The organism is Comamonas sp. C11 (genome assembly GCF_024496285.1).
GTDB classification, from domain to species: domain Bacteria; phylum Pseudomonadota; class Gammaproteobacteria; order Burkholderiales; family Burkholderiaceae_C; genus Comamonas; species Comamonas testosteroni_F.
Genome location: NZ_CP101743.1, coordinates 1,944,205 through 2,001,875 on the forward strand (window position 1 = coordinate 1,944,205; position 57,671 = coordinate 2,001,875).

At 60.3% G+C, this 57,671-nt stretch carries 40 protein-coding genes (1 of these 40 running past the window's edge); 18 read left to right on the forward strand and 22 right to left on the reverse strand.

Translation table 11 applies throughout. From position 1 onward, the window contains the following. The 6 genes from NOX35_RS08940 to NOX35_RS08965 form a co-directional block, all read left to right on the forward strand. Window positions 1–293 carry the 3' end of a S9 family peptidase gene (locus tag NOX35_RS08940; protein ID WP_256496379.1) on the forward strand. 955 nt of this gene lie to the left of the window's left edge, so the window shows 293 of its 1,248 coding nt (coding positions 956–1,248); its start codon lies off the left edge, out of view; its stop codon occupies window positions 291–293. A 66-nt stretch (window positions 294–359) separates the two neighbouring features. Beyond that, window positions 360–1,202: an HDOD domain-containing protein gene (locus NOX35_RS08945; protein WP_182287140.1), complete on the forward strand. Its 843-nt coding sequence runs from the start codon at window positions 360–362 to the stop codon at window positions 1,200–1,202. 208 nt (window positions 1,203–1,410) lie between these two features. After that, window positions 1,411–2,172 carry a response regulator transcription factor gene (locus NOX35_RS08950; RefSeq protein WP_182286397.1) on the forward strand — a complete coding sequence of 254 codons (762 nt, stop codon included), beginning with the start codon at window positions 1,411–1,413 and terminating at the stop codon, window positions 2,170–2,172. 156 nt (window positions 2,173–2,328) lie between these two features. Continuing rightward, window positions 2,329–3,045: a sensor histidine kinase gene (locus tag NOX35_RS08955; protein WP_256496380.1), complete on the forward strand. Its 717-nt coding sequence runs from the start codon at window positions 2,329–2,331 to the stop codon at window positions 3,043–3,045. Between the two features lie 133 nt (window positions 3,046–3,178). Then, window positions 3,179–4,204 (forward strand): patatin-like phospholipase family protein, encoded by a 1,026-nt coding sequence (locus tag NOX35_RS08960; RefSeq protein WP_182286399.1) that lies wholly within the window; start codon window positions 3,179–3,181, stop codon window positions 4,202–4,204. A gap of 300 nt (window positions 4,205–4,504) precedes the next feature. After that, on the forward strand, window positions 4,505–6,931 hold the full coding sequence (locus NOX35_RS08965; protein ID WP_256496904.1) for an AI-2E family transporter: 2,427 nt from the start codon (window positions 4,505–4,507) through the stop codon (window positions 6,929–6,931). An 18-nt stretch (window positions 6,932–6,949) separates the two neighbouring features. Here NOX35_RS08965 and NOX35_RS08970 read toward each other — a convergent pair whose 3' ends face one another. Beyond that, on the reverse strand, window positions 6,950–8,086 hold the full coding sequence (locus NOX35_RS08970; protein ID WP_256496381.1) for an iron-containing alcohol dehydrogenase: 1,137 nt from the start codon (window positions 8,084–8,086) through the stop codon (window positions 6,950–6,952). 178 nt (window positions 8,087–8,264) lie between these two features. On the opposite strand from NOX35_RS08970, the gene NOX35_RS08975 reads away from it, so the two are divergent. Further along, on the forward strand, window positions 8,265–8,600 hold the full coding sequence (locus NOX35_RS08975; RefSeq protein ID WP_182286401.1) for a hypothetical protein: 336 nt from the start codon (window positions 8,265–8,267) through the stop codon (window positions 8,598–8,600). Between the two features lie 80 nt (window positions 8,601–8,680). On the opposite strand, the gene NOX35_RS08980 is transcribed toward NOX35_RS08975, so the two are convergent. After that, on the reverse strand, window positions 8,681–9,376 hold the full coding sequence (locus NOX35_RS08980) for a helix-turn-helix domain-containing protein (protein WP_256496382.1): 696 nt from the start codon (window positions 9,374–9,376) through the stop codon (window positions 8,681–8,683). A 373-nt stretch (window positions 9,377–9,749) separates the two neighbouring features. Here NOX35_RS08980 and NOX35_RS08985 point away from each other — a divergent pair, with 373 nt between their 5' ends. Then, window positions 9,750–10,559 carry an MBL fold metallo-hydrolase gene (locus NOX35_RS08985; protein ID WP_256496383.1) on the forward strand — a complete coding sequence of 270 codons (810 nt, stop codon included), beginning with the start codon at window positions 9,750–9,752 and terminating at the stop codon, window positions 10,557–10,559. A gap of 149 nt (window positions 10,560–10,708) precedes the next feature. Here the strand turns inward: NOX35_RS08985 and NOX35_RS08990 are convergent, their stop codons facing one another. Both NOX35_RS08990 and NOX35_RS08995 read right to left on the reverse strand, forming a co-directional pair. Then, window positions 10,709–12,865 (reverse strand): sensor histidine kinase, encoded by a 2,157-nt coding sequence (locus NOX35_RS08990; protein WP_256496384.1) that lies wholly within the window; start codon window positions 12,863–12,865, stop codon window positions 10,709–10,711. Window positions 12,866–13,029: 164 nt separating this feature from the next. Next, complete coding sequence (locus tag NOX35_RS08995; RefSeq protein WP_256496385.1) at window positions 13,030–13,860, reverse strand: helix-turn-helix domain-containing protein; 831 nt, start codon at window positions 13,858–13,860, stop codon at window positions 13,030–13,032. A 363-nt stretch (window positions 13,861–14,223) separates the two neighbouring features. On the opposite strand from NOX35_RS08995, the gene NOX35_RS09000 reads away from it, so the two are divergent. The 5 genes from NOX35_RS09000 (at window position 14,224) to bamE (ending at window position 29,469) form a co-directional block, all read left to right on the forward strand. Continuing rightward, on the forward strand, window positions 14,224–23,829 hold the full coding sequence (locus NOX35_RS09000; protein ID WP_256496386.1) for an Ig-like domain-containing protein: 9,606 nt from the start codon (window positions 14,224–14,226) through the stop codon (window positions 23,827–23,829). Window positions 23,830–24,048: 219 nt separating this feature from the next. Then, complete coding sequence (locus NOX35_RS09005; protein ID WP_256496387.1) at window positions 24,049–25,434, forward strand: TolC family outer membrane protein; 1,386 nt, start codon at window positions 24,049–24,051, stop codon at window positions 25,432–25,434. Further along, complete coding sequence (locus NOX35_RS09010) at window positions 25,431–27,698, forward strand: type I secretion system permease/ATPase (RefSeq protein WP_256496388.1); 2,268 nt, start codon at window positions 25,431–25,433, stop codon at window positions 27,696–27,698. Before NOX35_RS09005 ends, NOX35_RS09010 begins: the two co-directional genes overlap by 4 nt. A gap of 77 nt (window positions 27,699–27,775) precedes the next feature. Then, window positions 27,776–28,984: an HlyD family efflux transporter periplasmic adaptor subunit gene (locus NOX35_RS09015; protein WP_371878540.1), complete on the forward strand. Its 1,209-nt coding sequence runs from the start codon at window positions 27,776–27,778 to the stop codon at window positions 28,982–28,984. A 44-nt stretch (window positions 28,985–29,028) separates the two neighbouring features. Then, entirely contained in the window at window positions 29,029–29,469 is a 441-nt protein-coding gene (bamE, locus tag NOX35_RS09020) for an outer membrane protein assembly factor BamE (protein ID WP_232538160.1), read from the forward strand. A gap of 504 nt (window positions 29,470–29,973) precedes the next feature. Here the strand turns inward: bamE and NOX35_RS09025 are convergent. From NOX35_RS09025 to NOX35_RS09055, 7 genes are all read right to left on the reverse strand, one after another. Beyond that, window positions 29,974–30,318 carry a DUF4148 domain-containing protein gene (locus tag NOX35_RS09025; RefSeq protein WP_182286408.1) on the reverse strand — a complete coding sequence of 115 codons (345 nt, stop codon included), beginning with the start codon at window positions 30,316–30,318 and terminating at the stop codon, window positions 29,974–29,976. Between the two features lie 280 nt (window positions 30,319–30,598). Beyond that, window positions 30,599–31,693: a porin gene (locus NOX35_RS09030; protein WP_256496389.1), complete on the reverse strand. Its 1,095-nt coding sequence runs from the start codon at window positions 31,691–31,693 to the stop codon at window positions 30,599–30,601. 107 nt (window positions 31,694–31,800) lie between these two features. Continuing rightward, on the reverse strand, window positions 31,801–32,604 hold the full coding sequence (locus tag NOX35_RS09035; protein WP_256496390.1) for a CoxG family protein: 804 nt from the start codon (window positions 32,602–32,604) through the stop codon (window positions 31,801–31,803). Beyond that, window positions 32,594–33,073 carry a (2Fe-2S)-binding protein gene (locus tag NOX35_RS09040; RefSeq protein ID WP_256496391.1) on the reverse strand — a complete coding sequence of 160 codons (480 nt, stop codon included), beginning with the start codon at window positions 33,071–33,073 and terminating at the stop codon, window positions 32,594–32,596. The genes NOX35_RS09035 and NOX35_RS09040 overlap by 11 nt, the downstream gene beginning before the upstream one ends. Continuing rightward, window positions 33,070–33,951, reverse strand: coding sequence for a xanthine dehydrogenase family protein subunit M (locus NOX35_RS09045; protein WP_182286412.1), 882 nt, complete (start codon window positions 33,949–33,951; stop codon window positions 33,070–33,072). Before NOX35_RS09045 ends, NOX35_RS09040 begins: the two co-directional genes overlap by 4 nt. Continuing rightward, on the reverse strand, window positions 33,944–36,250 hold the full coding sequence (locus tag NOX35_RS09050) for a xanthine dehydrogenase family protein molybdopterin-binding subunit (RefSeq protein ID WP_256496392.1): 2,307 nt from the start codon (window positions 36,248–36,250) through the stop codon (window positions 33,944–33,946). Before NOX35_RS09050 ends, NOX35_RS09045 begins: the two co-directional genes overlap by 8 nt. 115 nt (window positions 36,251–36,365) lie before the next feature. Then, window positions 36,366–37,349, reverse strand: a complete 984-nt coding sequence (locus NOX35_RS09055; RefSeq protein ID WP_256496393.1) for a tripartite tricarboxylate transporter substrate binding protein — start codon at window positions 37,347–37,349, stop codon at window positions 36,366–36,368. A 178-nt stretch (window positions 37,350–37,527) separates the two neighbouring features. Between NOX35_RS09055 and NOX35_RS09060 the strand changes: the two genes are divergently transcribed. Next, entirely contained in the window at window positions 37,528–38,052 is a 525-nt protein-coding gene (locus NOX35_RS09060; protein WP_182286415.1) for a MarR family winged helix-turn-helix transcriptional regulator, read from the forward strand. Window positions 38,053–38,533: 481 nt separating this feature from the next. Here the strand turns inward: NOX35_RS09060 and NOX35_RS09065 are convergent, their stop codons facing one another. Then, complete coding sequence (locus NOX35_RS09065) at window positions 38,534–39,706, reverse strand: FAD-dependent monooxygenase (protein WP_256496394.1); 1,173 nt, start codon at window positions 39,704–39,706, stop codon at window positions 38,534–38,536. Between the two features lie 143 nt (window positions 39,707–39,849). Here NOX35_RS09065 and NOX35_RS09070 point away from each other — a divergent pair, with 143 nt between their 5' ends. After that, window positions 39,850–40,821: an AraC family transcriptional regulator gene (locus NOX35_RS09070; protein ID WP_182286417.1), complete on the forward strand. Its 972-nt coding sequence runs from the start codon at window positions 39,850–39,852 to the stop codon at window positions 40,819–40,821. A 146-nt stretch (window positions 40,822–40,967) separates the two neighbouring features. Here the strand turns inward: NOX35_RS09070 and NOX35_RS09075 are convergent, their stop codons facing one another. The 5 genes from NOX35_RS09075 to NOX35_RS09095 all read right to left on the reverse strand — a co-directional run bounded on the left by NOX35_RS09075 (window position 40,968) and on the right by NOX35_RS09095 (window position 46,666). Continuing rightward, window positions 40,968–43,154: a TonB-dependent siderophore receptor gene (locus tag NOX35_RS09075; protein WP_256496395.1), complete on the reverse strand. Its 2,187-nt coding sequence runs from the start codon at window positions 43,152–43,154 to the stop codon at window positions 40,968–40,970. A gap of 84 nt (window positions 43,155–43,238) precedes the next feature. Continuing rightward, window positions 43,239–43,955, reverse strand: coding sequence for a DUF4198 domain-containing protein (locus NOX35_RS09080; protein WP_256496396.1), 717 nt, complete (start codon window positions 43,953–43,955; stop codon window positions 43,239–43,241). A 331-nt stretch (window positions 43,956–44,286) separates the two neighbouring features. Continuing rightward, window positions 44,287–44,646, reverse strand: a complete 360-nt coding sequence (locus NOX35_RS09085) for a DUF3325 domain-containing protein (RefSeq protein WP_256496397.1) — start codon at window positions 44,644–44,646, stop codon at window positions 44,287–44,289. A 2-nt stretch (window positions 44,647–44,648) separates the two neighbouring features. Next, complete coding sequence (locus NOX35_RS09090) at window positions 44,649–46,361, reverse strand: PepSY-associated TM helix domain-containing protein (protein ID WP_371878527.1); 1,713 nt, start codon at window positions 46,359–46,361, stop codon at window positions 44,649–44,651. Beyond that, on the reverse strand, window positions 46,358–46,666 hold the full coding sequence (locus tag NOX35_RS09095; RefSeq protein ID WP_256496398.1) for a DUF3649 domain-containing protein: 309 nt from the start codon (window positions 46,664–46,666) through the stop codon (window positions 46,358–46,360). Before NOX35_RS09095 ends, NOX35_RS09090 begins: the two co-directional genes overlap by 4 nt. A 1,036-nt stretch (window positions 46,667–47,702) precedes the next feature. Between NOX35_RS09095 and NOX35_RS09100 the strand changes: the two genes are divergently transcribed. Together NOX35_RS09100 and NOX35_RS09105 are read left to right on the forward strand one after the other, a co-directional pair. Beyond that, complete coding sequence (locus tag NOX35_RS09100) at window positions 47,703–48,683, forward strand: alpha/beta hydrolase (protein ID WP_256496399.1); 981 nt, start codon at window positions 47,703–47,705, stop codon at window positions 48,681–48,683. A 15-nt stretch (window positions 48,684–48,698) separates the two neighbouring features. After that, a complete protein-coding gene (locus tag NOX35_RS09105) occupies window positions 48,699–49,556 on the forward strand; it encodes a GNAT family N-acetyltransferase (RefSeq protein WP_256496400.1) in 858 nt (285 codons plus the stop codon). A gap of 1,342 nt (window positions 49,557–50,898) precedes the next feature. Here the strand turns inward: NOX35_RS09105 and NOX35_RS09110 are convergent. The 5 genes from NOX35_RS09110 to NOX35_RS09130 form a co-directional block, all read right to left on the reverse strand. Further along, window positions 50,899–51,789: a CoA ester lyase gene (locus tag NOX35_RS09110; protein ID WP_256496401.1), complete on the reverse strand. Its 891-nt coding sequence runs from the start codon at window positions 51,787–51,789 to the stop codon at window positions 50,899–50,901. 272 nt (window positions 51,790–52,061) lie between these two features. Then, a complete protein-coding gene (locus tag NOX35_RS09115; RefSeq protein ID WP_256496402.1) occupies window positions 52,062–53,042 on the reverse strand; it encodes a tripartite tricarboxylate transporter substrate binding protein in 981 nt (326 codons plus the stop codon). A gap of 33 nt (window positions 53,043–53,075) precedes the next feature. Next, the gene (locus NOX35_RS09120; RefSeq protein ID WP_256496403.1) at window positions 53,076–53,840 is read right to left on the reverse strand and encodes an enoyl-CoA hydratase/isomerase family protein; all 765 of its coding nucleotides are present in this window, start codon (window positions 53,838–53,840) and stop codon (window positions 53,076–53,078) included. Continuing rightward, window positions 53,837–55,087 (reverse strand): CaiB/BaiF CoA-transferase family protein, encoded by a 1,251-nt coding sequence (locus NOX35_RS09125; RefSeq protein WP_256496404.1) that lies wholly within the window; start codon window positions 55,085–55,087, stop codon window positions 53,837–53,839. The genes NOX35_RS09120 and NOX35_RS09125 overlap by 4 nt, the downstream gene beginning before the upstream one ends. Continuing rightward, window positions 55,084–56,358, reverse strand: a complete 1,275-nt coding sequence (locus tag NOX35_RS09130; RefSeq protein WP_256496405.1) for an acetyl-CoA hydrolase/transferase family protein — start codon at window positions 56,356–56,358, stop codon at window positions 55,084–55,086. The genes NOX35_RS09125 and NOX35_RS09130 overlap by 4 nt, the downstream gene beginning before the upstream one ends. Before the next feature lie 108 nt (window positions 56,359–56,466). Here NOX35_RS09130 and NOX35_RS09135 point away from each other — a divergent pair, with 108 nt between their 5' ends. Continuing rightward, entirely contained in the window at window positions 56,467–57,450 is a 984-nt protein-coding gene (locus tag NOX35_RS09135; protein WP_256496406.1) for a LysR family transcriptional regulator, read from the forward strand. Window positions 57,451–57,671: the final 221 nt, after the last annotated feature.

Genomic DNA, 57,671 nt, shown 5'->3' on the forward strand with positions numbered 1-57,671 from the left:
ATGGCTGGCCCGTGAAATGGGGTTTGATCTCGGCGGATGAAAGGCGCTTGCGTTCGCCCGTCTACTGGCTGCATGCCATAAAGAGCCCGACGTGGATCATCGAGGGCAGCAAGAGCCCCGGCAATATCAACAGTCTTGACAATATGTGCGCCGCACGAAAATCGAATCAGCTGCACTGTGTCTTGGTTCAGGGGGCGGATCACTTTTCCGTGTTACAACCCCTGACACGCAAGCTTGCCAGCCAGCTGGTCATGGGCCAGCCAGTGCAATTGAATAGAGATGAAAAGCTCTGACCTTCCTATGTGCGCTCTCGTGTTCATTTCGTGGTGGCGACAGCCTTGCCACTGCCTTTGATCCAGATGAGCCGCGTCAAACCATTGAGTCTGTCAACCTTGCTTGAGCAGCATGTATTGCTGCCAAGCCAGCCGCGCGTCGTTGCACTGCTGTCGAGTGAACTGCGCAAGCCAGAGCCCGGCATGCGCAGTCTGGTGCAATTGTTTTCCAGCGATCCGGTCTTGACCGCTCGTCTGCTGGCTGCCGCCAATGGGCCAGCGCATCTGCTGGGGCAGCGCGTACACAGCATTCCCGAAGCACTGGTGCTGCTGGCGCCGGTTCAGTTGCGGCAACTGGTGCTGAAGGCGGCTCCAGTCAGTGCATCTCATGTTTCGGCAGGCTGGAGTCTCGCGAATTTCTGGCGCTACAGCCTGGACACGGCACGCATGGCGCGCGCGCTTGCAGTGTCGGTTCAGGCCAACGCCTCGCAGGCATATACGTTGGGACTGCTGCATGGCCTGGGAGAGCTGTTGCTGCAGGCCGCCGACCCGGACACTTTCTTCAGACTTTCTGAGCTGTTGGAGCCCATGCATCCCAAGCGCCCCCAGGTGGAAATGCAGCTGATGGGCTATTGCTCTGGGCAGATTACGGCCCATTTGGCGCGGCAGTGGAATTTTCCGGAGCTGATCAGCGATGCCTTTCAGTTCATGCATGCGCCGCTGGAGCAGCCTGTGTTCGAGCCTTTGACGGGGGTGCTGCATCTGGCCGTCTGGCGAGCATCGACCCGGGCGCTCAATTGGGATGAGCGCCAGCTGGCAGTGACATTCCCCGCAGAAACTGGACTGGCGCTGGGCATGGACATCGACATGGTGCTGCGTCAGGCATCCATCGACTGGCACGTGGCAGGCTCTCTGGATGTTCAGTTTTAGGGTACCTGGGCGACTGTGATGAGGAATTGGCGGTTTTGAATAGGTGTCGTCAGAAAACCGTGATTACTCAAATTGCATTTTTTCTTACGCTGAGTTGCAGTTTTAATTGCTAAAAACTATCTAATGACGCGCTGGGGAGTTTTTTTCTATATGGTGTCTTGAGCACCATCCTGAGTCCCCGGCAAGCAACTCTGGCCAGGAGAGAGAAATGGACCCGAACGGTGCAAACAACTCTGGTGATGCCTTGATGCTCCGACCCATGGCTGTGGAGTTGGGGAGTCCTTCCATGTGGCCCGATCACATGGTGGGGCAGCCCGACAAGCCTGTCAGAGTGCTGTTGGTGGACGATGATGTGCATCTACGCATGGTGATCGCACAGGAAATCATGAATGATCGGCGCACCATGGTGGTCGCGCAGGCGGACAACCTCAAGGATGCAAGAAAAGCCATTCGTCAACATGAGTTTGATGTCATGTTGCTGGATCTGAAGCTGGGGGCTGACGATGGTCTCGAGTTGATTGAGGTGGTGAAAAGCCAGCGCCCGCAGGCCGAGGTCATTGTGGTTTCGGTGGTGGAGACGGAAGAGCAGGTGTTGCATGCTTTTGAATTGGGTGCAACCGGCTATCTGGTCAAGAACTCCTGGTTTGGCAACTATCCGCAAGCGGTGCTGCAGGTTGTCAATGGCGGGGCATCTATCACTCCCAGTCTCGCCAGGCGGCTCTTGCAGCGGTATGACAAGCGGCCGGCCACCGGAGCCGTTCCGGGCTCCGATATGTCCGACAGGCTCTCCAGCCGCGAATGCGAGGTCTTGCGTATGGTTGCCAGCGGCAATACCAGTGCAGAGATCGGCACGCAGTTGGAGATCAGCACCATGACGGTCAACACGCACATCAAGAACATCTATCGCAAGCTCCAGGTGCGCACTCGAGCACAAGCCGTGCGTTTCGCCTACTTGCGTGGCTGGTTCTAAGCGCCAGTGTCTGCGAACGCATTCACCATGTCCTACGTCTGGCAGCTGCTTCTGTGGGGTGTTCAGCTGCTGCTGTGGCTGCCATGGCTTTTGCAGACTGGAGCGGTGTTCAATTCAGTTCCCTGGTGGACTGCGGCGCTAGGTGCGGGGGGCAGCATGGCGGCTGTCGCCTGGCTGTTGCCTCTTGCATATCGCAGCGTGCTGTGGCGCAGACGTAAAAGCGTACGTCCATCGAGAGAGGTACAGCTGGAGCGTAGGCGCATAGCGGAGGCATTGCATGACGATGTCGGCAGCCAACTGGTGCAACTGATCAGCCTGACCGATCTCGGCACGGACCCGGCGATTCGCAGCAACGCAGAACAATGCCTGCTCGATCTACGGCTGATTGTTGATTCCATGGACAGCCGAGATGAACCCTTGGGTGTCCTTCTGGCACGTTTCAGGCACAGGCTGCAACCCGTGCTGGATCATCGAGGCATGAGTCTGCACTGGGATGTTTGGGTCCCGGAGATGTCTGGCGATACCGGCAGCCTGCCATGCGGCGCCATGGCCGAGGAAATCATGTCAGTGGTGAAGGAGGCCGTAAGCAATGTGCTGCAGCACACTGACGCGCTTGAACTCTGGATTACGCTGTCTGCCGACGAACAGTGGAAAAGTGCTTCAAATGTTTCAGATGCCTCCTTTGTGCATGCTCGCCTGAGCATTGAGGATACGGGGCCCGTCAGACCGGCTGACGACGGGAAAATCCCGGACCTGGCATCTGCTGCTGGCATGGGGTGGGTCAATATGCGCCGCAGAGCGCTTGTCATGGGAGCCAAACTGAGCATCTCCGCCAGACCCGGTGGCGGTACATCGGTTACGCTCAACTGGTGAAGTCACCGAGCCGATCGCAAGCAACGGGGCTTGAAAGCACAATGCCTACATGACGTCATCCACAAGAGCATTGCGAATCTATGCCGGTCTCAAGGCGCGGCAGTCTATAGAGCGTCGGGGCTTGCAGCCGGATATGGTCAGAGTCATACCGGCGGCCGCAGGCGGTCCCAAGGGCTTGATTCTCGGACCTCTGGATCGTTTCATCTTTGGGCAGTGGTTGCAGGCCAGCGCGCAGCCTGTGGATCTGATTGGAGCCTCCATCGGTGCCTGGCGCATGGCGACGGCTTGCCTGGACGCACCAGTGGAAGCCTTTGAGCGACTGGAGCGTGACTATATTGCACAGCGCTTCGATCCCCCCGAAGGGCAAAGGCGCACGCCGTCGTCGCTGGTCAGTGAACGGTTTGCGCAGTCTCTACAGGACTTTTACGGGGGGCGTGTGAGTGAGGTTCTGGCGAATCCGCGCTATAGGCTGCATGTGATTGCCGCCCGCGGGCGTGGCCTGCTGTCACGTGCATCCCCGTGGCGCACTCCATTGGGCTATGCGGCCGCGTTTGCCGGCAATGCATTGCATCGGTCGGCATTGGGCTGCTTGCTGGAGCGTGTGATCTTTTCCTCTTCTTCTTCTTTAAGCGATGCCGTGCATGCTCTTCCCTTTGGTGTTGCGGACATTCGGTCTGCGCAGACCCGGTTGACGGAGAGTAATTTCATGGATGCCTTGCGAGCCAGTTGCTCCATCCCTTTCGTGCTGGATGCCGTGCAAGACATTTCAGATGCTCCCAAGGGTGCCTATTGGGATGGTGGCATTACCGACTATCACATGCATCTGGACTATCTGGCCTCTCGTAGCGGCGATGGGGTGGTGCTATATCCTCATTTCCAGAAAGCGGTGATTCCTGGCTGGTTGGACAAGGGGCTGAAATGGCGTCATGGACCGAGTTCGTATCTGGACTCGATGATTGTGCTGGCTCCTGATCCCGCCTGGGTGACCTGCCTGCCTAACGCCAAGTTGCCGGATCGGCACGATTTTCTGAGCTATGGCACAGACCATGATGCGCGCGCCAAGGCCTGGAATGCCGCGACGGCGGCCAGTCGGCAGCTGGCCGATGAGTTTGCGCAGTGGCTGCATGCGCCTGATCCGGGTCGAGTCGAGGCTCTATAGCGCTTTTTTGCAAATTACGACAAAGCCTGACAGCAGAGGAGGGCAGAGCCAGTTGGAATTCTGGATGAGCGCACTTTGTCTCAGAAAATCATAGACAACAGTCCATCAAGGATGCCAATGTCAGAGAACCGAAACGAGAAGTCTCCGTACGATGAGTCGTCTGCAATCCCCGAGGTCAACTTTGGCGCGGTTGCGCCAGCCAAACCTTATGCGGGGGCGCCGGTCGAAATCGAGACTCTCTCGCGAGAGACGGGTTCGGCCAGAGAGGGCCGGCAGCCTGCTCCCGGTTTGTGGGAGGGCATGGACAGACGAGCCAGAGGCAATGTGGCTCCCGGGCTTGTGCATCTGGCAGAAATGCTGCCGGCACTGCGCTTGCTCATCGGATTGATGATTGCTTCCATCGTGATCCTTGCTCTGTACTTCGGGCGGGACATGTTGATTCCTTTGGCCCTGGCAATGCTGTTCGGCTTTTTGCTCGACCCGGCTGTCAGCCGGCTCAAGCGCTGGGGGCTGCCGCGAATGGTTTCGGCCATTGTGGTCGTGGCTTTTGCCCTGGCAGCGCTCGGAGGGCTGGGCATGTATCTGGGGAGTCAGGTGCAGCAACTCAGTGCCGATCTGCCGACCTATCAATCGACGATTCGGGACAAATTGCGCAGCCTGCGCAAGAGCGCAAACATGCCCAGCGCCTGGGATGGCGTTTTCAAGACCTACAACACCGTTGAGAAGGAGATCGCCAGCGTGGATAGCGCCAGGGCGCGGGTGCAGAAAGTGGAGGTTCAGCCTCCCGATTCCAAGCCCACCACGCGGATGCTGCAGTGGCTGGGGCGTATTGCCGAGCCGGTGACGACCGCAGGCATCGTGTTGCTGTTTGTCATATTGATTCTGCTTGACAGGGACGAGCTGAGGGATCGGTTGCTTAGGCTGGTGGGGGGCAACCTCAATGTGGCCACCGATGCGCTGGATGAGGCCTCGCAGCGCATTGGCAAATATCTGCGCATGCAGTTCATCGTCAATGTCAGCTATGGCGTGCCACTCGCCATGGGCTTGTTGCTCATTGGTGTGCCAGGGGCGATTCTCTGGGGCGTGCTGGGCGCCATCATGCGATTTGTGCCCTATGTGGGTCCGATGATGTCTGCGGTATTTCCGCTGGCGCTGGCCTTTGCGGTCGATCCCAGCTGGGATATGTTTTTGATGACTCTGGGCCTGATTTTGCTGCTGGAGCTGATCAGCAACAATGTGATCGAGCCGTGGCTATATGGCTCAAGTACAGGTTTGTCGACCTTGTCAATCATTGTCGCCGCAACCTTCTGGACAGCGCTTTGGGGGCCGATCGGCCTGATTCTTTCCACACCATTGACGGTGTGCCTGCTGGTGCTGGGGCGCTACATTCCCTCGCTCAAATTCATGGAGGTCTTGCTGGGCAGCGAGCCTGTTCTCGGGCCGCAGCAACGGCTGTATCAGCGTCTGCTGGCCGATGACGCTGATGATGCCATCAGCATGGCCGTACAGTCCGTGGAGGAGCGCCTGCTCTCGAAGCACAGCCAGGATGACAGGGCCAGTGCCGTCAGCGGGTTTTATGATGAGGTTGCCATTCCTGCTCTGCGTATTGCAACCCAGCAGCATCTGGAGTCGGCGACGGCCGAACATCGCTTGCGGCTGTCCAATGGCATGGCAGCCTTGCTTGAGGAGCTGCAGGACCAGTATGCATTCAGAAGCAGTGGCGAGCATGGCCGGGCGGCTCCCGGTGAAGGTGATCAGCGTCGATGCCTGCGCATTCATTGCGCGGGTGTGCGCTGGGAGGTGGATGCCCTGGGCGCAGCCATGGTGGCCCATGCAGAGAGTTTGCATGGTCATGAGGTTAGCTGCTCCGGATGGGCACTTGCCCCGGACTCGAAGTCCTTGCAGTTTGATGCCGATGGCTTGTTGGCGGATCGCGAGTGGGTTCAGGCCGTGAAGCAATCGGATCTATTGGTGCTGTCGATTTTCAATCACCAGCCACAAAGCATGGCGAGACGCATTGTGCGGCGCATTCGCCGCCATTGGCCGGGTGCACGAGTGGTGCTGTGCCTGTGGAATGCTCCAGCCGTGGCCGCTGACCCCGAGTTTGCCCGGCAGACAGGAGCGCAGGCCTGCGTGACCAGTCTGCGGGAGTTGCATCTGTGGGTAGAGGCCATGCAGGTTGGAGATCCCGGCGAGTGTGTGATTGCAGCTCCGATTCCCGATGACGATGTGCAGCGCGTCAAAATGCTGCATGAAAGCGGAGTGCTGGCACCGGCATTGACAGCGCTGTATCGCGATACGGCCAAGAAGGCCGTGAACGCTTTCAACACCAAGTGGGCTCAAGTTTCCTGGGTGGATGCTGAACGTGTCTTTGCGCCGGGCAGTCTGCTGCCGCTGTCAGCGCAAGAGGGCGCTCAACAAGGCTTCCCTCGTGATGGCACGGTGTGCTCGTATGTCGTGTATGAAGAAGAGGCCATTGTGGTCGGAGACTTGGCGCGAGACCCCCGATTTGCAAATGACTCGTTGGTGCATAGCCTCAAGCTGCGCTTTTATGCGGGTGTGCCTTTGTTTGACAAAAAAGGCAATGTGCTGGGCTGTCTTTCCATACTTGATGACGAGCCTCGAAACATGTCCGACGATGAGCTCGAGGTGCTCAGCAGCATGGCGAGGCAATTGATGGAAGATGTGCGCGAAGCGCTCAAGCAGGGCCCTGTCGTTGAGGCTTGAGCGCCTGTGTGCAGTCTGTCAGAGCGAGTTGCTGAGAATCTGCTCATAGTCCTGTGCGGATGCCAGCCGTGGATTGGTGGCGTGGCAGTGGTCCTTGAGCGCACCGCTGATGATGGCATCAAACTGCGCGCGTTCCACGCCCATGGCAGCCAGACCCGATGGCAGGTTCAGGCGGGCATTCATATCTCGGATCGCGTCGGGGATATCGCTTCCGCTGCTAAGACCCATGGCATGTGCCATGCGGTTGAGGCGGTCCTCGCGCTGAACACTTTCGGCTTCGGCATTGAAACGCACGACTGCGGGCAGGAACATGGCGTTGAGCGTGCCGTGGTGCAGGCGCGGGTTGATTCCGCCCAGGCTGTGACTGAGGCTATGCACGCAGCCCAGACCTTTCTGAAAAGCCATGGCCCCTTGCATGCTTGCGCTCATCAATTGGCGGCGGGCTTCCGCGTCGTTGCCATTGAGCATGGCCCTCTCGATATGCGCCCAGCCCCGGGTCAGCCCGTCCAGGCCGATACCGTCGGCTGGTGGATTGAAGGTCGAGGCCATAAAGGTTTCCATGCAATGGGCTATGGCATCCATGCCGGTTGCTGCCGTCAGCATGGGGGGGAGGCCGAAGGTGAGCTCGGGGTCGCAGATGGCAGCCTTGGGCACCAGATGCCAGCTGTGAAAACCCAGCTTTCGATGGTCGTCCACGATGATGATGGCACCACGCGCTACCTCGCTACCCGTGCCGCTGGTGGTGGGTACGGCAATCAACGGAGCAACTCGCTCCGTAATACGAGGCGAGCCGCCTTCAATCGTCGCGTAGTGCGAGAGCGGGCCTTCATGCGTAGCCGCAATTGCCACGCCTTTGGCACAGTCAATGGCACTGCCACCGCCCACAGCGATCAATCCATCGCAGTTCTGGGATTTGTAGATTTCAGCCGCAGCGCGCACAGCCGCTTCAGTGGGGTTGGAAGGAGTCTGGTCAAATACTGCATGGGGCAGGCCGCCCAGTGCATTTATGGATTTTTGCAAGATTCCTGCAGCCTTGACGCCGGGGTCGGTCACGATCAGCGGCTTGCTGATACCCACACGCTCGCATTCCTGGCGCAGCATTTGCACGGCGCCAAAGTCAAACTGGATCTGAGTCACGTAATTGATGAAGGCCATGTTCTGCTTGCTCAGTAGAAAGAGGAGTCTTGGCAATCTAGAAGCCTAGAAGCTGAATGCCGCCACGCAAAGACAGCAAACCCTAGGAGATGGGAAAAATCGTCTCCCAGGGGACAGGAGACAGCGGGCTGGGTAGAGACGATAACGCCATCCCCTTCGATGCCAACCTGAAGCACTGATGCTTCATGCCTTCGTGGCAAGACAATCCGTTAACAAAGATCTGTGGCGATGGCTGCAGCCCTCCAGCCTTCGCACCTTTGCCAAAGGCGGCGTACGTAAGCTCTCTGTGAGCGATGAAGCAGCTCTCGACGGCATCCTGTTTGTGCAGCAAGCAGGCATTCCTTTGGAGGATATCCTCCAAGTCCTGGGCTATGGCAGGAGTATGACTTGCGAGCGGTGTCTGGCAGAAACTGCAGCTGGCGATGCTGGTGTGCGGGAGTTATGCAAAGGTTTCCTAGGCGAGCCACATGCGTGGCACCAACGCAAGCAGTCGCTGAGTCGCAATTCAAGTTGAGCGTCAGTGGTCGAGCTCAGTCGGTCATAGCCAGCAGAAGCAGACTGGTCGGCCGTGCCCAGTTCAATCGGAGCGGACATTCAGGCATGGACCGTACGATACGCCACAGGCGTCATGCCGGTAGCTTGTCTGAAGGCCCGGATGAGGCTCGCCTCGCTGGCGAAGCCAAGTTCATCGACAATGCGTTTGAGCGGCTGTTGGGTTTCACATAGCGCTTCGGCCACTTGGCGCAGTTTGATGCGTCGCATCCACTGAGCTGCAGCCAGACCCGTGTGCTCATGCACTCGCCGAGCCAATGTTCGTGGAGAGATATGCAATTGGGCAGCAAGCGCCGGCAAGCGCAACTCGCCTGCGGGGCTGCGTTGCACAATCATCTGCGCATGACGTAGAGACTCATCAGTCAGAGTAATGAGTTCCAGTCTGGCAAATGCGGCATGCAACACTGCCGGGCGTGGCAGCATTAGTAGATTTTGTAGATCGCGAAGCTCAGTGGGGTCTAGCCTCTTGGTCAACATGTGCTGCACGAGTGGCAGATATCCGTGAGCGCCGGCAGCCGTCCACGAGCCTTCGCCGATGATCATTGGCTCATCAAAGCTCCATTCAACGCGTGGAAAGCTGGTTTGCAATGACTCCCGCAGCCACCACGTTGCCGTTGCACGTTGCCCATGCAATCTCCCGCTCGCAGCAACTGGCAGAACTCCTGCGCAATAGCTCCACACCTTGGTTTCCTTGGGTAATTCCCGCAATGCTCGGATCACCGGAGCCAGTTTCTGCAATGGGGCTCGCAGGTCACTTGCAGACGATAGCCACAGACCTGGTACCACCACTGCGTCCGCGCGCACGGTATGTAGGCAGGTCTTCGGAGCTATCGATGGCCCTTGCCAGGTTGTGACTGGCGTTGTATCTACTCCTGCCCAGATCACGTCGCACACCATCCGCCTGGCGCGCAGGTTGGCGGCTCGCACCATGTCCGCTACAGAAAATAGGCCGGCCGGCATGCATTCGGGATACAGCAACAATGCGAGGCGGAATGGTTCCATTCGAAATGTGGAGTCTGGCATGAATTGGTAATTAACTGACTAGTCTTGCCATTTTCCATGGAGAGGCATATCGGAAGAATGAGGCATTTCCTCCACCTCCAAGTCCTTCATGCAGATCACCCAGCTACGCAATGCCACTATCGTTCTAGAGTTTGAGGCCCAAGGCAGGGCCATTGGTCTGCTTGTCGACCCAATGCTCGCCCCTCGCGGAAGTCTGCCTGGGTTGCGTTATCTGGGACGCGGGCGCCAGCGCAATCCAATCGTCGAACTTCCTGAGAATTCAGAGGCCGTGCTTGAACGAGTTACGCATGCGCTTATTACCCATTGCCAGCGCGGACACTTCGATCACCTGGATCGCATCGGTAAGCGCTTTCTACGTGAGAGAAGGGTCCCTGTGTTCTGCATGCCGCGTGACGCGGAGTACCTATGCCAGCGGGGCCTCAATGCAGAGTCGTTGAGCGCTCAGGAGCGTCAGTTGTGGAGTCTCGGTGGCCACATTACTCCAATCCTCTGTGTACATGGGAAAGGGTGGGTCGGGCGATTCATGGAGCATGGTCACGGCTACCTGCTGGAATTGCCTGGCGAACCCAGTGTCTATGTGGCCGGCGACACTTTGCTGACTCCAGCAGTACGTGACTGCCTGCATAGGCTGAGACCCGATATCGCCATCCTGCCTGCAGGCGGAGCACGCTTCGATCTGGGAGGAGAAATCCTTATGGATGCCAAAGATGTAATGGACGCTGCGAGTTGCTGGCCTGGCGAGCTAGTGGTGAATCATCTTGAAGCTCTGGATCATTGTCCAGTTACGCGAGAGGAAGTGCGAGCTCTCGCTCAAGATGGGGGTGTCGCTGATCGAGTATGGGTGCCTGAAGATGGGCAGTGTCGGCGCTACAAAGTCAGTCTTGCCGCCATCGGCTAGCAAGGGCATCTCCTGAGAGTGGGTGTCACGCGCGTGTGACGTGAGAAGTTCGATGTATGGCCGCTCGGAACCTTGCAGGACAGACCGTCTCCAGGGCCATAGAGCAGGCTTCGGGTACACCCGCTTCCTGGAAGTCCGACACGCAGCTTTCATGAAGAATCGCTGTTCAAACTCCGCAATGGAGCGGTGCGTGCAATATTGCTGATTTGCTCAAAATCCAATTCATCCAGCGCATGCCTGAGCGCACTGACCAGGCCTTGGTAGTCTGTGCCGTTGTCCATGGCATCAATCCATGCATGCAAATCGCTCCAGTTCCCCCGCCTTGCAAGCTGCTCCAATTCGTACTTCTGCTCCTCTTGAAGAGCCTCCAGTTTCTGCATGGTCTTGTGCCCACTGTGTTCATCAGATGTGGGCAGAGGCATCAAAGCTTGGAAGACAGGACTATCCGATACCTGTTTGACCATTAGAAAAAAAACTGCATTGGTACCGCGCCCTAGATGGCTATCAATAGATAGATGGCCGGTCATCTTCTCAATGATGCGTTGTGCGATCAGTAGCCCCAGTCCTCGTTTTGCATGAGTGCGACTGGCCGTCAGCGATTTTTGAATTCTGGCGAGTACTTCCGGCTCCATGCCGGAACCACTGTCGCTAACCTCAAAGCGAAGATGCCATTTGTCTCGGCCAACGTACTTACCTTGCAGCTTCAGGTCAATGCTTCCGTCGAATGTAAATTTCGCGGCGTTGGACAAGAGATTGAGTACAGCCTGTTGCAGGCGCTTGCCGTCCAAGTAGACATGTACGGGCAGCATGCTCTGTATTTTCAGTGAGAACTTATTGCGTTGACGATGGGCCAGCGCATGGGCGTACTTGGTGAGTTCATCCAGCAGAGAGCTTAGATCTACCAACCGCTCATTCAATGCCAAAGGAGGCTGCAACTCATCTTTGGCATAGTCCACCAGTTCGTCGATCAATGCCAATTGATAAGTAGCGCTTCTTTCAACTGCGGCCAGTTTATCTATGTCAACTTTGTTCGGGGACAGGTGCATCAGTTGTAGATAGGCAATGATCGCGGAGACTGGCGCTCGCAAATCATGACTGACATAGGCGAGTAGCTCTTTTTGCTCCAACGAACGTTGCTCAGCTTGTTCTAGAGCCTCTTTAAGAGCGCGAGTTTTGTACTTGACCTCATGTTCAAGGCGTTCTTGCTGCTGGCTTTGCCATTGGAGCAAGGTGCGCTGTGCCTGGTGACGTTGGTGGGAATGCTGATAGGCCCAGCTGGTGATGACGAACAGACCGACCGTCAAGGCGGGCAGTACAAGCGCATATTGCTCGAAGAGCTGAACCAGCGCGATGTTTGGTATCAAGAGAGCAACGGCGCGCAGCAATGCACAACATGCCAAGACAGATACGAGCAGCAAAGCTGTCACGCTGCCAGGCCCTCCACTACGATGATAGATGTATGTGCAAGCCAGAATTGCTAGCAGACTCAGTGGGGCAACGATGATGCCAGTAGGGGCAAACCAGTCATAAGGTCCAAATAAAGCGCCGATGAGAACAATGCTTTCTAAGAGGGCAACGACCTTGAGCAGAATTACTCCTGCCGAGGGTAGATAGTTCTGGGTTTTTTCTAATCGCGCACGCAGATATAGCAATATGCTCAGCACGATGCCTGCAACCAAAACGTGATGAGCTCGGTAGCCCCATTCTGTACTGCTGGGCCAAAGTATTATTTGCGCATAGCCACGATAGGTAGCTTCATAAAGTGCAGTCAGCAACAGCCCCAGTGTTTGCCATCCCATCAAGGGAGATCGCAGAATTCTCCAGAGAGCCGCAGAATAGACTGCGAACACCAGTATGCAGCCAATCAGAAGTCCGCTGAACAACGCATAGTCACGCTCCACCCTGTGCCATTGATCTACTGTATGCAGCGTGACTTTCAACGTACTTGATGCGTGACTATTGACGTGAACAAGTACACGTACCTTCTCTCCTGGCGCGAGATTTATGGCGATCTGAGGTACTCGATTGAGCGACTCGTTAGGGTCACTGATTCCTGTCAAGGTTCGACTTGCACGAACTTGACCTTCCTGCATGCGTACAACATAAAAAGTCACGTGTTGCAGCCAACTCACCCCCAAAGCCAGTTGCACTGATTGAGGGGTATTTAGATCGTTGTGCAGTGCCAGCCTGAGCCACAGATGTGTCATATCGAATCGCCCTTCAAGCGCCTTGGCTGTAACGGTATGGAATCCGTCAATCTCATTGCTAGGAAGGGCTGCCACCTGTAGTGGTGTTTCGTTTGCCATACCGCGCTCCCAGACCTCGACCGTGTTGTCCAGGACCTGGAGGCCGAGAGCTACATCGCTGATCTGAATTCGAGGGGGCGCAGACGCTTCAAGTGCGCTTGCATTGATTGTCCAACATAGGAATATGCTGCAGAGCAGACGAACATAGCTCGATGTGCATTGCCTCATGGTTTTGGACTCATGTATGAGCGCCGAAAAGATGACGGGGTACACCCAAAATAGGAATGAAAGGCTGACGAGAAATTAGCAGCGCTGGAGAATCCTACCGCTGCCGCAACTTCCTCTATATGCATGGCGGAGCTAGCAAGCATGCGTTGAGCTTCGTGAAGGCGAGTCTCCCGGATGAACTTGTAAACCGTGCTCCCCGTGTGAACCTGGAAGACGCGTGTTAGACGCTTTTCATTGGTGCCTAATTTGGCAGCTAATTCAGGCAGAGTAGGAACCTTGGACAAATCGGAAAGCACCAACTGCTGGGCTGCTCGCAGCAACGTCAAATTGTGATTAGTGCTCAGTGTTTCCGTTACTCGCCCAATAGCAGGGACTGACGGTGGCGGCTCTGGTGAAGCGCGAACGTCCTGGTATGGAATTCCTTGGCGTTTCGCCAAAGCCAAGTGGATTTCCACACGCGCTAAAACTTCATTGATGTCGAACGGCTTTGGAATGTAGTCCACAGCACCTAACTGCAACCCCATCAGACGCTCTTTTGGGGAGGCACAAGAAGTCACAAAGATAACGGGAATGCCGGCTGTGGATGGATCTGCCTTCAATAGCCTGCAGGCGGCAAATCCATCTACGCTGCCCATATTTACGTCCAATAGGATTAGTTCGAATTGCTGAGTAGTGGCACGGCGATAGCCCTGCATGGCATCCATTGCGACGGAAAGACGATAGCCATTACTTCGAAGCAGTTCCAGCAGGATTTTCAGTTCAGTCACGTTGTCGTCGATGACGAGGATTCGTTCACTCGAAGGGCCTGCAGGTGACCAGTAAGACACGGCAACAATCCGAAGTTAGATGGTTATTTCGAAAAACTATGGATTGTGAAGATGATTTTTAACGACGTGTTACGTTTTGGGGCTGAGGCTGACGTAGATGCGCTGAATCTGACGTTTGTTTACAAGTTTTTCTGAAATTCAAAAGCAAATTCCTGTTTTTAAACATAGGTGTGATGGGGCGAATGTCTGCCGAGAGCGAAATTGACATTTGTTTTGAATCGTTGTCTGGTAGGCAGATGGAATGTTCGCTTTTTCAAAAGCGCTCCAGATCGCTAACTCCTAGCATTCGCGAGCATTTGGCATTGAGCACCCCAAGGTAGAGGGTTCAGAACTTTGCCAAGGTTAGGAATCAAGGAGAAGTTCATGGAAGCCGTATACAAGTCTGGTGGAAAAGTCGCCTCTACAGAGCAAGGCCTGGTTTTAGATAAGCCTTCTGCAGTCATCCTCAAAGTTGCACCCGAACAGATCGCCAAATCGACTCGTGTCGGTAATGACCTGGTACTGACTTTGGTCGATGGAAAACAAATCCATGTGAGCGGTTTTTTCGCGGTATATCCAGAGGAAGGGCGCAACGATCTGGTCTTGGAAGATCAGCAAGGCGTGCTTTGGTGGGGCCAATATGGTGGTGCCTGGGAAGGCTTCGAGTTCACTGAGATCGAATCGAATGAGTCTGTTGCTGCGTGGCTGCCTTGGCTTGTGGGGTTGGGTCTGGGGGGGCTGGCTGTGTCGAGTGGTGGGAGCGGTGGAAGTGGCAAGAATGCCAACAACCCTCCAGAGCCTGTCGATCCCAATGAAGGGCTGAGCCCTGGTGCCCTGGGTCACGTGCCTGGGCAGGAATTCAACAATGGCGGCTACAAAGTCACTGTGCGTGAAGACCAGCCTTTCAATGGAAAGGTTGTGGGCAAGGACTCAGATGGCGATTCGTTGACCTACGGATTGGGCACACCACCCGCTCATGGCACGGTGACCATCGACAAGGACACCGGCGAATACACCTACACGCCCAACAAGGACTGGAGCGGTCCGGGCACGGACCGCTTTGAAGTGATCGTGGACGACGGCAAGGGCGGCAAGACCACCACCACGGTGACGGTCAATGTGGGAGCGGAGCAGGATGCGTTCGACGACATCGAGGGCACCGGCTTTGGGAAGCCCGTCACCATCGACGTGCTGGCCAACGACGAGTTCGCAGGCGATAACGTCAGGATCACGCAGGTCGATGGCAAGGCCATCACCGAAGGCGGTGCTGCGGTGGCCCTGACCGATGGTAGCGGCAGAGTCAAGCTGGTGGGCGGCAAGCTGGAGTTCACGCCCAAGGCCGGCTTTGTGGGTGATGCCCACTTCGAATACACGGCGCAGACCGATGGCGGAACGCCCGAGACGGCCAATGTCACCGTGACCGTGGCAGCCAACCAGCTGCCTGAGCCGACCGACCCCAACATTGATCCGAACAACCCTGAGTTCCCTGGCCAGACGTTTACGCCAGGCCCCAATGGCGGCTACAAGATCACGGTGGACGAAGATCAGCCGTTCAACGGCAAGATCACCGGCACGGACAAGGACGGCGATGCGCTGGAGTACACCCAGGGCACGGGCCCCAGCCACGGCACGGTGACCATCGACAAGGACACTGGCGAGTACACCTACACACCGGATCCGGACTACAACGGCCCTGATGAATTCACGGTGATCGTGGACGATGGCAAGGGTGGCAAGACCACTACCACCGTGACGGTTGAGTTCCAGTCTGAAGTGGACGTGACCGCCGATACAGCGACGACCGGCTACGAGAAGTCCGTCACTATCAACGTGCTGGCCAACGACGAGTTCGAAGGTGCCAACCCAACCATCACCAAGGTAGACAACAAGGCCATTGTCGAAGGTGGAACCGTGACCGTGGCCAACGGCGAGGTCAGGCTGGTGGGCGGTAAGCTGGTGTTTACGCCAGCGGACGGCTTCCATGGCAACGCGGAGTTCAGCTACACGGCCAAGACCGACAAGGGCTCGGAAGAGACAGCCAATGTCACGGTGACCGTGGCGGCCAACCAGCTGCCCGAGCCGACCGACCCCAACGAAGGCCTGGACCCCAGCGACCCGGACTACATCCCCGGCCAGACGTTCACGCCTGGCGGCGGCTACACCGTCACCGTGGGTGAAGACCAGCCGTTCAACGGCAAGATCACCGGCACGGACAAGGACGGCGATGCGCTGGAGTACACCCAGGGCACAGGCCCCAGCCACGGCACGGTGACCATCGACAAGGACACCGGCGAGTACACCTACACACCGGATCCGGACTACAACGGCCCTGATGAATTCACGGTGATCGTGGACGATGGCAAGGGTGGCAAGACCACTACCACCGTGACGGTCGAGTTCCAGTCTGAAGTGGACGTGACCGCCGATACAGCGACGACCGGCTACGAGAAGTCCGTCACTATCAACGTGCTGGCCAACGACGAGTTCGAAGGTGCCAACCCTACCATCACCAAGGTAGACAACAAGGCCATTGTCGAAGGTGGAGCCGTGACCGTGGCCAACGGCGAGGTCAGGCTGGTGGGCGGTAAGCTGGTGTTTACGCCAGCGGACGGCTTCCATGGCAACGCGGAGTTCAGCTACACGGCCAAGACCGACAAGGGCTCGGAAGAGACAGCCAATGTCACGGTGACCGTGGCGGCCAACCAGCTGCCCGAGCCGACCGACCCCAACGAAGGCCTGGACCCCAGCGACCCGGACTACATCCCCGGCCAGACGTTCACGCCTGGCCCCGGCGGCGGCTACATCGTCACCGTGGGTGAAGACCAGCCCTTCAACGGCAAGGTCACCGGCACGGACAAGGACGGCGATACGCTGACCTACGAGCTGGGCGATCCGCCCGCTCACGGCACCGTGACCGTCACACCGGATGGCAAGTACACCTACACGCCCCACAAGGACTGGAGCGGCCCGGGCACGGACCGCTTTGAAGTGATCGTGGACGACGGCAAGGGTGGCAAGACCACCACCACGGTGACGGTCAACGTCACGCCCGAGCAGGACGTGAGTGATGACACGGCCAGTACCGGCTACGAGAAGTCCGTCACCATCGACGTGCTGGCCAACGACGAGTTCGAAGGCGATAACGTCAGGATCACGCAGGTCGATGGCAAGGCCATCACCGAAGGCGGCGCTGCGGTGGCCCTGAGCGACGGCAGCGGCAGCGTCAAGCTGGTGGGCGGCCAGCTGGAGTTCACGCCCAAGGCCGGCTTTGTGGGTGACGCCCACTTCGAATACACGGCGCAGACCGATGGCGGAACGCCCGAGACGGCCAATGTCGCCGTGACCGTGGCAGCCAACCAGCTGCCCGAGCCGACCGACCCCAACATTGATCCGAACAACCCTGAGTTCCCTGGCCAGACGTTTACGCCAGGCCCCAATGGCGGCTACAAGATCACGGTGGACGAAGATCAGCCCTTCAACGGCAAGGTCACCGGCACGGACAAGGACGGCGATGCGCTGGAGTACACCCAGGGCACAGGCCCCAGCCACGGCACGGTGACCATCGACAAGGACACCGGCGAGTACACCTACACACCGGATCCGGACTACAACGGCCCTGATGAATTCACGGTGATCGTGGACGATGGCAAGGGTGGCAAGACCACTACCACCGTGACGGTCGAGTTCCAGTCTGAAGTGGACGTGACCGCCGATACAGCGACGACCGGCTACGAGAAGTCCGTCACTATCAACGTGCTGGCCAACGACGAGTTCGAAGGTGCCAACCCAACCATCACCAAGGTAGACAACAAGGCCATTGTCGAAGGTGGAACCGTGACCGTGGCCAACGGCGAGGTCAGGCTGGTGGGCGGTAAGCTGGTGTTTACGCCAGCGGACGGCTTCCATGGCAACGCGGAGTTCAGCTACACGGCCAAGACCGACAAGGGCTCGGAAGAGACGGCCAATGTCGCCGTGACCGTGGCAGCCAACCAGCTGCCCGAGCCGACCGACCCCAACATTGATCCGAACAACCCTGAGTTCCCTGGCCAGACGTTTACGCCAGGCCCCAATGGCGGCTACAAGATCACGGTGGACGAAGATCAGCCCTTCAACGGCAAGGTCACCGGCACGGACAAGGACGGCGATACGCTGGAGTACACCCAGGGCACGGGCCCCAGCCACGGCACGGTGACCATCGACAAGGACACTGGCGAGTACACCTACACACCGGATCCGGACTACAACGGCCCTGATGAATTCACGGTGATCGTGGACGATGGCAAGGGTGGCAAGACCACTACCACCGTGACGGTCGAGTTCCAGTCTGAAGTGGACGTGACCGCCGATACAGCGACGACCGGCTACGAGAAGTCCGTCACTATCAACGTGCTGGCCAACGACGAGTTCGAAGGTGCCAACCCAACCATCACCAAGGTAGACAACAAGGCCATTGTCGAAGGTGGAACCGTGACCGTGGCCAACGGCGAGGTCAGGCTGGTGGGCGGTAAGCTGGTGTTTACGCCAGCGGACGGCTTCCATGGCAACGCGGAGTTCAGCTACACGGCCAAGACCGACAAGGGCTCGGAAGAGACAGCCAATGTCACGGTGACCGTGGCGGCCAACCAGCTGCCCGAGCCGACCGACCCCAACATTGATCCGAACAACCCTGAGTTCCCTGGCCAGACGTTTACGCCAGGCCCCGATGGCGGCTACAAGATCACGGTGGACGAAGATCAGCCCTTCAACGGCAAGATCACCGGCACGGACAAGGACGGCGATACGCTGGAGTACACCCAGGGCACAGGCCCCAGCCACGGCACGGTGACCATCGACAAGGACACTGGCGAGTACACCTACACACCGGATCCGGACTACAACGGCCCTGATGAATTCACGGTGATCGTGGACGATGGCAAGGGTGGCAAGACCACTACCACCGTGACGGTCGAGTTCCAGTCTGAAGTGGACGTGACCGCCGATACAGCGACGACCGGCTACGAGAAGTCCGTCACTATCAACGTGCTGGCCAACGACGAGTTCGAAGGTGCCAACGTCACGATCACGCAGGTTGATGGCAAGGCCATCACCGAAGGCGGTGCTGCGGTGGCTCTGACCGATGGCAGCGGCAGCGTCAAGCTGGTGAGTGGCAAGCTGGAATTCACGCCCAAGGCCGGCTTTGTGGGTGATGCCCACTTCGAATACACGGCACAGACCGATGGCGGCACGCCCGAGCAGGCGGGCGTCACCGTGACCGTGGCGGCCAACCAGCTGCCCGAGCCGACCGACCCCAACGAAGGCCTGGACCCCAGCGACCCGGACTACATCCCCGGCCAGACGTTCACGCCTGGCCCCGGCGGCGGCTACACCGTCACCGTGGGTGAAGACCAGCCCTTCAACGGCAAGGTCACCGGCACGGACAAGGACGGCGATACGCTGACCTACGAGCTGGGCGATCCGCCCGCTCACGGCACCGTGACCGTCACACCGGATGGCAAGTACACCTACACGCCCCACAAGGACTGGAGCGGCCCGGGCACGGACCGCTTTGAAGTGATCGTGGACGACGGCAAGGGTGGCAAGACCACCACCACGGTGACGGTCAACGTCACGCCCGAGCAGGACGTGAGTGATGACACGGCCAGTACCGGCTACGAGAAGTCCGTCACTATCAACGTGCTGGCCAACGACGAGTTCGAAGGTGCCAACCCTACCATCACCAAGGTAGACAACAAGGCCATTGTCGAAGGTGGAGCCGTGACCGTGGCCAACGGCGAGGTCAGGCTGGTGGGCGGTAAGCTGGTGTTTACGCCAGCGGACGGCTTCCATGGCAACGCGGAGTTCAGCTACACGGCCAAGACCGACAAGGGCTCGGAAGAGACAGCCAATGTCACGGTGACCGTGGCGGCCAACCAGCTGCCGGAGCCGACCGACCCCAACATTGATCCGAACAACCCTGAGTTCCCTGGCCAGACGTTTACGCCAGGCCCCAATGGCGGCTACAAGATCACGGTGGACGAAGATCAGCCCTTCAACGGCAAGATCACCGGCACGGACAAGGACGGCGATACGCTGGAGTACACCCAGGGCACTGGCCCCAGCCACGGCACGGTGACCATCGACAAGGACACTGGCGAGTACACCTACACACCGGATCCGGACTACAACGGCCCTGATGAATTCACGGTGATCGTGGACGATGGCAAGGGTGGCAAGACCACTACCACCGTGACGGTCGAGTTCACGCCCGAGCAGGACGTGACCGACGACACTGCGACGACCGGCTACGACAAGCCCGTCACCATCGACGTGCTGGGCAACGACGACTTCGAAGGCGCCAACGTCACGATCACGCAGGTTGATGGCAAGGCCATCACCGAAGGCGGTGCTGCGGTGGCTCTGACCGATGGCAGCGGCAGCGTCAAGCTGGTGGGCGGCCAACTGGAGTTCACGCCCAAGGCCGGCTTTGTGGGGGACGCCCACTTCGAATACACGGCACAGACCGATGGCGGCACGCCCGAGCAGGCGGGCGTCACGGTGACCGTGGCGGCCAATCAGCTGCCCGAGCCGACCGACCCCAACGAAGGCCTGGACCCCAGCGATCCGGACTACATCCCCGGCCAGAGCTTCACGCCTGGCCCCGGCGGCGGCTACACCGTCACCGTGGGTGAAGACCAGCCCTTCAACGGCAAGATCACCGGCACGGACAAGGACGGCGATACGCTGGAGTACACCAAGGGCACAGGCCCCAGCCACGGCACGGTGACCATCGACAAGGACACTGGCGAGTACACCTACACACCTGATCCGGACTACAACGGCCCTGATGAATTCACGGTGATCGTGGACGACGGCAAGGGCGGCAAGACCACTACCACCGTGACGGTCGAGTTCACGCCCGAGCAGGACGTGACCGACGACACTGCGACGACCGGCTACGACAAGCCCGTCACCATCGACGTGCTGGGCAACGACGAGTTCGAAGGCGCCAACGTCACGATCACGCAGGTCGATGGCAAGGCCATCACCGAAGGCGGTGCTGCGGTGGCTCTGACCGACGGCAGCGGTAGCGTCAAGCTGGTGGGCGGCCAACTGGAGTTCACGCCCAAGGCCGGCTTTGTGGGGGACGCCCACTTCGAATACACGGCACAGACCGATGGCGGCACGCCCGAGCAGGCGGGCGTCACCGTGACCGTGGCGGCCAACCAGCTGCCCGAGCCGACCGACCCCAACGAAGGCCTGGACCCCAGCGACCCGGACTACATCCCCGGCCAGACGTTCACGCCTGGCCCCGGCGGCGGCTACACCGTCACCGTGGGTGAAGACCAGCCCTTCAACGGCAAGGTCACCGGCACGGACAAGGACGGCGATACGCTGACCTACGAGCTGGGCGATCCGCCCGCTCACGGCACCGTGACCGTCACACCGGATGGCAAGTACACCTACACGCCCCACAAGGACTGGAGCGGCCCGGGCACGGACCGCTTTGAAGTGATCGTGGACGACGGCAAGGGCGGCAAGACCACCACCACGGTGAAGGTCAACGTCACGCCCGAGCAGGACGTGAGCGATGACACGGCCAGTACCGGCTACGAGAAGTCCGTCACCATCGACGTGCTGGCCAACGACGAGTTCGAAGGCGATAACGTCAGGATCACGCAGGTCGATGGCAAGGCCATCACCGAAGGCGGTGCTGCGGTGGCCCTGAGCGACGGCAGCGGTAGCGTCAAGCTGGTGGGCGGCCAACTGGAGTTCACGCCCAAGGCCGGCTTTGTGGGTGACGCCCACTTCGAATACACGGCACAGACCGATGGCGGCACGCCCGAGCAGGCGGGCGTCACCGTGACTGTGAGCAAGCCACCGGTGTTTGTCGATCCAGGCGACCCGGGCGAACCGCCGGTGACGGATTACACCTTCAGCTACGACGAGAACAGCCCCGTAGGTATGGTGCTGGGCCAGGTGAAGGCCATCGATACTGACAGCATATCGTTGACTTACAGCATTGACCCGGCCAGCGACCCTAATGGCTGGTATGCGATCGACCCACTGACTGGAGAGATCACGCTGACAGCGGCTGGAGCGGCTTCGGATGCCAACGACTTTGAAAAGGGTAGTAATAGCCAGCAGATCAAGGTGGTGGCGACCGATACCGAAGGTGGCAAGACCGAGGTCACAGTCACGCTTCAGGAAAAGGATCTGAACGACACCGCCCCTGTAGTGGAGATAGCTCCTGAAGACAAGGTACTGCACGTTGCGGAAGAAGCACTGCCCGGCGGCATCAAGGATGACCTGAGCAGCACGACCACAGCCACGGGCAAGATTACCTTTACCGATGCGGACAAGACGCCTGGCATCAATACCTTCTCGGTGGAGATGGAGGGCCCTGTGGACGGTAGCGTCAAGTCGGGCGGCGTTGATGTGACCTGGCACTGGGATGCCAGCACCAGCACGCTGACCGGCATGGCCGGTGCCAAGGAGGTCATGACCGTCAAGGTCGGTGCCCTGAGCGAGGTTGGTGGTAAGTACGAGGCAAGCTATACGGTCACCCTCAAGGGCCCTCTGGATCATGCAGCCAGCAGTGGTGAAAATACGCTGGACCTGGCCTTCAAGGCCATCGTTCACGATGGCGAGCACGACAGCGAAATCGGGTTTGCCGTGGAGGTCAAGGACGATGTGCCGACGCTCAGCGATGATGCCGAGCTGGCGATCAATCTGTCCAAGCTGCAGACCAATCTGATGATTGTGCTGGACCTGTCGGGCAGCATGAACTTCGTGGGTGGCGGCAATCAACAGTTTCCTAATGACCCGAACAACCGCCTGAATCTGGCCAAGAAGGCGCTGGAGGATCTGATCAACAAGTACGATGAGTATGGCGATGTGGCGGTCAAGCTGGTGACTTTTGGGGATGTTGCACGCACGAAGGCCTACGTCACTTGGATGAGTGCTTTGGATGCCATCGCGACTATCAAGGCTCTGACGGCTAATGGAGGCACATCCTATAAAGACGCTCTCGACAAGGTAATGGGCACTGGTGGCTTTACTGACGATAGCGGCAAGCTGACCGGGGAGGGGGTGCAGAATGTCTCGTACTTCGTCACCGATGGAGTACCTGCCCAGGGCCCGGTGTCTGAAACACAGCAGGCAACTTGGGAGGCCTTTGTGAAGGAGCACCACATCAACTCCGTGGGCGTGGGCTTTGGCGGTATTTTGGAAAAAGACATTCCCAATATCGACCCGATTGCCTATAACGGCGCTGAAGGAAAGGAGAGTACCGTCGTCGTGGCTGCCTCGGCGGAGGAGCTGAATTCCACGCTGCAGAACCTGATCCAGCTGCCCAGGCAGGAGGGCTCACTGCGCGGTGAACTCGACAGCACCGTCGAAGGATTTGGTGCGGACGGCGGCTTTGTCAATGTGCTCAATGTCGATGGCAAAACCTACACCTATCTTCCCGGACAGGATTTGCAGGTCACGGGCGGCGCCGTGGAGGGGGTGGACTACACCTATGACGCAGTCAAGCACATCATCACCGTCAAGACAGCCGCAGGTGGCTCGTTGACCGTGGAGTTCGATACGGCCAAGTTCATCTATGAGGGCAAGGCGCTGAGTTCCTATTGGGACAAGTTCGGATACACCATCCAGGACATGGATGGGGATACCGCATCGACCGTCAAGGATGTGAAGGTGGTCTATGACGGTGTGGATCCTGGGCCCAAGCCTACGCCGTTTGCGTCGCCGATGATGGCCATGAGCCTGGATCTGGAGCATCTTGATGCCCTGCATACGGATGCGGACGAGCCTGCCGCGCTGCCTGCGCTGCAGGATGTGCTGCAGTCCCGGAGCGAGGCGGGCGAGGCTGCCGGCAACATCGCCGGCCTGGGCTCGGCGGATACGCCTGCTGCACCCACAGCGCCTGCCATCGCGCCGCAGGACCTGGCCTTGTATATGCCAGCTCCGCTGCCCGAAGAGGAGCTGCAGCAGCCGGTGCACGTTTGATATTTCATCAAACCTGATAGCTGCTAGCGTCTGAGGTACGTCGTTTCAAGTATGAGCGATTCTTGAAACGACGTACTAACAGCGCAGCAAGCTATATAAATAATAGCAATCAGAGAACAAACAATCCGTGTCGCTGGCCTGGGTGCTGCGATGCGGAGTGGTGATCGTGGCATAGCGCCGTGATACCAGGCTGTGAAACAGCGACAGAGATAGCGATAGATGGATATGTTGATCAAGTCCAAACTCCCTGTGCCTTGCATACGTCATGCCGCCGCAGCGGTCGCGCTGGTCTGCGCGATGGGCGCGGCCCATGCAGCAGGGCCTGCAAGCCAGGCCAGGCCAGGCCAGGCCATGGATATGCGTGCAGCGGTACAGGCGGCTGTGGCATGGCACCCTGCCGTGCGCACGGCGCAGGGGCAGTTGCTGGGAGCGGACGAGGGCGTGGCTTCGGCCCGCGCCGGTTATTACCCGCAGGTCAAGGGCGGGCTGGGGGCACAGGTGAACAACCGGGATGTCTACCCCTATACCTCGCGGCGTGTCTATGACGCCAGCGTCTCGGTGTCGCAGATGTTGTATGACTTCGGCAAGGTGGACAGCGCCGTGCAGCAGGCCGAGGCCAGCATCGAGGTTGCCCAGGCGCAGGTCTATCTGTCCACCGACGATGTAGCTCGCGAGGCTGCGCAGGCCTGGGTGGAGCTGCGCCGCCAGCAGTCCATGGCGGCGATTGCACAAGATCAGCTCAAGGGAGTGGGGGCGCTGGCCGAACTGGCGCGTGAGCGTCAGCTCAAGGGCGCGAGCACCCGCTCGGACTTTATGCAGGCGCAGTCACGCATGGATGGAGCGCGCGGCCAAGTAATCAATTACGAGGCGCAGGCGCGCCGTTGGCAAGCGCGGCTTATGGCGCTAACCGGGTTGCAGACGCCGCCGACAGTGGGTGAAGCGAATGCAGAAAAAGGCGGGGTTCCCAATGCCCTGCCCCAGGCCTGCGCTGCCGCGCAGGTGCAGCCCACGGCAGCGGTGCGTCGGGCCCAGGGGCAGCGAGCGCAGGCCCAGGCCGAACTGAAGGCAGCCGATGCGCAACTCATGCCGACGCTGTCGGTGGATGGCTCGGCCGCGCGCGGGTTGAACGCTGCCTCGCGTCCGGCAGGTTACCCGGATGTGGACATGCGCGTGATGTTCAATGTCTCGGCACCGCTGTTTGAAGGCGGGCGCAACCAGGCACGCCAGCGCGCGGCCGGCCACGCGCTGGAGGCCGCCGACGCAGCAGTGGCCAACGCCGAGTTCCAGGCGCGTCAGTCGCTGCGCGACGCGCAGGACCAGAGCCTGGGTCTGTTGGAGCGTCAGCCAGTGGTTGACCAGCGTATCGCCAGCATCCGTATCACGCGCGATCTATATCGTGAGCAATATCTGCAATTGGGTACACGTTCGCTGCTAGATCTGCTCAACGCCGAACAGGAATACCACAGCGCGCGCTTCGAGCAAGTGGATAGCTCCCATGACCTGCAGCGGCTGGCTGTGGAGTGTTGGTATCAGAGCGGGCGGTTGGCCGATGAGTTCGCGCTGGATACCCGGCTGCGTGACCGGGGCCAGGGAGTGATGCGATGAACGAAGCGATGAACCGGATAGCTGCTGAGCAGGCAAGCTCCAAACAATTGCCGCCATTGATGCAGGGCTGGCTGGACGCCGTGCTGGCAGTGGCAGCGCATTACCAGATCGATACCTCACGCGAGCGCCTGCGTGTCGACGCGGCCTGGGCGGCTGATGGCATGTCCGGCGAGGATTTGCGCCACTGCTTACGCCAGATTGCCAAGCAAGCTGGTCTTGCCGTGACCGAGGTGGCTCCGGAGCTGATGCGATTGACGGCATGGCGTCTACCCGTGGCCGTACAGCTGCGCGGCGGGCAGGTCGCGGTAGTCACCGCCTTGACCGAAGGCGGCTTGCGTCTGCTGCTGAGCGGCGATGAGGGCGGCGAGAGCACGCACATGCTGGCCGAGCTGCAGTCCGAGGTGGAGGCCATGGTGGTGCTGCGTCCGTTGCAGTCGGCTCCCGATTCGCGCGTGGACAGCTACCTGCGCCCCGTGGAGCCTCACTGGCTGCGCGACATCGTGTTTGCCGATCTGAGACCCTACGGCCATATCCTGCTGGCCTCGTTCATCACCAATCTGATGGCCTTGGGCGGCATTCTGTTTTCCATGCAGGTCTATGACCGCGTCGTGCCGTCGCAGTCCGAACCCACGCTGTACGTGCTGTTCGGCGGTGTGCTGCTGTCCATTGTGTTTGCCTGGGCCATGCGCGCCGCGCGCATGCACATTACCGACATGCTGGGCAAGCGGGCCGACCTTCGCATTTCGGACCGAGTCTTCGGCCATGCGCTGAGAGTTAAGAACAGCGCGCGCCCGCGCGCCACTGGAACCTTTGTGGCCCAGATCCGCGAGCTGGAGCCGGTGCGGGAGATGCTGACTTCCACCACCGCAGCGGCCGTGGCTGACCTGCCGTTCTTCATCCTGTTCTGCTTCATCTTCTGGATGATTGCCGGCTCGCTGGTGTGGGTGCCTCTGGCGGCCTTTGTGCTGCTGCTGGCGCCCAGCCTGCTGGCGCAAAAGCGCCTGCGCAACCTGGCCCAGGCCAGCATGCGCGAATCGGCGCTGCGCAACGCCATGCTGGTGGAGACGGTGCAGGGCATTGAAGACATCAAGCTGCTGCAGGCCGAGCCGCGTTTCCAAAACCAATGGAACCACTACAACGCCGTAAATGCCGAGTCGGGCCTGAGGCTGCGGGCGTTGCTGCATCACCTGAGCAACTGGATGCAGACGGTGCAGGGCAGTGCTTTTGCCTTTGTGGTGTTCTTTGGCGCTCCCCAGGTGATGCGCGGCGAGATGAGCACCGGCGTGCTGGTGGCGTCCTCCATTCTGGTCAGCCGCATGCTGGCGCCCTTGTCCAGCGTGACCGGTGTGCTCAATCGCTGGCAGCAGGCCAGGATGGCCAGTGACGGCTTGGACCAACTCATGCACCTGCCCGTGGATCACGCCGAGGACGGCAGCCGCGTCCACCGCCCTGTCATCGAGGGGCGCTACGACTTCAGCGAAGCCGTGTTCAGCTACGACGGCAAGACCCCGGCACTGCAGGTCAAGAAGCTGCAGATCTCAGCCGGTGAGCGCATCGCCATCCTGGGCCGCAACGGGGCAGGCAAGTCGACGCTGCTGCAGGCGTTGTCGGGCCTGACCGAGCCTGTGAGCGGGCGCCTGCTGTTGGACGATGTGGCTCTGGCCCACATAGACCCGGCCGACGTGCGCCGCGATGTAGGCCTGCTGACGCAGAATGCCCGCCTGTTCTACGGTTCGTTGCGCGAGAACCTGCTGTTGGGCGCTCCTCATGCCAGCGATGCGGAACTTGTGACCGCGCTGCTGGACGCTGGCGCCTGGTCCTTCGTGCAGACCCTGCCAACGGGGCTGGATCACATGGTCATGGAAGGGGGCTTGGGCTTGTCGGGGGGGCAGCGCCAGAGCCTGTTGCTGGCCCGCCTGCTGTTGCGCCAGCCGCGCGTGCTGCTGCTGGATGAGCCTACGGCAGCGCTGGACGATGTGGCCGAACGCGATGTGATCGCGCGGTTGCGCAAGCTTGCACCGGGGCGCACTCTGGTCGTTGCCACGCACCGGCCCGCTGTGTTGCAGGCGGTGGATAAGATCATTGTGGTGGACAAGGGCCAGGTGGTGTTGCAGGGCGCGCGCGATGAGGTGCTCAAGCGCCTGAATGGCGGTGTCCAACCGGCAGCCCCGCAGCAGAATGTTCGCGTCGTGCAGAGCGGGCGCATGAAGGTCGCGGTGCAGCCGGTGAAAAGGCTGGCCTCTGCAGAGGAGGGGCAGGAATGACGGAGACAGCAGTGCCCGGTGATACATCGAAGGCCACATCTACAACAACACCAGCGATGAAGGCTGAGGCCGCGTCCATGCTTTCTCCTATGCCCGGGTCTGCGCGTCGGCGCGCGGCCATGCCGGCCATAGGCGACTTCGACGAGGTACGCGCAAGCCACTCGGATCGCGTGGTGTGGCTGGTCACGGCCTTTGTGCTGGCTTTTCTGGCCTGGGCCTGGTTCTTCGAGATCGACGAAGTGTCCAACGGCGGTGGCAAGGTGATTCCATCCTCGCGCGAGCAGCGCATCCAGTCTCTGGAGGGCGGTATTCTGGCCGAGTTGCTGGTGCGCGAGGGCGATATCGTGGAGAAAGGCCAGGTGCTGGCCAAGCTGGAACCTACGCGTGGCGAATCCAGTGTGGAGGAGACGGCGGCCCGCTACCGCGCAGCCTTGGCCGCCAGCGTACGCCTGCGCGCCGAGGTTGAAGGGCGCGACAACCTGCAGTTTCCTCAGGAGCTGGACGGCCATGCTCAGCTCAAGGCTTCGGAGAGTGCGCTGTTCCGTTCTCGCCGCGCGGCGCTGAGCGATACAGTGGCCGGTCTGAACCAGGCGCTGGCATTGGTGCGCAAGGAACTGGGCATCACGCAGTCGCTGCAAGCCAGCGGTGCGGCCAGCAGCGTCGAACTCATCCGCTTGCAGCGCCAGGGAGCAGAACTGGAGCTGAAGATTGCCGAGGCGCGTTCTGGCTACATGGTGCGCAGCCGCGAAGAACTTGCCAAGGCTGATGCGGAGGCGAAGTCCCTGTCTTCAGTAGTGCGCGGGCGTGCGGATTCACTGGATCGCCTGACACTGCAGTCGCCTGTGCGGGGCGTGGTCAAGAGCCTGCAGGTCACTACCATCGGCGGCGTGGTGCCGCCCAACGGCCTGCTGATGGCCCTGGTGCCTCTCGATGACCAGTTGCTGGTGGAGGCCCATATCTCGCCCCGCGACATTGCCTTCATTCGCCCCGGTCAGGAGGCTCTGGTCAAGGTGACTGCCTATGACTACGCAGTCTATGGCGGCCTCAAGGGCCAGGTGGTGACGATTGCCCCGGATACCCAGCGCGACGAGGTCAAGCCCGAAATCGTCTATTACCCGGTTCTGGTGCGCACCGACTCGGACGTGCTTGTGAACAAAGCCGGCCAGCGCATGCCCATTGTGCCGGGCATGGTTGCCGCTACCGATATCCGTACGGGCCGCAAGACTGTCTGGGACTATTTGACCAAGCCGCTGAACAAGGCGCGCGAGGCCTTGCGTGAGCGCTGAAGCCCTGCAGCGCGTGACTTTCGATTTTGATGAAAGAGGATGCCATGAGCATGTTTGAATCTACCTTCCGCCTTTCCACTCTGGTGCTGGCTGCAGCCGCTTGCATCGCCATGCCGGCCGTGGCTCGTGACAATCCGGAGGATGCTGTCAGCAATCCCGACAAGCTGCAGTATTCCGACATCAATATGCGCTATGCCGACATGAAGAAGGACTTCGTCCGCGATGGCGTGCTGGCAGAGCAGCTCGAAGGAATTCGCGCCATCCAGCCCGGCATGCCCCAGGATAAGGTGAAGCAGACGCTGGGCGCACCTCTGACGCAAACTACGGGCCAGAGAGGACAGGAGTGGGACTACAACTTCAAGCTCCGTCAAGCGCAATCCGGCAACCTGCTGGTGTGCCAGTACAAAGTGGTGTTCGATGAGGCCGGAGCGGTACGCGAGTCTGTCTGGCGCCGCCGGCAATGCCAGCAACTGATGCAGCGCTGAGGAGCGGCTGGAACTCTGCCAACATTTGTGTGGTGATGTCTGGCCGGTAGTCATATGCCCGGCCCTATGGGCAAGCGAGCGCGGTCACGCCATAAGCGTCAGCTAAACCAGGTATTTCATCTGTACGGCACTTTGCAGAGCCAAGACCGATGGTGGTGGGAGCTGTCTTTTTGCGATGTCGGCAGAGGCGCTCAAGCGCGTGATCGCCGGCAGACGGAGCATGTGAACGCGTCTTGCCAATTGACGGGCACTGTCTGCTGCTCGCCCGCCCCCTTTGGTTGGTCTTCAGGAACGGCTCAGGGGGCGTCGTCTGTGGGGCGATGATCAATTGAAGGAAGCGGATAAAGGCTTGGACTGGGTGATGCCGGCAATCCAGGCATTGATCATCGCAACTCGGCCGGCCGCATTGGGCAGTTGCTGCCGGTGGCCAGATCAAGCATGCCGGTCATCGCATCGCAATGCTGGTCAATGAAGACCGGCGCCCCAATAAGGCCTCTATAGGCCTCAGCGAGCGATGGACTGCAAACGAGCTTCCCGCGCTGCTGGAGATTCGCGCAGCAATTCGTTAATCACTTCCTCGCGTGTTTTACCGGGGCCTGCAGGGGGGACGAAGTTGGGGAAGTTGCTTTCTCCATACGACAGTCGACCGTTTTTCATCGCATCTGCAGTTTCGGCCCTGACTTGATCACGCGTCTTCTGGCTCACGAAATGTTCAGGGTGAACAGTCACGCCTTGCTCGTTATTGGCTGGGTGTTCATAGGCTGCCGAAGCCATCCCCGGCATGGCTAGTACAGCTACTGCTGCTGCGCTTGCAAATACGGACGCGATGGAGAGACGACGTTGAGACATGGTGGGAGCTCCTAAGAAAGTCGGTGAAACACAATCTCCCGGGCCTTGATAAAGGTAAGGAGGAGATGTGTGGAGCTTAGAAATCCGACCCCAACAGAAGCGGGACAGCGCGGTGACATTGTTGTCAGCTTCTTCTCATGCCGACCTGGACTGCCCTTGGGCAGGTAGACATGCCCGGTCTATGTTGTTGAACGAGCCCCGCCTGGGGGGCTGTCGCCTCTTCTGAAAAGCGGGTGCAGGCCACCAGGCTACCCGCACCCGCTCTATTTGTGCTCCGACCTCAGAACATATGGCGCAGGCCCATGCCAAAGCCAGTCTGATTGACGCCAGGCATTGGCGTTCCACCAGCTTGAGCGCTGCTTGCTCCAAAGGCCGCATTGCCGCTGTTCTTCATATAGCCCAGCGAGGCATAGGCCGCAGTGCGCTTGGACAGGTTGTAGGTGCCGCGCAGTACCAGCAACTGACCCTTGTCCGCGTTGTCCTTGTACTTGAGCTGGTTGTACTGGGCGTCCACGGTCCATTGCCCAATGGGGTAGGCCACGCCCACAAACCACAGGTCGTTGCGCGGCGATGCGATATATCCGTCATTCTTGCGACGCATATAGCCACCACCAATCTTGGCGCCGCCAAGCTTCACATAGCCGTTGAGCATGGTGCGCTTGTCGACTTTGTCGCTGCTGGTCAGCCCCGCGAAAGCACCGGGGCCGCCGCGCAGCTCGTCATGTGCCAGCGCCGCCCCCCATGCCGCTGTGTCGTACTTGAGCATGGCCGACCACTCGCGGCAGGTCTTGGAGTCGGTGCTGCTTTCTCCCGCGCAGTTGGTGCCGCCGGGACTGGGGCCCGCATTGACGGCATCGCGGCCAAAGCTATAGGTCGCGCCGATCGTCAGGCCCGAGAACGTGCCTTTGTAGGAGATCGCATTGTCGGCACGTGCATTGGGAAAGTAGTTGTCCAGACTGGCCATGCTGTGCAGGCTCGGGCCGATCACGTCAGCGTCGAGTACGGACCAGAACAGCATGGTGTATTGACGACCCAGCCCCAGCGATCCCCAGGGGCCGTTGAGGCTGACGAAGGACTGGCGGCCGAAACCGCGACCGCCCTGGTTGAGAGCTCCGCTGTCGGGGCCGATACCCATCTCCAGCGTGAAGGATGCGCTCAATCCGCCTCCCAGCTCCTCGCGGCCGCGAAAGCCCAGGCGTGATGGAACGCTGCCCGTCAGATTGGGCATGCGTGTGAGGCTGGACTTGGTTGCGCCCACGTTGTTCATGGTTTCGACGGCCGTATCCACGATCCCGTAGATCTGTACGGACGATTGTGCATGTGCCAACCCTCCCACCCCCAGAAGCGCAATGGCGCTTGCTATCTTCTTCAGCATGAATGTCTCCAATTTTTGATGTCGTTCAGTATTTTTTGCATGCGTGGCTTGATGTGATTGAGCTGTTGAGTCGTGAGCCTCCTTGCTGGTCGGTTCAAAAACAGTGCTTACTTGTGCAGAGACTGGAGCCATTCCCGGCATTCGGACTCAGCTGCGGCAGGCCACTCGACACAGATCGTCTTGTCCATCTGACGCACTTCTACACGTATGACCTGGCCGGCGCGGCGTGCATTGCGGGCACCTCCGAAGATGCGGGCCCACCAGCCGGATTCGCTGTATGTGTCCTGTGTAGGGGCTGCGATGGCTGCTGCCATCTGACCCTGCGGTACTGCGCTAGAGGAGACGGTCGAAGCGGGGGCAGGTTTGATATCAGGGCTCGGGACAGCTTGCTTGGCCAATGAAGGCATGGTGGACGCTGTCGAGGGGCTGGCGGAGGAATGTGGTGTGGCATCAACGATCAAGCCACCAGCCTCGATGCGAGCAGCCAGATTGCTGCCAAACTCTTCCCAGAGACGATCGGCCTTGGTTTTCATGACCGACAGGCCGAAGGCGCCCAGGCGGCCCAGCACGTCGACATTGACCTTGATCCGTAAATCGGTGCCGCCGTTGGCAGCAGGTGTCAGGAACACTTCGCTGGTCTGCTTGAGCGAACTGGCCACCGAGGCATCCTCGCCGGTGCCTTCCACGCGCATGTATTCCGGAGCGTTCTGTTCGACGATCTTGGTCTTGAGCTTGAACTTGGCGCTGATGAAGGAAATCTTCTGGTGCATCTCCGCCACGTATTCCGTGGGGCTGATGACATCGATGGACTTCATCCCGGGCACGGCGCCGGCCATGATCTGGGGATTGAGGAGCAGATCCCAGACCTGCTGGGGAGGGGCTGAAACGGTCAGGGTTTTTTCAATTTCCATGATGCATCTCCTGTGCTGCATGCAGCACGGACTCGACGATTTGGGTGTAGCCGGTGCAGCGGCAGAGATTGCCGCTGAGGCCATGGCGCACTTCCTCGCAGCTTGGCTGGGGCGTGTTCTTGAGCAGGTCGCAGGAGGCGATGATGAAACCCGGCGTGCAGTAGCCGCATTGCAGGCCGCCGCACTGCATGAAGTTCTTCTGCAGGGGATGCAACTGCTCGTTGGCGGCCAGCCCTTCGATGGTGGTGATGCTGCGCCCCTGAACCTGCACGGCCAGCATCAGACAGGATTTGATGACTTCACCGTCAAGCAGCACCGAGCAGGCGCCGCAGGTTCCGGTTTCGCAGCCTCGCTTGGTGCCGGTCAGATGCAGGTCGTCTCGCAAAAAGTCCGATAACAGCCGCCGCGACGCAACCTCAACGCTATGCGATTCGCCGTTGATCTGGCATTCGATGCGATGCGTGCTCATGCGGCAACTCCTTCATTGATATCGATTCCGAACAGCGTGGCCACCGTGCGGCGGGTTACCGTGCGCACCATGGCGCGGCGAAACTCGCTGCTGCCCCGCAGGTCAGAGACCGGCTGGATGTCCTCGGCCACGATGCTTGCGACCTCTGCAGCGAGCTGCGCATTCACGGTTTTGCCGCGCAAGCAGTCTTCGGCACGGCGCAGCCTTGTGGGAATGGGGGTGGATGCCCCAACGGCCAGGCGTGCCTGGTGGCATATCTGCCCTTCTCTTTGCACGACCAGGGCTACGCTGACCAGGGGGCGGTGCTCTGCTGCCGTGCGCAGAAAGCGCGTGTATTCCCCCTGGGTGCCGGGAGCCTGCAGCGGAACACGAACTTCAAGGAGTACCTCATCGGGCTCCATGGCCGTGGTGTAGTAGTCGACCAAAAACTCTTCCATCGACAACACGCGCTCTCCGCGTGTGCTGCCCAGAACGACCGAGGCATCGAGGGCCATGAGACAGCCGGGAGGGTCCGTGGATGGGTCGGCATAGCAGAGATTGCCGCCAATCGTGCCCTGGTTGCGCACCTGGGGATTGGCCACCTGGGCGGCCATCCGGGCCAGCACAGGTGCATGCGCTTTCACGAGCTCGGAGCGAGCCACATCGATATGGCGGCTCATGGCACCGATACGCAGACCTTGGTGCGGATCGAAATCGATGCCATGCAGCCGGGGCAGCCTCGCCACCGAGATCAGGTGCGTGGGCGCAAGCATGCGTTGGCGCATGGCCAGCATCAGCGCCGACCCGCCCGCGATGATGCGTGCATCGTCGCCGTACTCGGCAAGCATCTGGCTGGCCTCCGCAACCGAGCGGGGCTCCGCAAAATCAAATTCACGCATGGCTTGCTCCTTGCCGCTGCTTGTCGCGCAATGCAGCCAGCACTTTTTCCGGGGTGAGGGGCAGATCGCTGATGCGCACGCCAATCGCGTCATAGACGGCGTTGGCTATGGCTGGTGCGCCGGGCAGGATGGCTGTTTCGCTGGCACCCTTGGCGCCATAGGGGCCGTTGGGATCGTTGGATTCCACAAGGCCGCCGCGCAGCATGGGAACCGCATCGGCGGTGGCCATGTTGTAGTCCGCGAAATTGCCGTTCGCCAGGCGCCCGCCCTCGTAGTGCAACTGCTCGTACAGCGTCCAGCCGATGGCCTGAACAGTGGCGCCGTTGGTCTGGCCGTGAATTGCAATGGGGTTGAGCGCCTTGCCGCAGTCGTCGGCGACATAGCTGTCGATGACGCTGACCTGGCCGGTCTCGATATCCACTTCGACTTCAACGGCCTGGGCAGCGTAGGAGTAGGCAGCGGCGATATTGCCGTAGAGCTTGTCGTCATGCATGACGGTCTTGGGGTCCCAGGTTCCGGTGACCTGGATGCCACCTCCGCCATGGCGCCAGATATGCTGGCGTGCCAGCTCGGCCACGGTGCTGCGGCGTTCAGGCTCCGCGCTCACATAGACGGCACCGCCTTCCAGCGTCAGCGCATCGGGCGGTGCACCCAGGCGCTCGGCAGCCAGGCTCAGCAACTCGTGCCGCGCCTTGCGCGCGGCGATGATGGCCGCGTTGCCGCCCGACATGGTGACGCGTGAAGCCAGAGTGCCCACGGCCACCGGAGAGACATCTGTGTCGGGCGCAAGCACATGAATATCGACCAGAGGCAGGTCCAGTTCATGGGACACGATCTGGCTGAGCATGGTGCTCGCCCCCTGACCCATATCGCATTCACCGCTGATGAGGAAGACTCGACCGTCTTCGTTGATCTTGATGACCAGCGTCGATCCATCCCAATTGCCGATGGTGCGGTTGCCGCTCACATGCATGGCCGCTGCCATGCCAACGCCGCGGCGCTTGATACCAATGGCCTTGACGCGTTGGCGTTTGCTTGCCCACCCTATGGCCTCGGTTGCCATGTCTATGCACTCCAGCAGTCCTGTGCTGCCGATATGCCAGCCGTGAATCGAGACATCACCGGCCTTGAGCGCGTTGATCTTGTGCACCTGCACCGGGTCCAGGCCCAGTTTCTCCGCCATGGTGTGGATATGGCTGTTGAGCGCAAACTGCATCTGCGTTCCGCCAAAGCCCCGGAAGGCACCGCGTGGCGGATTGTTGGTGTAGTACAGCGTCGCTTCAGAACGCACATTCGGATTGCGGTGCATGTTGTCGCTGCGCATGGCACTGACGTGCATCACATCACCGGCAAGGCCTGCATATGCACCGCATTCGGCAATGATGCGAACCTGCTTGGCGATAATGCTGCCGTCCTTGAGCATGCCCAGCTTGAGGGTGATGCGCTCGGGCACGCTGGCACATGCGGCCTGGAAGTCCTCCAGGCGGTTGTTGACCAGTCGCACAGGCCGTTGTGTATGCAGGGCCAGCAGGCCGGCAAGCAACTGGTTGTCGTCTTCCACGATCTTGCCGCCGAAGCCACCTCCGGTCGCAGCCTGCACCACCCGCACGCGGGAAATGGGCAGACCAAGTGTCATGGCCACCTGCATGCGCACCAGATTCACAGCCTGGGTCGAGGTATAGAGCACAAGCCGGCCATCGGGGTCCAGCGAGGCCACCGTGGCCATGGGCTCCATATAGCCGGGGTATTGAGAATGCGTGGTGTAGGTGGCTGTGTGAATCAGATCCGCGGCGGCAAAACCTGCCTCCACGTCACCGCGCTCGAACTGGATATGCTGGGCCACATTGTTGCGCCCAGGATGGATGCCGAAGGCCTCTTCGTCCATGGCTTCCTCGGGCGTCAGAATGGCGGGCAGTTCTTCGTATTCCACCCGAATCAGATCCAGCGCGTCGCGTGCGATCTCATCGGAAACAGCGGCCACTGCGGCTACCTCTTCGCCGCAATAACGCACCACACCTTTGGCGAGGACGGCACGTTCCTTGTGATGTGCTCCCCAGAGATTGGTGGGCGCATCCTCGCCGGTCAGAACCGCCTTGACGCCAGGCAGCGCGCGCGCCTCGGTGGTGTCTATGCGAGTGATGCGCGCATGCGGGTAAGGGCTGCGCAGAACCTTGCCATGCAGCATGCCGGCAAGCTTGAGATCTCCTGCGTAGATGGCCCGGCCCAGCACCTTTGCCTTGGCCGTCACCTGTGGAGTGTCCATGCCCAGCGTGGATCGAGATGAAAGAGCAGATGTCATATCCGTACCTCGCGGCAGAAGACCCGGGTCGCTGCGGACCACGGGCTTGTGCCACGTCAGTCATATAGAGGTCAGTTCGAATCGCCCAGGCCTGTGCCTGCGCGATTCATCGGTTTCACTCGGCCACGATGCCGAGTTCCTTGATGGCCTTGCCCATCACCATGTACTCGCGCTGATTGAGATCGCTGAGCACCTTGGGAGAGCCGCCGGCTGGCAGGGCTCCGAAGACGGCGAGCTTTTCCACGACTTCGGGCTCTCGCAAAATGGCATTGAGGTGCTCGTTGAGCAGATTGATCACCGCAGCCGGAGTCTTTTTCGGCGCGAAGAAGCCGTTCCAGGCACTGACCACCACCTCCCTGTAGCCCAGCTCGGTCAATGTCGGCACGGCAGGTGCAAGCGATGAGCGCCTGGTATCGCCGATGGCCAGCGCCACCAGCTTGCCGGAGTCCAGATACTGGCGCACGGGGCCGAAAGTGACCCAGGCAGTATCGACATGGCCGGCCACGACATCGGTCACCGAGGGGCCGACGCCGCGGTATGGAACATGGGACAGCTTGACGCCAGCGGCCTTGTTCAGCCATTCGCCGGCGATGTGCATGGGCGAGCCGGCGCCCGGACTGGCATAGGAGACGGTGGCCCCACTCTTGGCCCTGGCAATCAACTCGGGCAGGTTTTTGACACCGAGCTTGGGGCTCGTGACCAGCACCAGGGGCTGGGTGGCGGTGTTGATGATGGCTTCGTAACCGTTGAGTACGTCGTAGGCTGCAGCGCCCGACAGCTTCATGACCAGGGGGGCGGTGGTGAAGGGGTTGGGAGTGAACAGCAATGTGTAGCCATCGGCGCGTGCACGCCCCACCATGCCGTTGCCTATCGCACCGCCAGCACCTGGGCGGTTGTCAATCAGTACGGTCTGCTTGAGTCTGTGACTGAGCTTGTCGGCAAAGAGGCGGGCGATTGCATCGGTATCTCCGCCTGGCGGGTAGGACACGATCACCGTGATGGGCTTGTGAGGATAGGGTTCTTCGGCAAGCACCGGCTGCGCAAGCAGCGTGCCGCAGGCAAGAGCAGTAAAGCAAAACTGGCGTCGATCAACTGACATGGTCGCCTCTCCTTGGGCCGTGGGTATAAATCTCAAACGCAACCTTTGATGATTCATTGGTGAAACAATGGATCGCAAAAGAAACAATGAATGAAGTTATACGCCTATGGTTGATTGATCAAATTGCTGTTTTCACTATTGACATTGGATTTTGTTAATTCAGATGAAACAATGGCGCATGAACAAGAAAACATGTGAAACGCCCTGGTCGCACTTGAACGCGCAAGGTGATGGGCTGACGGTGGACGACTTCATCACCACATTGATGAGCCAGGTGGGCAATGCTCTGCGGCGCACCATTACCGTTCCCTACGCCGAGAAACACGATCTGACGGTCTCGGAGTGGCGCTTGCTGGCCTTGATTGCCCACGCCAGACGGCTGGCCTTCTCGGATCTGGTCATTCAGTCCACCTCGGACAAAGCCTTGGTGAGCCGCGCTCTCAAGCGGCTGCAGGCCAAAGGCCTGGTGGATCTGCAGGGTGAAGGCAATACGCCGCGCAAAAAGATTTTTTGTCAGGTCACCGAACAGGGCGAGGCCCTGCATGCGCAGGTCATGCCCTTGGCGCGTGCCAGCCAGGCTGCTGCCATTCGGGCATTGCCTGAAGATGAGCGCAATGCCATGTACAACGCGCTGATGCGCTTGCGTGCACATTGCGAGAGAGCAGGCGCTTTGTGCGGCGAGGATGAAGCAGGTCTGGAATAGTTCCTGATGCCCTGTGTTGGATAGCTGCCTGGATGCTGTTGCAACACATATAGACGCACGAATTTCCGCGTTCTGCAGGCGGGGTCATCTGCACATTACATGTGCTTCGCCGGTTGATGCGCCATTTTGAGAATGATGGCTGGGGCCAGCAACCTCCAAAGCCGTGGCCGGGTGTCACAGGCTCACACTTTCTCGCCAGGCCTCCGAGGTCGCTCGTCATCGTCCTCGGATAGGTCTAGCAAGACTGCAGCGTCCGGCGAGATCCGGATCTGCCATGGCAGGATGCACTCTCGCAGATATCTGCCTTCTTGCTCATGGATGAAGGCAGGCCCTATGCAATGGGCCAAGCAAGGCATGGGCTCCTGCCAGCCATGCACCATGCTTTGCGCCAGGTGCCGACAGTGCCACCATGCCCGCTCAAGACAGAACCATCACCCCCGGAGGCGCTGCGCAGGGCAACACTGCCGGGGTGTACTGTCGTTTAGATAGAGCAGGCAACCGGCTCTGCCGTCAAAGCAACTTGCCACGCGTCATAGCCATAGACCCAGTCGGCATTGCCTCCGGCACGCAGCCAGTTATTGCCCCGCGAGCCGATCTGGATCTGACTGGTGCGCTGCTTGCGCATGGCCTCGTAGTTCTGCAAGGCTTGCGCAACGCCTTCGGCATCCTGCACCGCATCAAGATTGCGGGCCAGTACCACGGCGTCCTCGATCGCCATGCCGGCACCCTGGGCCATGAACGGCATCATGGGATGGCAGGCATCTCCGAGCAGCGACACTCGCCCCTGCGACCAGCGCGGCAGCGGGTCGCGCTCATACAGTGCCGTCTTCAGTACGCTGTCACATGCATCCAGCAAGGCCCGTGCATGTGGATGGAAGCCTGCATAAAAGCCGCGCAGTTCGGTCACGCTGCCCTCGGTGGTCCAGGATTCCTCATGCCAGGACTCCTGCGCCGTGGTGGCGAAGATGAAGGTGTCGCGGCCCTGATTGAGCGGAAAGGTCACGATCTGGCTGTCCGGAGTCGGACCCCACCATTTGGTGAAGGCCCCGATATCGGGAACATGGCGCACGCGCTCGGTGGGCACCACGGTGCGAAACGCCACCACACCGGTAAAGCGCGGGCTCTCTGCGCCAAACAGGGATGTGCGTACCACCGAATGAATTCCGTCCGAGCCTATCAGCGCATCCAGTCCATCGATTCGTGCGCCGTCGGAAAATTCCACGGCAACACCGGCATCGGTTTGCACAATCCGGTTGACGCGTTTGGCGAACTCCACCTGCTCGTGGGGAAAGGCATCGGCCAGCGCGGCCAGCAGGTCGGCACGATGGATGGTGAGTTGGGGCGCACCGTATTGACGCTCGGCCTCATTGCCCATGGTCAGGCGCGATGTTTCCTCGCCGTTGTCCCAGGTACGGCTGATACGGTGCGTCGGGCGGGCGGCCGAAGCCCGTACGGCAGCTGCAATGCTGTCGCCCAGTCCGTCTAGCGCGCGTACAGCATTGGGCGTCAGATTGATGTCGGCGCCCACGCGCAGGTATTGCCGGCTCTGCTCGAACACCGTCACCTCGTGTCCGTTGCGGTGCAGCGCGTTGGCGGCGGCCAGGCCACCAATGCCGCCGCCCACAATGCCTATTTTCAATCGTGTCTTGGACATTTTTGCTCCTTGATATGGGTATGGTTTGCGCGTTCCGGGCTGCGCTGGCAGCCCGCTTGCGGTGCCAGCCAGTGTCGACAAGGCCGCCTGTCACGTGAAGCGCAAAGCATCCATAAAATGGCACAAATCGTCCGGAATCCTCCATGAAACAAAGCAGCGATCATTTAAGCGACGTGCTGGCCATCTGCCGAGCCGAGCGCGCGGTGACGGCCAGCTTTTCATTGGGTGAGCCTTGGGCGCTGGCGTCCGAGGGAGTGCCGGGTACCATGATCCGCATCGCCCAGGGGCAGCCGTACTGGCTTCAAGTACAAGGCCAGTCACCGTTGCAGGTCTTGCCTGGCGATCTGGTGGTGCTGCCGCTGGGCAGTCCGCACGTAATTGCGTCGGACCTCGCGCTGGCTCCGGTTCCGTTCGCACGCATGATCGAACGCTTCGCCCAGGGTCCGAAGGACGAGAATCCTCTGACGTTCGAGCATGGCGGAGTCGGGTGCCAGACCCGCATCGATTCGGTGCTGCTCTGGATATCGGCCTACTGCCGGCACACCATATTGACCTTGCTGCCGCCGCTGTTGCATATACCGGCAGCGCAGGCCGCCCCACCGGCCATGCTGGGCAGCATGCTGCAGGCTCTGATAGAGGACTCGCTGGCGCGACGCGCCGGCTGGCGTCTGGCCGCCGCGCGCCTGGGGGAGTTGGTCCTGATCCACGTGCTCAGCAACCATTTCGCCGCACAGCAGCAGTGCGGTCAAGGCTGGGTGCGTGGCCTGGCCGATGTGCAGATTGCCAGGGCCATGGCCGCCATCCACGGCCGCCCCAGCCATGGCTGGACCTTGCAGGCCCTGGCCAGGGAGGCTGCCATGTCGCGCTCGCTCTTTGCCGAAAAATTCAAGGCGCTGGTTGGAGAATCGCCCATGGCCTATCTGCAGCAGCAGCGTATGGCCCATGCCGCCCAGCAACTGGAATCGGGTTTGCCGCTGGCCCAGATCGCCGAGGATTGCGGCTACGAGTCAGAGCGCGTTTTTGCCCGCGCCTTCAAGCGCTGGTGCGGCCTGCCGCCGCGCGCCTATCAGCGCAGCACCAAGGCGCTCAGAAACGAATTTGCTGCGCTGAAATGAGATCCTCCAGCCGCTTGGGTTGGGTACCTCAATCAAGCGCAAGCTGCCTCGCCAGCTGACCTCGCAAACTGAAGCGCAGGTGTCTTTGACTCCTTAACCTCGGATCTCATAGTGGCGGCTGGACATTGTTCGCATTGCCTGCCCGTTCAGTAACGATAGGTGGCAGTCAGCAGAAAGTTGCGGCGTTCGCCGTAGAAGCAGTCGCCGCGCGACAGGCATTGGGTGATCACCACCTTGTCGCCGATATTGTTCGCATGCAGGGCAAGGCGCCAGTCGCCGGCGTCATAGGCCACCATCGCGTCGGCCAGCAGGGATGAGGGCGTGTCGATGGCAGAGGTGCCACTCCACTGCGGTCCGAGATAGCGCAGGCCCGCGCCAACGCTCCAGCCGCCGCGGCCCTGGGCCGCAAAGCGGTGCATCAGCCAACTGGAGGCCATATGGCGCGATACCGAGGCCACGCGCTGCCCCTGATCGCCAGCGTTGCTGCGGCTGATTTTTGCGTCGGTATAGGCGTAGACCAGCGTCCAGTCCCAGTTTCTGGCCAGGCTGGCGATCAGCTCGGCTTCAAAGCCCTGGGTTTTGACCTCGCCCAGCTGCAAGCTGTTGAGCGGGTTGCCTGGGTCATTGGTCTTGCGATTCTGCTCGCGCAGGCCGTATACCGCGGCATAGCCAGAGATGCCTTTACCCTCGGGAATCCATTTGACGCCGGCTTCCAACTGCTTGCCGCGCTGGGGCTTGAACGGTGTGCCGTAGAAGTCCACGCCGCCCAGTGGCTGGAAGGACTCTGTGTAGCTGACATAGGGAGCCCAGCCGCCACCGGCCTGATAGGTCACACCCAGGCGCTTGGTGGTGGCAGAGTCGTCGGCAGCCGCTGCCGGGCGACCTTCGGTCTCGGTTTTGGCCTTGTCGTGACGCAGTCCCACCGTCGCGGTCCAGGGGCCCCAGCGCAACTGGTCTTGCAGATAGAAGCCGAGCTGGCGCTGTGCCACGTTGGGCGCACGTACCAACTGGGAGGCCGAGGGCGGCGTGAACGTGCCATACACGGGCTTGTAGACATCCAGGGCTGTGCCTGGTCCGCGCCAGTTGGACTGGTTGCTGGTGTTGCGCTGCCAGTCCATGCCGGCCAGCAGCTGGTGTTGCACCTCACCGGTCTGCAGCAGGCCTTCGAGCTGAGTGTCCACCAGCAGCATGCGTCCGCCGTTGATCTGCCATACGGCATCGCGCTGTACGGTGCGACCGTTGGCGTCAAACACCGGGCGTGCAGGGCGGCCGGTGGCTGCATTGGCGGCAAAGCTGGTGTAGAGGGTACGGTAGTCGACTTCGCTGATGGTGCGGCGCAGGTTCTGGCGCAGTGTCCATTCAGGGCTCAGACGATGGCTGAACAGATAGCCAAAGGACTTGTTTTCGGAGTCGTACTTGTCCCAGCCCGGTTCGCTGATAAAGGTGTTTGTCGGAATCTGCCCATAGGGGCTGGGCAGGCGCGTGCCCTGCCAGGGAAAGAACTGGGTGATGGAGCCGCTCTTGTCCTTTTGATACAGGGCTTGCAGCGTCAGCGAGGTATCGGTGCTGGGGCGATAGGTCAGCGAAGGCGCAATCACCACGCGGTCGTCCTTGACGTGATCGACCTGGGTGTTGCTGTCGCGGCCCACGGCCACAAGGCGATAGAGCCACTTGCCTTCCTCGTCCATGGCGCCCGTCATGTCGCTGGCAATCTGCTTGCGGCCGTGGCTGCCCAACTGTATCTGCACCTCACGCAGGCGCTCGGCCTGGGGGCGTTTGCTGGTCAGGTTGAGCACACCGCCCACGCTGCCCTGGCCATAAAGCACGGAGGAGGGGCCGCGTAAAAATTCCACGCGCTCCAGCGTATAGGGCTCGACCTTGATGTTGTTGTAGGTGCCGTAGGTGCGCAGCAGCCCGTCCTGGTACTGACTGACATCACCGCCGCGGGCCTTGAAAGAGTCCACGCGGTTGTCAAAATAGCTGGAATTGATGCCCGCCGTGTAGCGCGTGGTTTCGCGCAGGGTGGTCACGCCCTGGGCTTCGAACTGGTCGCGCGTGACTACGCTGATGGATTGCGGCGTTTCGATCAAGGGTGTATCTGTCTTGGTGGCCGAGAGCGCACGCCGGGCGACAAAGCCGCTGACCGGACCTGTGGCGGTTTCACCGGCCAGGCTGTCTTGCACGGTAACGGGAGCCAGCATGACTTCGGCACTGCCGTCTGCGCTGGGCGCGGGAAGCGAGGTCTGTGCCTGAGTGCCCAGGCTCAGGCAGGCCAGGGCGCTGAGCAAGGCCAGCGATGGTCGGTTGGGTACGCCGGGGAATGGGTGGTTCATGGTGTTGTTGTCAAATAGATGGCCACGGGCAATGACCACCAGGGGTGGTCGAAGCGGTTGCTGGAGTGAATTGGCGGCTCTGTGTCAGGGCTTGATGGCGGACGGCAGGGCGGGAGATGGCATGCCGTCCTTGACGCTGAAGCTCAACGTGGTCACATAGCTGGCTTCGCCATAGCGCTTGCCTTGTGCTTCGCCGCCTTGCTTGTCGCTGTGATGCACTTCGGCCACGTACACGCCCTTCCAGGGCAGGGCAAAGTTGACCCGGCCCTGCTCGTCGCTTTGTGCCTCGCGCGACCAGCCCGAGGGGGCGACGATTTGCACCTTGGCCTTGGGCAGCGCCAGACCGTTGAAGCTCACCATGAATTGGCCCTGCTGGCCCGTGGGCACCAAATCCAGGGCCTGGGCATTGACGGCCACGGCCTGTGTCGATGTTGCTACCCAGCGGGCCGCAGGTACCCACAGCAAGGCTGGCTCATTGCGCTTGCTGCGGTCAATCAAGGGATAGGCGGCGCTGGCAAAAAGAGTTTGTGCCTGGCTTGCCGCGTTGTAGCTGAAACCCGTGGCGTTTCGCTGGCCGCTTAGTTGTTGAATGCCACTGGCTGTTTGCTGGGCCAGCGTGGGTGTGGCCAGAAATTTGTCCAGCGCCCCGGGCGAGGTCTCGCGCAGGTTGTCATTGAACTCACCGAAAAACAACTGGACTTGGCCGCCATCGTTCTCCAGCCAGACTTGATGAGCATGGGCCGCGCCCAGACTGGCAAGCAGCAGAGTGGCGAGAGCAACGGGATGATAAAAATTGCGCATGAAAATCTCCTTGGGTTCTGGATAGGTGAATGAATTGCTCTGCACGAGTGAAGGTCTTCTGCCCGATATCCAGACTCAGGCACCGGTCTGGATTCCAAGAAAAGAGAACCTGTTGATCTCTTGTATGGCCCTGTGCTCTTTCCTTGCACCTCTGATTGGCCACGGCCAGCCATGCATGGGCCGACGCGGCTGCTGCATCGCGATGCGCATGCAATGCCCTTGCCCGCTCATGATCGGGATTCCCGTCGCATCAATAGCTGCTTGGGTTCTCAGTCATTGATGCTCAGCGGCTCTCTGATTCGTAACCCCTGCGGGTTCTGAGTGCAGTTCGTCAAGGACCGAGGCGGTCGAAGGTAAAAACCAGTATTCCCAGTGCCAGTGCCATCAAGCCGAAAAGAGGCAGGCGCTGCGCCTGCCAGGTCGCCATGCTGGTGGCGGCCAGAGCCGCCAGGCAAAGAGCGGCCGTCCACACCGTGGCCGACAAGGCTGCGGTGGCTGCGCCCGGAAAGCCCAGAGCAATGCCCAGTGACAAGGCCAGCAGGATCCAGCCGGCTTGGAACAGGCGCTGGCGGCGCAGTACTGCGGCGGGAGCTTCACTCTCGACATCCGGCCAAGCATCTTCATGATGTCGGTCCATGGCCAGGGCAAGAGCCGTCCAGGCGGCAAAGCACAACAGAAAGTCGAGCAGCATTGCTATGCCTCCTGCGCAGTGTTGTCGCCAGGGGTTCGCTGGGAACCGGGCTTGCGTCCAGGGGCTGCCGCGGCGCTGGCGGGGGACGTATGTCTGGCTGCGGGCTGGGGCCTGTGTTTCAGCAGATGCCGGGTGAGGGCGGCAAGCATCAGCCCCGTGGCCGCAAAACTCAGATCCATGCCGGCCCAGCTCCAGTCCATGGCCGGCAGGCTGATGCCCAGATGAGTTGAAGTGGTCAAGGCATTGACCAAAGGCAATAGCAGGTATGCGGTAGTGGCCATGCCCAGCACCAGCGCCCATCCTTGGCGCATGGGCTGGATCAGGCCCACCAGCAAGGCCAGCGCCCAGGTGCCGAAGAAGCAGGACAGTTCGGCATCGGGGCGGCCTGGCATCTCCAATGGCAGCAGCCGGTTGGCCAACAGATAGGCCGCAATCGCCAGCGGCAGGCCGCCCATGAGGCCGATATTGAAACTTGCCACCAGCCGTTCGCCAAAGGGCAGGGGGGCGGCAGGTGTCTTGCGCAGGGCCTGGGCGCGGCGCTTGACCGACCACAGTATCAGGCCCGAGGCAATCATCAGCGAACCCATGACGCCAAAACCGAACAGCACCCAGCGCATCCCGATATCGGCGAAGCGCCCCAGATGCAGGCCATAGAGCACGCCATAGGTCTTGATGGCCGGGCTTTGCGGATCAACCTGTGTTTGCAGCTGGCCGGTGCGGCCATCGAAACGCAGCCGCGCTGGTCCGTACTGCAGCCTGTCGCCGTCGTGGCGGGTGATCTCCACCAGCGGACCCTGGCTGTCGCTTCGCACGGTGATGCTGCCGACACGGCCGCCCCGCCACAGCTGGCGGGCCTGGCTCAGCATGGGGCCCAGATCCAGCATGGGCAGGGGTTCGGCCTGTGCGTTGCTGCCACGCCTGGCGCTGCGCGCACCGGGAGCATCGCCCTGCAATTCGGAAAAATAGCTTTGCGTATCCGTTCCTTTCGCGCCAGGGTAGGCGGCGGCTATGCCGGCCGGCATATACATGGCGTGAAAAATCATCAGACCGCTGAAGGTGATCATCAGATAGAACGGCAACACCAGAACCCCGGAGACGTTGTGTGCGTCCAGCCAGGCGCGTTGTCCGCCCTTGCGCGGGCGAAAGGTGAAGAAGTCCTTGAAGATGCGGCGATGCGTGACCACGCCGGTCAGCAAGGCCATGAACATCATCAGCGTCGCCGTGCCCACGACCCAGCGGCCCTGAATCGTCCAGCGGCCCTTGTGAGCGGTGCGAAGCTCGAAATGGAAGCGGTAGAAAAATTCTCCGCCAGCGGTCTCACGGGCCTGCAGTACGGCACCGGTTTGCGGGTGCAGCAGCAAAGTCTCGAAGCGACTGTTGGGCTTGTCGCGCCACAGCACATTGACGGCCGGCGTACGCTCATCGGGCAGGCGCATGATGAAGTTGCTGACACCCGGCGCGTGCTCGTGCAGTGCCGCCTGGGCGCGTTGTGCAACGTCGCTGTCGGGGAGTGGCAGACCATGCAGCTCGGGTCGCATCCACAGATTGAATTCGTTCTTGAAGAAGCTCAGCGTGCCGGTGACGAAAATCGCAAACAGAAGCCAGCCCAGAATCAGTCCCGACCAGGTGTGCAGCCAGGACATGGCCTGGCGAAAGCCCTCCTGCTCGGGCTGGCGCGTGGTTCTGGCGCTTGTCTTGGTTTGAGGGGTGGTCATGCCTCTACCCCCAACCCCAAGGACCCATACAGCGCTGTGCCTAGGGCTAGGGCAGGAAGGAGTACACCGGCCCAGGCAAGCCAAGCCGTGCGTGCATAGAAGGTCCAGGCAATGGCGCTGGCGTAGATGACCCAGGACAGCAAGGTGGCGGTCATCACCGCCTCCACGCGGCTCATCAAGGAACTCAGCAGAAGACTCAGGGCAGCAGTACTGACTGCGGCCAGCACATAGCCCCCAAGGACGGCAGCCAAACTGCGCGAGGCAACCGCAAGGCGGTAGTGAGTAAGGGGCGATGTAGCTTTCATGCCGCCTCCTGATGTGCTGGCGCCGGGCGGCAAAGATTGCCGCAGACAGGAGCTGCAACGACAAAGCGCGGGTGAATCACCCTTGACGAGGAAAAGCAGGTAGACGGAAAGCTCAGCATGATAGACAAGCAAACGATGTGGCCGATTCGCTGGCTGGCCTGTGTCAAAAAATCATGCTGGCGTGCGAAGAAATGTAAAGCCGAGTATAAATACAATTGAGAATGATTTCTGTTTATTTGCGATTCGACTTACAGGGCCAGAAAAAGCGGCATCTGAAGTTCTTCCCATCATTGGGCCATTGCCTGCCTGGCGGACGCCTGAAGGCCCTTTCTGGTGCGGTGGGCGACTCATCGCCGCGGCAGACAGGTATTCCCCTGAGCCATAGCTGGTGCGCAAGCTAGTTCTTATTCTTCTTCTCTTCTACACACGCTCTATTGCCTCCACCGCGGATGGCTGCTGAACTGGCTGAAGCGGCAGTGCATTGTGTGCAGGATGCTTCGGATCTGGCACGGGACACCTTTATGCGTCTTCTCAGGCAGTACTCGCACGAGTTGCTGGAGCCGCGTGCTTTTTTGCCGCTGTGCTGGCGGGAGGAGTAGGCAGCTGCGATGCACAGGCCTGCATGGGCTCTCTGGACGTTCTGGTCTTTTTTGCTGTTGTGGGTCACCTTGGCTCAGGTGAACAACGATGTCTGCATGTCGGGCCTGATCTACGGACTGACTGTCTGGATGCTCCTGCCGCCGGTCCTGCTTCATCGATATCTCTCAGCAGCCACCGTGCTGCTGCTTGTACCTAGGCGCACTGGTTCGGGCTTCTGGGTGGAATCCTTGGCGCCTTGAACAGCTGCCGCATGCCGCATGCCGCATCCATGCATGTTGCCGACTGCCCCGGTGACGGCCGGAGCAGGCACCGGCGTGGGGCGGCTTTCGGGAATGCGTCTGCGACGGTATCGATTACCAACAATTGTCGGCGCTTGCCTGCAGACTTCGGAGTTGCAACGCACAATGCCATCCTGTGTTTTTTAATCGTCGTGATCATGTCCGATTCCTCTGCGGCTTTGCCAGCCGGTCTGACACCGTCCATGCGCGATGTGCTGCGTCGCATGGAGCGGGCCGCGCGCACTCCCATGCATCAGCTCGGTTCGGAAGCTGCCAAGGCTGCCTATGAAGCTGGCGCCGGCGTGCTTGAAATCCCCAAGCAGGCCTTGCCCCGTGTGGAGGACCTGCAGATTCCCGCACGCGACGGAGCGAATCTGCCGGCCCGCCTCTATGCGCCTGTGTCCCGCGATGAAGGCCCCGATGCGGGCTTGCCTGCGCTGCTGTATCTGCATGGTGGTGGCTTTACGGTTGGCAGTGTGGCCACGCATGACCAGCTTTGCCGCCAGCTCGCACACCTGGCGGGTTGTATGGTTGTGTCGCTGGACTACCGCCTGGCACCGCAGTTCCAGTTCCCCGTAGCACATGATGATGCCTGGGATGCCCTGCAGTGGCTGACGGCCCATGCGGCGAGCCTGGGGGCGGATGGCAGCCGCATGGCTGTCGGTGGCGACAGCGCCGGCGGTACGCTGGCGGCAGCCTGTGCGATCGAAGCGCGCAACATCGGCCTCAAGCTTGCCTTGCAGCTGCTGATCTACCCGGGCACCACGGCGCACCAGGATACCGACTCCCATCGCCGCTTTGCCCATGGGTTGGTGCTTGAAGAGGCTTCCATTACCTGGTTTTTTGCGCAATATATCGTCAGGCGCCAGGACCGCGAGGATTGGCGCTTCGCTCCGTTGCTGGCTCCCGATGTCGACGAGGTCGCGCCCGCCTGGATCGGCCTGGCCGAGTGCGATCCCCTGGTGGATGAGGGCGTGGAATATGCTGACAAGTTGCGCATGGCGGGCGTGCCAGTGGAGCTGGAAATCTACAAGGGCGTGACCCATGAGTTCGTCAAGATGGGCCGCGTGATTGCCGAGGCGCGTCAGGCTCACCGGGACATGGCGCAGGCCTTGCGCGGCGCGTTTGGATTGAATTGAACCAGAGTAAGAACTATGAACCGACAGGACTTTCGCAGCTTTACCCGCATCGAGGTGCGCTGGGCTGAAGTGGACGCACAGAAGATTGTCTTCAACGCTCACTATCTGATGTATGTCGATGTGGCCATCACCAACTACTGGCGCCAGCTGGCCATTCCCTATGAGGCCGGCTTTGCATCGCTGGGCGGCGAGCTGTTTGTGAAAAAGGCCAGCACGGTCTATCACGGCTCGGCCACTTTGGGCGATGTGCTGGATGTCGGCATCCGCTGCGTCAAGCAGGGCAATACCTCGCTGCAGTTCGAGGCAGGCATCTTCCGGGGCATGGAGCTGCTCAACACCGTGGAGCTGATCTATGTGTTTGCCGACGCGGCGACCCAGACCCCCAGGCCCGTACCCCAGGCCATGCGGGATCTGCTCACGGCCTATGAAACAGGGCAGGAGGTCGTCACGCTGCGCTCGGGCAGCTGGAACGACCTGGGGCGTGATGCCGAGCGCCTGCGCCTGGCCGTGTTTGTGCGCGAGCAGGGCGTGCCGCGCGAGATCGAGATCGACGAGCTCGACCCTGTTGCGCGTCATGTAGTGCTGTTCAACGGCTTGAACCAGCCCGTGGCTACGGGCAGGCTGGTCAGCGATGCGCCGGGCGTGGGGCGTATCGGCCGCATGGCCGTGGATCGCAGCGTGCGCGGCGGCCGCTGGGGGCGCATGGTGCTCGATAGCCTGATGGATGCGGCACGCGATCGCGGCGACAAGGAAATCGTGCTACATGCGCAGCGCCATGCTGAAGCCTTCTATCTGCGTGCCGGCTTTGCGCCGGTAGGAGAGCCTTATGAGGAAGCCGGCATTCCCCACATCACCATGTGCAGAGTGCTTTGATGCATCTGTTTTGATAGCTTGTAACGCTTTATATGTAAGCGTTCAAGACCGATTTGATGCTTGATGTGAAGGAGCGCCCATGGCAAGAATCATGACCGTCCTCAGCCTGATCGGGGTGGCGGTGGCCGCCTATGTGGCTTATCGCTACGGGGTCTTCTGAGTCCGTTCGAGCGAGGTCCGGGACAGAGGTGACCGAGCGGCTGGAGGTGGGTGCCACCCGCTGGCGAGTGCGCTCTGCGGCGGCCTGCTTCGCAGGCCTTGCCGCACGCAGGATCGAGCCTGGCCCTCTCTCCAGCGTGCTGGCGGCATTACTGCAGCTGATCCTTCAGCGCGGTGATGACCTTCTGGGCGCAGGCCAACATGCCAGACGTGAAATCAAAGATGCAATGAAAAGGTCTGACCAGCAGCAGGCAAGCTCGGCTGTTGCGTTGTGAGTCGCAAGACGTCACGAGATTTGAATGGAGCCCTGCTGCGCGGTTTGTTTCTGGGGGCGCACACCTCGTGCCTAATCCCGTCTGTAGATGTGCAGTCTGTTCCTCGTTTCAAGCACCTGGATCGCCTTTGGCAGACAGGTCCGTCACAAGTTACCTATCCGCGCTTGCATTGATGGGAAATCCCTGTAATGCAACAACGCCTGGGAGAACTATACCGAGCAGTTTCTGGGCAAAGTCGGCCCCGCTGTCTCCAAGTTCTATCGCCAAGGCTGTCCTGGAACTTCCTGCAAATTCACGGAAGGCATGTTGTAAGGCCAGGCACAATCTGCCAACCAGACCGATGACCCCAGCCACTGGTTTGAAGAACGCGAGATCCAGATGAAGGGCTCAGCGACCATACGCAAGACCGAGAACGGTTGGCGAGCACTGAGCGAAGGATGATTTTCCGTCAGCAATGACCCACCAAGCCTAGCACCATGAGCGCTGGGCTCCACAGCGTATGAACTGTTTTTTTGCGCTACAAACGACCGTGGCTGTGTGGAAACGCAGAATTCCTAAAGTCTAGACAGAATAATTAGCCTGCAGTCAGGCGGCTCCTGCACCGAGATTTTTCATTACTTGGGTTTCTCTCTTTCTCCATACAGCGTTTGATGGCCTTCGCCCTGTGGTTTCTTGATTTTCAAGGGCTCAACCCTCCAAAAACATCGCACTCATGGATTACTCAAATCCAAGGATTCCAAGCCAAAGACAAGATACCCGCGAAGAGCGGGTATCTTGAGGGGAGAGAGCTCCCACAAACTGGCAATACACGCTTATGCCGTGGCTATCACCCTCAGAGCTACTTTGTACAGGGGTTTCCTAAAAAACTTTGAACAAATTCTCATGGCTGACGTGATACGCCAAGCAGTTTAAGTGACCTGGCTTCTGGCTGCTGTTGCCACAACCTGCTTTGCGCGCTTAAGCAATGGGCCATCAATCATCCGCCCTTCGAAGTCGATGGTGCCGAGGCCCCTAGCCATAGCCTCTTCATAAGTGCTAATCAAATGCTCGCAGAAGGCTATCTCGTCAGCGTTGGGCGAAAATGTGGCATGCGCCAACGTAGCTTGCCGTGGCAGCAGGCAGATCTTGCCCTCGTAGCCTAGGTCACGACCCCGCTCGGCATCTTCCTGGAAGCGAGTGTCATCGCGGATCTCGATCACGGCCTGGTCGATGGGCGTGATGCCAGCACACCGTGCGGCTAGTACCACCTGTGAGCGCGCGTAGAGTACCTCGGCACCGCCGGGTGTGCGACGCCCACCGATGTCTGAGATGAAGTCTTCAGCGCCAAAGTACACTGCGGCCACCATGGGGTGGGCGCTGCACACCTCATGGGCGTTGGCAACGCCCTTCATGGTTTCAATACCCGCCAGAAGAAAACCCGTGGGCTGATCGTTCTCCAGGCGACCCCCCCGCCGGGCTGCCTCGATGGCGGGCTGCAGGTCAACCTCGCTGCCCGGCTTTGGCACTACCAGGCCATCAGCACCACTGGCCCATGCGGCCTGCAGGTCAGCCGCATGGTGTGGGCTGGAGGGCTCATTCACGCGCACGGCCACCAGACTTGACATTGCGGCAGCGCGCAGGGCTGCCACGTGGGCGGTCAGCTGCTGGCGTGCGCTGGCCTTGTCGGCTTCGGGCGTACCGTCTTCGAGGTCAAGGACATAGCAGTCAGCCGCGGTGCGCGGTAGCTTGGCCACCAAGTCGGCGCGGTTGGCGGGTGCAAAGAACAGGCTGCGAATCAGGGGGGCGGGGTAGCGTTGCATTACCAGGAGTGGCTCAAGAGGGTTTCGAGTTTGGCCGCGTTGTGCGCGCGGCGGGGGGGCGCACGAACCATTCGTTCATGCCGACTTCGGCCAGGGGGCCCAGCGCATTGCGGCTCACGCCCAATTGGCGCAACTGCAACTGGCACGAAAGTGCCTGCAGCGCATCAAGCAGTGTGCCGAGCGTGGGTTCCTGGTTCAGAGCCCTGCCTGCCTATCTTCTGCTGCCCTGGTTGGGCCGCGGGGGCGTTGACTGGGCCCTTGTACGGTGGTCGTTACTGGGCTTCGATACCCGCGCTCTTGGCAATTTCCTTGAAGCGCTTGTTCTCGTCGGCCACAAACTTCGTCATGGCTGCGCCATCGTGGCCCAGGGGTTCCCAGCCCAGCTTGACCAGGTAGTCCTTGGTGGCGGGCTGGTTCATGACCTGCACCATGGCCTGCGAGAGACGGTCGAAGATGGGCTGGGGCGTATCGGCACGCACCACAAGGCCGATCCATATGAAGTTGATGTAGCCCGGGAGGGTTTCATGCACTGTGGGCACATCGGGCATGGCGGCCAGGCGCTTTTCCGACGCGATGGCTAGTGCGCGCACCTTGCCGTCGCGCACCAGCGGGATGGTGGAGAGATAGTCAGCAGACATGGTTTCGAGACTGCCGCCGATCAGGTCCGTCACCGCCTGAGAGGCACCGCGGTAGGCCACGTTGGTGATGGGCACGTTGGTCAGCTTGGATAACCAAGCCGCACCGATCTGGTAGGAGCCAGCATAAGTACCCATAGCCAAGGGGCGCTTCTCCCGCTTGGCAGCATTCACGGCATCGTCTAGTGTCTTGAATGGCGAGTTGGCGCGCACGAAGAAGCCAATCGGACCCTTAGACACACCTGCGATGGCGCGAAAGTCTTCCACTACGTAGTTGGCGTTCTTGCTCGTGATGGGGGTAACCACAAGCGAGGGGGAAACCACTGCTACGGTGAGGCCGTCGGCCGGCGCCTGCTTGACGGCCTGTAGGCCTAGGGCACCGTTCACGCCGGGCTTGTTTTCTACATACACACTGGTGTTGAGTACCTTGGCGAGCTGATCTGCGAAGTAGCGGCCCTGACTGTCCACGGCGCTGCCCGGACCGAAGGGCACAATGACGCGGATGGGCTTGGCATTGGCTGCCGGGCCCTGTGCCTGGGCCGCTAGGGTACTGGCGAGCAAGGCTGTGGCGAGGAACAGGCGGCGAGTGTGGCGATGTTTCTGGATAGTTTTTTTCATGGTTTGTCTCCTAGTGAATAAGTGATAGCCGCGTCAGGTGCCTTGCCATTGGGGGGGACGTTTTTCCTTAAAGGCTGTAGGCCCCTCGATGGCATCTTTGCTGCGGTAGACACGGTCGAAGGCATGCTCAGCGGCCCGAAGGGCGGCAGTGCGGCCCATCTCGGTCGAGAGATAGACCACTTCACGTGCTGCGCGTACTGTGAGTGGGGCGTTGGCGGCAATCTTTTCGGCCAGGGTCAGGGCCGTGGGCAACAGCTCATCCTGAGGCACCACGTGGTTCACGAAGCCGATCTCCATGGCGCGACGCGCGTCGATCATCTCGCCCGTGAGCATGAGCTCCATGAAGAAGCGCTGCGGCAACATGTGGATCAATGGTGGCGCCCAGGGCATGCCACGCCCCACCTTGGCCTCGGTGATGCCAAAGCGCGCATGCTCGGATGCCACGCATAGGTCGCACATCTGCGCGAATAGCCAGCCGCCCGCCGTGGCTACGCCGTTCACTGCACAGATCGTGGGCTTAGTCACGCGTAGGCTCTGACCGATGATGGGCAGGTAGCCTGGCGGCAGCGGCTGGTTGGCCATACCCGACATCATCTTGAGGTCCATACCCGCGCAAAATGCCTTGTCTCCTGCACCCGTGAGCACGGCGCAGAGCAGGTTGTCGTCGCTTTCGAAACGCTCGAAGGCCGCGAACAGGCCCGTGCGCACGTCTTCGTTGATGGCGTTGCGTTGCTCTGGGCGGTGGATGGTGATAACGGCCGTACGGCCCTTCACTTCAAAGAGAACGGAGTCGTTCATGGCGTGCTTTCTGTAAGGGGTTGAGTGCCGTGGCCCGGATCGACCACGATGCCGCGTGCACACAACTGGACAATGGCCTCTTCGCTCAGACCCAGACCCTTAAGCAGAGCACGCGTGTCCTGCCCCAGCGGTGGGCCAGCGGGGCGCAGCGGGGCAGGCCGCTGACCAAAGATCACGGGCGGGCGCGGCATACGCAGCGCGCCGTCCTGAGCGTCGTCGAGAATTTGGAAGAAACCCACATCCTGAAGATGCGGGTCGAAGAACAGGTCCTCGGTGGTGTTCACGCGCGCCGCAGGAATGCCCGCGGCTTCAAGTGCCGGCAACCACTGCGCCGTGGTGCGCTGCGACAGCGCTTCACTGATCGTGTTGCACCACTCGGCCACGTTGCGCGAGCGGTCCTGTAGCGTGCGGAAGCGCGGGTCGCTCTTGAGACCGGGCTGGCCCGTAAGGTCGGCAAAAGCGCTCCATTGCTTGTCGTTATAGGCCAGCACAGAAATGAAACCGTCGGCCGTGGGAAAGGGGCGGCGCTCGCGCGAGATCGCACGCGGGTAGACGGGGCGGCCCTCTGGGGGGTCATAGAGTGCCCCTGTCAGGTGCTCGACCAGTAGGAACGAGGCCATGGTCTCGAACATGGGTACGTCGACTTCGGTGCCTGCTCCACCCTGACGCTCGCGCTGCAGCAAAGCCGAGGTAACTGCGTAGACGGCCGTGAGGCCGCAGACCTTGTCGGCCATTACCGTGGCCACATATTGAGGTTGACCCGCGAGCTCAGACTGCAGCATTGCCATGCCGCTGACGGCCTGAATGGTGTCGTCATAAGCTGCCTGGCCGAAGTAACGCCCTCCGCGCCCAAAGCCTAGTAAGTTGCAGTAGACGAGCCGCGGGTTGTGGGCCTGCACGCTCGCATAGTCGAGGCCCAGTGCGGCCATGGCCTGAGGACGCATGGAGTGGATCAGCACGTCGGCATCACCAACGAGTTGCAGCAGCAGGTCCTTGGCCTCGGCGTCTTTGAGGTTCAGCGCTAGGCTGCGCTTGCCGCGGTTGAGCCAGCGGTAGAGTGCGCTGCTGCCGCGTGTGCGAGCAGGGGGAATGGCGCGCAGTGTGTCACCGCCCGGGCTTTCTACCTTGATGACTTCGGCTCCCATGTCGGCCAAGATCTGCGTGCAGTAGGGGCCCATGATGACCGAGGTCAGGTCGACGACCTTGATACCAGCGAGGGGGAGAGAAGAGGATGCGGTGACGGTCATGCGCCGGACTCCTTGGTGAGGGGATAGGCAGCGCGCTCTAGGGCTTCACGCTGCGAGGGGTCGGCGATGGCGATCATGGCGCGGATGCGCTGGCGCAGGCTGTGCCCGCGAAGTTCTGCCACGCCATGTTCTGTGATGACTAGGTCGACATCGCTGCGCGCCGTGGTCACGGGACCGCTGAGTTGCGCAACGATACGGCTGGCCCCCTTGGGTGTGATGCTGCCCAGGGCAATGATGGAGCGCCCGCCGGGCGAGAGAGCCGCGCCGCGCACGAAGTCCGCCTGCCCGCCTACGCCGCCCAGCGTGTGGGATCCCAGGGCTTCGGCATTCACCTGTCCCGTCAGGTCGATTTCCAGCGCTGAGTTGATGGACACGAGATTGGGCAGCTGCGCTAGCCGCACGGGGTCATGGGTGTACGACAGAGGGGCCAAGCGCACAGCCGGATTCTGATGGCACAGTTGGTACAGTCGCTGCGTGCCCATGAGGGTTCCCGTGACGCTCACGCCACGGTCGAAGGGCTTGTGCTCGTTGGTGATGGCGCCGCATTCAACAAGGTCGACGAACCCATCGCTGAGCATGCCCGAGTGCACCCCCAGACGTTTGCGGTCACGCAGTTGCAGCATCAAGGCGTCGGGGACGCCGCCAATGCCGAACTGGATAGTGGCGCCATCATCGATGTAGGGAGCAGCCCAGTTGGCGATCTGCGCATCAAGGGAGCTGGCTGTGGCTGCTGGCACCTGTGGCAGGGGGTGGTCCACATACATGGAAAAATCAATGTCGGCCTCAGTGAGCGGTGTGTCACAGGGCACCCAGGGCACTTGGACGTTGACTTCAGCGATCACCACGCGGGCTCGCTCCACAGCGGCACGCATGTAGTCGCCCGTGAGGCCAAGACTGTAGCGGCCAAGGGCGTCTGGCGGACTGACCTGTACGAGCACCACGTCGCAGGGCAGCAAGCCCGTGCGGATCGCAGCCTCAACCTGCGAGATGTGCATGGGCACCATGTCGAGTACGCCGGCTTTGGCAAGCGCACGGTTCGTACCGCCCGCGTTCAAAGCCAACATGTGTACGGTGTCAGCATGTTCGGGCTGCAAGGTGTTTGCGGTGCGGAAGCCCACGAACACCTGAAATTGACCGATACGATGGCGTTGCTCCATCAACCGCTGCGTTAGCAGCGCGGGTTCGGCACAGACCTGGCCCCAAAGCACCGTATCGCCTGCGCGCAATAGGGCCGCAAAATCCAACGACTCGATGTCATCCATCCGTTTCATGCATTGTCTCCATCGAACTCTTTTCAGAATCCTAGGTATGCTAGTCATTCACCAGATGAAATACCAATTATTAAACTAATATCAATTTTGGTATGACTTGGAGATGCAATGAACTCATCTGAAATGGCCGCCGATGCCATGCCTCCAGCGCTGCTGAGTGCTCATATCGACAAGCTACGTCGCCGTGACCTGAATGCGCTCGTAACCCTGTATGCCGTGCTACGTACGCGCAGTGTGTCGGGGGCGGCGCGTTTGTTGGGGTTGACACAACCCGCCGTGAGTCGGTCGCTAGAACGACTGCGCAGTGAGTTCGACGACCCATTGGTCGTGCGACAGGGAAATGGCGTGGTACCAACGCAGCGTGCGCGGTCAATTGAGGCGGCGTTGGCGTCGATGATGGATCTGACGCAGCAAATCTTCGCGTCAAACGAGTTCCATCCGGCGACTGTGCAGCGCGATGTTCATCTAGCCATGAACGAGCATTTGCAGCAACTGCTAGTGCCGCGATTGCTTGACTATACGGCGCGCCAGGCACCGGGCATTCGGCTATTCGTGCGCTCCATTTTGCGTAGCGATATGACGGTGCTAAAGGATGGGCATCTGGACATGATTTTGGGCATGCTGTCGCCCGATGAGCCGCTGCGCGAGATGCCTCTGCTACGGCAAAGGCTGCTGTGCGTGGCGAGGCCGGACGTCGCACGCAACCTCCTTGCTAGTGGGGCATTGACGTTGAGTGCCTTTGGAAAGCATCCTCAGGTCGATGCGCAGCCTGCCGGCATCGGACAAATCTCCGCAATGCTCAATGAGCTTTTTAAAGGAGCACATGCCCGCCGCAACATAGTGTGCGTGGTCTCAAGCTTCGAAGCTCTCATGCGCGCTCTGGAGACAGGCCCTTACCTGGGGGTAGTTCCCGAGCTTGCGCTACTGCCGCATTGGCATAAAACTCTTGCCGTCGTACCCTTGGCATTCGAGCTGCCCACATACGCTGTTTCAGCTTGGTGGCATAACGTTGCCAATCAAGACCCGGCCTTGCAGTGGTTGCGTGAACAGCTGAACCAGGTCTGTAGCGAACTGCACTGCGATTTTTCCTAGCAGCCTGCAACAGTTCTTAATGCGTCTATGACGCTACCTGAAGAGATGCCCACTATCGGTGGGCATTTTTTGATGAACTTCTACATCAAAATCATTTGCAAGTGAGCGATGAATCGACCAGCATTTCATAGATAGCGTCTTGAGTCAGATAACTGGTTTCGCTATTGCGAGGTGCTGTTCCTTGGCAGAGAGCTGCCATTGCTCCTGTGAGGTTGATGGGC

Coding starts and splice junctions, on each gene's coding strand:
- NOX35_RS09130 (WP_256496405.1), bottom strand. CDS start 56,358: ATGAAACGGATGGATGACATCGAGTCGTTGGATTTTGCGGCCCTATTG.
- NOX35_RS09125 (WP_256496404.1), bottom strand. CDS start 55,087: ATGACCGTCACCGCATCCTCTTCTCTCCCCCTCGCTGGTATCAAGGTC.
- NOX35_RS09030 (WP_256496389.1), bottom strand. CDS start 31,693: ATGCTGAAGAAGATAGCAAGCGCCATTGCGCTTCTGGGGGTGGGAGGG.
- NOX35_RS09025 (WP_182286408.1), bottom strand. CDS start 30,318: ATGTCTCAACGTCGTCTCTCCATCGCGTCCGTATTTGCAAGCGCAGCA.
- NOX35_RS09035 (WP_256496390.1), bottom strand. CDS start 32,604: ATGGAAATTGAAAAAACCCTGACCGTTTCAGCCCCTCCCCAGCAGGTC.
- NOX35_RS08990 (WP_256496384.1), bottom strand. CDS start 12,865: ATGGCAAACGAAACACCACTACAGGTGGCAGCCCTTCCTAGCAATGAG.
- NOX35_RS09090 (WP_371878527.1), bottom strand. CDS start 46,361: ATGACCACCCCTCAAACCAAGACAAGCGCCAGAACCACGCGCCAGCCC.
- NOX35_RS09095 (WP_256496398.1), bottom strand. CDS start 46,666: ATGAAAGCTACATCGCCCCTTACTCACTACCGCCTTGCGGTTGCCTCG.
- NOX35_RS09135 (WP_256496406.1), top strand. CDS start 56,467: ATGAACTCATCTGAAATGGCCGCCGATGCCATGCCTCCAGCGCTGCTG.
- NOX35_RS09005 (WP_256496387.1), top strand. CDS start 24,049: ATGGATATGTTGATCAAGTCCAAACTCCCTGTGCCTTGCATACGTCAT.
- NOX35_RS09065 (WP_256496394.1), bottom strand. CDS start 39,706: ATGTCCAAGACACGATTGAAAATAGGCATTGTGGGCGGCGGCATTGGT.
- NOX35_RS09055 (WP_256496393.1), bottom strand. CDS start 37,349: ATGTCAGTTGATCGACGCCAGTTTTGCTTTACTGCTCTTGCCTGCGGC.
- NOX35_RS09060 (WP_182286415.1), top strand. CDS start 37,528: ATGAACAAGAAAACATGTGAAACGCCCTGGTCGCACTTGAACGCGCAA.
- NOX35_RS08985 (WP_256496383.1), top strand. CDS start 9,750: ATGCAGATCACCCAGCTACGCAATGCCACTATCGTTCTAGAGTTTGAG.
- NOX35_RS09115 (WP_256496402.1), bottom strand. CDS start 53,042: ATGAAAAAAACTATCCAGAAACATCGCCACACTCGCCGCCTGTTCCTC.
- NOX35_RS09000 (WP_256496386.1), top strand. CDS start 14,224: ATGGAAGCCGTATACAAGTCTGGTGGAAAAGTCGCCTCTACAGAGCAA.
- NOX35_RS09040 (WP_256496391.1), bottom strand. CDS start 33,073: ATGAGCACGCATCGCATCGAATGCCAGATCAACGGCGAATCGCATAGC.
- NOX35_RS08955 (WP_256496380.1), top strand. CDS start 2,329: ATGGCGGCTGTCGCCTGGCTGTTGCCTCTTGCATATCGCAGCGTGCTG.
- NOX35_RS09015 (WP_371878540.1), top strand. CDS start 27,776: ATGCTTTCTCCTATGCCCGGGTCTGCGCGTCGGCGCGCGGCCATGCCG.
- NOX35_RS09010 (WP_256496388.1), top strand. CDS start 25,431: ATGAACGAAGCGATGAACCGGATAGCTGCTGAGCAGGCAAGCTCCAAA.
- NOX35_RS08960 (WP_182286399.1), top strand. CDS start 3,179: ATGGTCAGAGTCATACCGGCGGCCGCAGGCGGTCCCAAGGGCTTGATT.
- NOX35_RS08975 (WP_182286401.1), top strand. CDS start 8,265: ATGCTTCATGCCTTCGTGGCAAGACAATCCGTTAACAAAGATCTGTGG.
- NOX35_RS09050 (WP_256496392.1), bottom strand. CDS start 36,250: ATGACATCTGCTCTTTCATCTCGATCCACGCTGGGCATGGACACTCCA.
- NOX35_RS09120 (WP_256496403.1), bottom strand. CDS start 53,840: ATGAACGACTCCGTTCTCTTTGAAGTGAAGGGCCGTACGGCCGTTATC.
- NOX35_RS08945 (WP_182287140.1), top strand. CDS start 360: ATGAGCCGCGTCAAACCATTGAGTCTGTCAACCTTGCTTGAGCAGCAT.
- bamE (WP_232538160.1), top strand. CDS start 29,029: ATGAGCATGTTTGAATCTACCTTCCGCCTTTCCACTCTGGTGCTGGCT.
- NOX35_RS09105 (WP_256496400.1), top strand. CDS start 48,699: ATGAACCGACAGGACTTTCGCAGCTTTACCCGCATCGAGGTGCGCTGG.
- NOX35_RS09100 (WP_256496399.1), top strand. CDS start 47,703: ATGTCCGATTCCTCTGCGGCTTTGCCAGCCGGTCTGACACCGTCCATG.
- NOX35_RS09070 (WP_182286417.1), top strand. CDS start 39,850: ATGAAACAAAGCAGCGATCATTTAAGCGACGTGCTGGCCATCTGCCGA.
- NOX35_RS09110 (WP_256496401.1), bottom strand. CDS start 51,789: ATGCAACGCTACCCCGCCCCCCTGATTCGCAGCCTGTTCTTTGCACCC.
- NOX35_RS09080 (WP_256496396.1), bottom strand. CDS start 43,955: ATGCGCAATTTTTATCATCCCGTTGCTCTCGCCACTCTGCTGCTTGCC.
- NOX35_RS09085 (WP_256496397.1), bottom strand. CDS start 44,646: ATGCTGCTCGACTTTCTGTTGTGCTTTGCCGCCTGGACGGCTCTTGCC.
- NOX35_RS09075 (WP_256496395.1), bottom strand. CDS start 43,154: ATGAACCACCCATTCCCCGGCGTACCCAACCGACCATCGCTGGCCTTG.
- NOX35_RS08970 (WP_256496381.1), bottom strand. CDS start 8,086: ATGGCCTTCATCAATTACGTGACTCAGATCCAGTTTGACTTTGGCGCC.
- NOX35_RS08965 (WP_256496904.1), top strand. CDS start 4,505: ATGGACAGACGAGCCAGAGGCAATGTGGCTCCCGGGCTTGTGCATCTG.
- NOX35_RS09045 (WP_182286412.1), bottom strand. CDS start 33,951: ATGCGTGAATTTGATTTTGCGGAGCCCCGCTCGGTTGCGGAGGCCAGC.
- NOX35_RS08950 (WP_182286397.1), top strand. CDS start 1,411: ATGGACCCGAACGGTGCAAACAACTCTGGTGATGCCTTGATGCTCCGA.